The 56,622-nt window shown below is 51.2% G+C and carries 55 protein-coding genes, 2 tRNA genes, 3 rRNA genes and 12 pseudogenes (2 of these 72 only partly in view); 36 read left to right on the top strand and 36 right to left on the bottom strand.

Translation table 11 applies throughout. The features are described 5' to 3' along the window. Both ulaR and ulaG read right to left on the bottom strand, forming a co-directional pair. Positions 1-549: the 5' portion of an HTH-type transcriptional regulator UlaR gene (gene ulaR, locus ACQGXV_RS15035; RefSeq protein WP_440867439.1), read on the bottom strand. It extends 207 nt beyond the left edge of the window; 549 of the gene's 756 nt are visible here — the first part of the coding sequence; it begins with the start codon at positions 547-549; its stop codon lies beyond the left edge, outside the window. Positions 550-714: 165 nt separating this feature from the next. Beyond that, positions 715-1,779: an L-ascorbate 6-phosphate lactonase gene (gene ulaG, locus ACQGXV_RS15030; protein WP_440866789.1), complete on the bottom strand. Its 1,065-nt coding sequence runs from the start codon at positions 1,777-1,779 to the stop codon at positions 715-717. Positions 1,780-2,264: 485 nt separating this feature from the next. Between ulaG and ACQGXV_RS15025 the strand changes: the two are divergent. After that, positions 2,265-3,434: pseudogene (locus tag ACQGXV_RS15025) on the top strand (IS256 family transposase). A gap of 4 nt (positions 3,435-3,438) precedes the next feature. On the opposite strand, the gene ACQGXV_RS15020 reads toward ACQGXV_RS15025, so the two are convergent. Beyond that, a complete protein-coding gene (locus tag ACQGXV_RS15020; RefSeq protein WP_440866788.1) occupies positions 3,439-4,413 on the bottom strand; it encodes an IS30 family transposase in 975 nt (324 codons plus the stop codon). 512 nt (positions 4,414-4,925) lie between these two features. Between ACQGXV_RS15020 and ACQGXV_RS15015 the strand changes: the two genes are divergently transcribed. Continuing rightward, positions 4,926-5,630 carry an FAD-dependent oxidoreductase gene (locus ACQGXV_RS15015; protein ID WP_440866787.1) on the top strand — a complete coding sequence of 235 codons (705 nt, stop codon included), beginning with the start codon at positions 4,926-4,928 and terminating at the stop codon, positions 5,628-5,630. Between the two features lie 68 nt (positions 5,631-5,698). Continuing rightward, positions 5,699-6,864, top strand: a protein-coding gene (locus ACQGXV_RS15010) for an IS3 family transposase (RefSeq protein ID WP_440866786.1) whose coding sequence is annotated in 2 segments (ribosomal slippage) — positions 5,699-5,942 and positions 5,942-6,864 — 1,167 coding nt in all. Because the reading frame shifts where the segments join, the coding sequence is not laid out codon by codon here. Between the two features lie 145 nt (positions 6,865-7,009). Here ACQGXV_RS15010 and ACQGXV_RS15005 read toward each other — a convergent pair. Further along, the gene (locus ACQGXV_RS15005) at positions 7,010-7,567 is read right to left on the bottom strand and encodes a DcrB family lipoprotein (RefSeq protein ID WP_440866785.1); all 558 of its coding nucleotides are present in this window, start codon (positions 7,565-7,567) and stop codon (positions 7,010-7,012) included. Between the two features lie 151 nt (positions 7,568-7,718). After that, the gene (locus ACQGXV_RS15000; protein ID WP_440866784.1) at positions 7,719-8,405 is read right to left on the bottom strand and encodes a 7-cyano-7-deazaguanine/7-aminomethyl-7-deazaguanine transporter; all 687 of its coding nucleotides are present in this window, start codon (positions 8,403-8,405) and stop codon (positions 7,719-7,721) included. A 299-nt stretch (positions 8,406-8,704) separates the two neighbouring features. Here ACQGXV_RS15000 and tusA point away from each other — a divergent pair, with 299 nt between their 5' ends. Beyond that, a complete protein-coding gene (gene tusA, locus ACQGXV_RS14995; protein WP_440866783.1) occupies positions 8,705-8,947 on the top strand; it encodes a sulfurtransferase TusA in 243 nt (80 codons plus the stop codon). 11 nt (positions 8,948-8,958) lie between these two features. Here the strand turns inward: tusA and ACQGXV_RS14990 are convergent, their stop codons facing one another. Together ACQGXV_RS14990 and ACQGXV_RS14985 are read right to left on the bottom strand one after the other, a co-directional pair. Then, complete coding sequence (locus ACQGXV_RS14990; protein ID WP_440867438.1) at positions 8,959-11,316, bottom strand: zinc/cadmium/mercury/lead-transporting ATPase; 2,358 nt, start codon at positions 11,314-11,316, stop codon at positions 8,959-8,961. A gap of 90 nt (positions 11,317-11,406) precedes the next feature. Continuing rightward, a complete protein-coding gene (locus ACQGXV_RS14985) occupies positions 11,407-12,036 on the bottom strand; it encodes a lysoplasmalogenase (RefSeq protein WP_440866782.1) in 630 nt (209 codons plus the stop codon). A 181-nt stretch (positions 12,037-12,217) separates the two neighbouring features. Between ACQGXV_RS14985 and ACQGXV_RS14980 the strand changes: the two genes are divergently transcribed. Together ACQGXV_RS14980 and ACQGXV_RS14975 are read left to right on the top strand one after the other, a co-directional pair. Continuing rightward, complete coding sequence (locus tag ACQGXV_RS14980; protein ID WP_440866781.1) at positions 12,218-12,538, top strand: DUF1820 family protein; 321 nt, start codon at positions 12,218-12,220, stop codon at positions 12,536-12,538. Then, on the top strand, positions 12,538-12,891 hold the full coding sequence (locus tag ACQGXV_RS14975) for a DUF2500 family protein (RefSeq protein WP_440866780.1): 354 nt from the start codon (positions 12,538-12,540) through the stop codon (positions 12,889-12,891). Before ACQGXV_RS14980 ends, ACQGXV_RS14975 begins: the two co-directional genes overlap by 1 nt. A 2-nt stretch (positions 12,892-12,893) precedes the next feature. On the opposite strand, the gene ACQGXV_RS14970 is transcribed toward ACQGXV_RS14975, so the two are convergent. After that, positions 12,894-13,187: a DUF1145 family protein gene (locus ACQGXV_RS14970; protein WP_440866779.1), complete on the bottom strand. Its 294-nt coding sequence runs from the start codon at positions 13,185-13,187 to the stop codon at positions 12,894-12,896. Further along, positions 13,174-13,791 (bottom strand): 16S rRNA (guanine(966)-N(2))-methyltransferase, encoded by a 618-nt coding sequence (gene rsmD / locus ACQGXV_RS14965; RefSeq protein ID WP_440866778.1) that lies wholly within the window; start codon positions 13,789-13,791, stop codon positions 13,174-13,176. The genes ACQGXV_RS14970 and rsmD overlap by 14 nt, the downstream gene beginning before the upstream one ends. Positions 13,792-14,301: 510 nt before the next feature. Between rsmD and ftsY the strand changes: the two genes are divergently transcribed. From ftsY to rpoH, 4 genes are all read left to right on the top strand, one after another. Next, positions 14,302-15,666, top strand: a complete 1,365-nt coding sequence (gene ftsY / locus ACQGXV_RS14960; RefSeq protein ID WP_440867437.1) for a signal recognition particle-docking protein FtsY — start codon at positions 14,302-14,304, stop codon at positions 15,664-15,666. Positions 15,667-15,709: 43 nt separating this feature from the next. Further along, positions 15,710-16,378 (top strand): cell division ATP-binding protein FtsE, encoded by a 669-nt coding sequence (ftsE, locus tag ACQGXV_RS14955; RefSeq protein ID WP_222159087.1) that lies wholly within the window; start codon positions 15,710-15,712, stop codon positions 16,376-16,378. Further along, a complete protein-coding gene (gene ftsX / locus ACQGXV_RS14950; protein ID WP_440866777.1) occupies positions 16,368-17,336 on the top strand; it encodes a permease-like cell division protein FtsX in 969 nt (322 codons plus the stop codon). The genes ftsE and ftsX overlap by 11 nt, the downstream gene beginning before the upstream one ends. A 248-nt stretch (positions 17,337-17,584) precedes the next feature. Next, on the top strand, positions 17,585-18,442 hold the full coding sequence (rpoH, locus tag ACQGXV_RS14945) for an RNA polymerase sigma factor RpoH (protein ID WP_440866776.1): 858 nt from the start codon (positions 17,585-17,587) through the stop codon (positions 18,440-18,442). Positions 18,443-18,603: 161 nt separating this feature from the next. Here rpoH and ACQGXV_RS14940 read toward each other — a convergent pair. Further along, positions 18,604-19,392: pseudogene (locus ACQGXV_RS14940) on the bottom strand (IS256 family transposase); the annotation flags it as partial. 72 nt (positions 19,393-19,464) lie between these two features. Here ACQGXV_RS14940 and ACQGXV_RS14935 point away from each other — a divergent pair. From ACQGXV_RS14935 to ACQGXV_RS14910, 6 genes and pseudogenes are all read left to right on the top strand, one after another. After that, positions 19,465-19,901, top strand: a pseudogene (locus tag ACQGXV_RS14935) (transposase); the annotation flags it as partial. Positions 19,902-19,949: 48 nt separating this feature from the next. Then, entirely contained in the window at positions 19,950-20,315 is a 366-nt protein-coding gene (locus ACQGXV_RS14930; protein ID WP_440862584.1) for an IS630 transposase-related protein, read from the top strand. Beyond that, positions 20,239-20,772 (top strand): IS630 family transposase, encoded by a 534-nt coding sequence (locus ACQGXV_RS14925; RefSeq protein WP_440862665.1) that lies wholly within the window; start codon positions 20,239-20,241, stop codon positions 20,770-20,772. The genes ACQGXV_RS14930 and ACQGXV_RS14925 overlap by 77 nt, the downstream gene beginning before the upstream one ends. A 15-nt stretch (positions 20,773-20,787) precedes the next feature. Further along, the gene (locus ACQGXV_RS14920; protein ID WP_440866775.1) at positions 20,788-21,198 is read left to right on the top strand and encodes a transposase; all 411 of its coding nucleotides are present in this window, start codon (positions 20,788-20,790) and stop codon (positions 21,196-21,198) included. Beyond that, a complete protein-coding gene (locus ACQGXV_RS14915; RefSeq protein WP_440866774.1) occupies positions 21,195-21,320 on the top strand; it encodes a hypothetical protein in 126 nt (41 codons plus the stop codon). The genes ACQGXV_RS14920 and ACQGXV_RS14915 overlap by 4 nt, the downstream gene beginning before the upstream one ends. A 123-nt stretch (positions 21,321-21,443) precedes the next feature. Beyond that, entirely contained in the window at positions 21,444-22,424 is a 981-nt protein-coding gene (locus tag ACQGXV_RS14910; RefSeq protein ID WP_440867436.1) for an IS3 family transposase, read from the top strand. A 16-nt stretch (positions 22,425-22,440) separates the two neighbouring features. Here ACQGXV_RS14910 and ACQGXV_RS14905 read toward each other — a convergent pair whose 3' ends face one another. Continuing rightward, complete coding sequence (locus tag ACQGXV_RS14905; protein WP_440866773.1) at positions 22,441-22,659, bottom strand: hypothetical protein; 219 nt, start codon at positions 22,657-22,659, stop codon at positions 22,441-22,443. Positions 22,660-22,681: 22 nt separating this feature from the next. Here ACQGXV_RS14905 and ACQGXV_RS14900 point away from each other — a divergent pair, with 22 nt between their 5' ends. After that, positions 22,682-23,080 carry a hypothetical protein gene (locus tag ACQGXV_RS14900; RefSeq protein WP_440866772.1) on the top strand — a complete coding sequence of 133 codons (399 nt, stop codon included), beginning with the start codon at positions 22,682-22,684 and terminating at the stop codon, positions 23,078-23,080. Between the two features lie 107 nt (positions 23,081-23,187). On the opposite strand, the gene typA is transcribed toward ACQGXV_RS14900, so the two are convergent. Then, positions 23,188-25,011, bottom strand: a complete 1,824-nt coding sequence (gene typA / locus ACQGXV_RS14895) for a ribosome-dependent GTPase TypA (protein WP_440866771.1) — start codon at positions 25,009-25,011, stop codon at positions 23,188-23,190. A 371-nt stretch (positions 25,012-25,382) separates the two neighbouring features. Here typA and glnA point away from each other — a divergent pair, with 371 nt between their 5' ends. From glnA to glnG, 4 genes are read left to right on the top strand one after another with little or no spacing between them, the layout of a single operon-like run. Next, entirely contained in the window at positions 25,383-26,792 is a 1,410-nt protein-coding gene (gene glnA / locus ACQGXV_RS14890; RefSeq protein WP_440866770.1) for a glutamate--ammonia ligase, read from the top strand. A gap of 35 nt (positions 26,793-26,827) precedes the next feature. Beyond that, complete coding sequence (locus ACQGXV_RS14885) at positions 26,828-26,980, top strand: hypothetical protein (protein WP_440866769.1); 153 nt, start codon at positions 26,828-26,830, stop codon at positions 26,978-26,980. 50 nt (positions 26,981-27,030) lie between these two features. Beyond that, positions 27,031-28,080 carry a nitrogen regulation protein NR(II) gene (gene glnL, locus ACQGXV_RS14880; protein ID WP_440866768.1) on the top strand — a complete coding sequence of 350 codons (1,050 nt, stop codon included), beginning with the start codon at positions 27,031-27,033 and terminating at the stop codon, positions 28,078-28,080. Between the two features lie 8 nt (positions 28,081-28,088). Further along, positions 28,089-29,501: a nitrogen regulation protein NR(I) gene (glnG, locus tag ACQGXV_RS14875; RefSeq protein WP_440866767.1), complete on the top strand. Its 1,413-nt coding sequence runs from the start codon at positions 28,089-28,091 to the stop codon at positions 29,499-29,501. A gap of 60 nt (positions 29,502-29,561) precedes the next feature. Here glnG and ACQGXV_RS14870 read toward each other — a convergent pair whose 3' ends face one another. Together ACQGXV_RS14870 and ACQGXV_RS14865 are read right to left on the bottom strand one after the other, a co-directional pair. Beyond that, positions 29,562-30,095, bottom strand: coding sequence for an IS630 family transposase (locus tag ACQGXV_RS14870; protein WP_440867179.1), 534 nt, complete (start codon positions 30,093-30,095; stop codon positions 29,562-29,564). Further along, positions 30,019-30,384, bottom strand: coding sequence for an IS630 transposase-related protein (locus ACQGXV_RS14865; protein WP_440862584.1), 366 nt, complete (start codon positions 30,382-30,384; stop codon positions 30,019-30,021). Before ACQGXV_RS14865 ends, ACQGXV_RS14870 begins: the two co-directional genes overlap by 77 nt. Positions 30,385-30,735: 351 nt before the next feature. On the opposite strand from ACQGXV_RS14865, the gene dusB reads away from it, so the two are divergent. Both dusB and fis read left to right on the top strand, forming a co-directional pair. Next, positions 30,736-31,701 carry a tRNA dihydrouridine synthase DusB gene (dusB, locus tag ACQGXV_RS14860; protein ID WP_440867435.1) on the top strand — a complete coding sequence of 322 codons (966 nt, stop codon included), beginning with the start codon at positions 30,736-30,738 and terminating at the stop codon, positions 31,699-31,701. 23 nt (positions 31,702-31,724) lie between these two features. Then, the gene (gene fis / locus ACQGXV_RS14855) at positions 31,725-32,021 is read left to right on the top strand and encodes a DNA-binding transcriptional regulator Fis (RefSeq protein ID WP_440866766.1); all 297 of its coding nucleotides are present in this window, start codon (positions 31,725-31,727) and stop codon (positions 32,019-32,021) included. A 324-nt stretch (positions 32,022-32,345) separates the two neighbouring features. Here fis and ACQGXV_RS14850 read toward each other — a convergent pair. After that, positions 32,346-32,807, bottom strand: a pseudogene (locus ACQGXV_RS14850) (transposase); the annotation flags it as partial. A 62-nt stretch (positions 32,808-32,869) separates the two neighbouring features. Here ACQGXV_RS14850 and ACQGXV_RS14845 point away from each other — a divergent pair. Continuing rightward, positions 32,870-34,081, top strand: a complete 1,212-nt coding sequence (locus ACQGXV_RS14845; protein WP_440866765.1) for an IS256 family transposase — start codon at positions 32,870-32,872, stop codon at positions 34,079-34,081. A gap of 42 nt (positions 34,082-34,123) precedes the next feature. On the opposite strand, the gene ACQGXV_RS14840 is transcribed toward ACQGXV_RS14845, so the two are convergent. Next, entirely contained in the window at positions 34,124-34,372 is a 249-nt protein-coding gene (locus ACQGXV_RS14840) for a type II toxin-antitoxin system CcdA family antitoxin (protein WP_440866764.1), read from the bottom strand. A 72-nt stretch (positions 34,373-34,444) separates the two neighbouring features. Here ACQGXV_RS14840 and ACQGXV_RS14835 point away from each other — a divergent pair, with 72 nt between their 5' ends. From ACQGXV_RS14835 to ACQGXV_RS14815, 5 genes and pseudogenes are all read left to right on the top strand, one after another. Beyond that, entirely contained in the window at positions 34,445-34,672 is a 228-nt protein-coding gene (locus tag ACQGXV_RS14835) for a transposase (RefSeq protein WP_440866763.1), read from the top strand. Between the two features lie 114 nt (positions 34,673-34,786). Then, positions 34,787-35,152 (top strand): IS630 transposase-related protein, encoded by a 366-nt coding sequence (locus ACQGXV_RS14830; RefSeq protein WP_440862584.1) that lies wholly within the window; start codon positions 34,787-34,789, stop codon positions 35,150-35,152. Continuing rightward, on the top strand, positions 35,076-35,609 hold the full coding sequence (locus ACQGXV_RS14825; protein ID WP_440862665.1) for an IS630 family transposase: 534 nt from the start codon (positions 35,076-35,078) through the stop codon (positions 35,607-35,609). Before ACQGXV_RS14830 ends, ACQGXV_RS14825 begins: the two co-directional genes overlap by 77 nt. A gap of 15 nt (positions 35,610-35,624) precedes the next feature. Continuing rightward, a pseudogene (locus ACQGXV_RS14820) lies at positions 35,625-36,065 on the top strand (IS3 family transposase); the annotation flags it as partial. Between the two features lie 168 nt (positions 36,066-36,233). After that, a pseudogene (locus ACQGXV_RS14815) lies at positions 36,234-36,659 on the top strand (organic hydroperoxide resistance protein). An 89-nt stretch (positions 36,660-36,748) separates the two neighbouring features. Here ACQGXV_RS14815 and ACQGXV_RS14810 read toward each other — a convergent pair. Further along, a complete protein-coding gene (locus ACQGXV_RS14810) occupies positions 36,749-37,045 on the bottom strand; it encodes a hypothetical protein (RefSeq protein WP_222159381.1) in 297 nt (98 codons plus the stop codon). Between the two features lie 207 nt (positions 37,046-37,252). On the opposite strand from ACQGXV_RS14810, the pseudogene ACQGXV_RS14805 reads away from it, so the two are divergent. Beyond that, positions 37,253-38,707: pseudogene (locus ACQGXV_RS14805) on the top strand (oxidoreductase); the annotation flags it as partial. Here the strand turns inward: ACQGXV_RS14805 and ACQGXV_RS14800 are convergent. Beyond that, on the bottom strand, positions 38,704-38,847 hold the full coding sequence (locus tag ACQGXV_RS14800) for a hypothetical protein (protein WP_440866762.1): 144 nt from the start codon (positions 38,845-38,847) through the stop codon (positions 38,704-38,706). The pseudogene ACQGXV_RS14805 and the gene ACQGXV_RS14800 overlap by 4 nt on opposite strands. Between ACQGXV_RS14800 and ACQGXV_RS14795 the strand changes: the two are divergent. Next, positions 38,799-39,453, top strand: a pseudogene (locus ACQGXV_RS14795) (hypothetical protein); the annotation flags it as partial. The gene ACQGXV_RS14800 and the pseudogene ACQGXV_RS14795 sit on opposite strands and share 49 nt — an antisense overlap. A gap of 19 nt (positions 39,454-39,472) precedes the next feature. Here the strand turns inward: ACQGXV_RS14795 and rlmG are convergent. After that, a complete protein-coding gene (gene rlmG / locus ACQGXV_RS14790; protein ID WP_440866761.1) occupies positions 39,473-40,612 on the bottom strand; it encodes a 23S rRNA (guanine(1835)-N(2))-methyltransferase RlmG in 1,140 nt (379 codons plus the stop codon). Between the two features lie 202 nt (positions 40,613-40,814). Here rlmG and ACQGXV_RS14785 point away from each other — a divergent pair, with 202 nt between their 5' ends. The 4 genes and pseudogenes from ACQGXV_RS14785 (at position 40,815) to istA (ending at position 43,358) form a co-directional block, all read left to right on the top strand. After that, entirely contained in the window at positions 40,815-41,180 is a 366-nt protein-coding gene (locus tag ACQGXV_RS14785; RefSeq protein WP_440862584.1) for an IS630 transposase-related protein, read from the top strand. Next, positions 41,104-41,637 (top strand): IS630 family transposase, encoded by a 534-nt coding sequence (locus tag ACQGXV_RS14780; protein ID WP_440862665.1) that lies wholly within the window; start codon positions 41,104-41,106, stop codon positions 41,635-41,637. Before ACQGXV_RS14785 ends, ACQGXV_RS14780 begins: the two co-directional genes overlap by 77 nt. Positions 41,638-41,702: 65 nt before the next feature. Further along, a pseudogene (locus ACQGXV_RS14775) lies at positions 41,703-42,251 on the top strand (Gfo/Idh/MocA family protein); the annotation flags it as partial. 86 nt (positions 42,252-42,337) lie between these two features. Further along, positions 42,338-43,358: pseudogene (gene istA / locus ACQGXV_RS14770) on the top strand (IS21 family transposase). A 6-nt stretch (positions 43,359-43,364) separates the two neighbouring features. Here the strand turns inward: istA and ACQGXV_RS14765 are convergent. Both ACQGXV_RS14765 and ACQGXV_RS14760 read right to left on the bottom strand, forming a co-directional pair. Beyond that, positions 43,365-43,898: an IS630 family transposase gene (locus ACQGXV_RS14765; protein WP_440867434.1), complete on the bottom strand. Its 534-nt coding sequence runs from the start codon at positions 43,896-43,898 to the stop codon at positions 43,365-43,367. Beyond that, positions 43,822-44,187, bottom strand: a complete 366-nt coding sequence (locus ACQGXV_RS14760) for an IS630 transposase-related protein (protein WP_440862584.1) — start codon at positions 44,185-44,187, stop codon at positions 43,822-43,824. Before ACQGXV_RS14760 ends, ACQGXV_RS14765 begins: the two co-directional genes overlap by 77 nt. 70 nt (positions 44,188-44,257) lie before the next feature. On the opposite strand from ACQGXV_RS14760, the gene ACQGXV_RS14755 reads away from it, so the two are divergent. Then, the gene (locus ACQGXV_RS14755; RefSeq protein ID WP_440866760.1) at positions 44,258-44,677 is read left to right on the top strand and encodes a tail fiber assembly protein; all 420 of its coding nucleotides are present in this window, start codon (positions 44,258-44,260) and stop codon (positions 44,675-44,677) included. On the opposite strand, the gene ACQGXV_RS14750 is transcribed toward ACQGXV_RS14755, so the two are convergent. From ACQGXV_RS14750 to trkH, 15 genes and pseudogenes are all read right to left on the bottom strand, one after another. Further along, positions 44,661-44,957: a hypothetical protein gene (locus ACQGXV_RS14750; RefSeq protein WP_440866759.1), complete on the bottom strand. Its 297-nt coding sequence runs from the start codon at positions 44,955-44,957 to the stop codon at positions 44,661-44,663. The genes ACQGXV_RS14755 and ACQGXV_RS14750 overlap by 17 nt on opposite strands. Before the next feature lie 12 nt (positions 44,958-44,969). Then, positions 44,970-45,944: an IS30 family transposase gene (locus ACQGXV_RS14745; protein ID WP_440862690.1), complete on the bottom strand. Its 975-nt coding sequence runs from the start codon at positions 45,942-45,944 to the stop codon at positions 44,970-44,972. A 653-nt stretch (positions 45,945-46,597) separates the two neighbouring features. After that, positions 46,598-47,221, bottom strand: a complete 624-nt coding sequence (gene dsbA, locus ACQGXV_RS14740) for a thiol:disulfide interchange protein DsbA (RefSeq protein WP_440866758.1) — start codon at positions 47,219-47,221, stop codon at positions 46,598-46,600. A gap of 23 nt (positions 47,222-47,244) precedes the next feature. Continuing rightward, a complete protein-coding gene (locus ACQGXV_RS14735) occupies positions 47,245-48,231 on the bottom strand; it encodes a serine/threonine protein kinase (RefSeq protein ID WP_440867433.1) in 987 nt (328 codons plus the stop codon). 171 nt (positions 48,232-48,402) lie between these two features. Beyond that, positions 48,403-48,660 (bottom strand): annotated as a pseudogene (locus ACQGXV_RS14730) (YihD family protein); the annotation flags it as partial. Positions 48,661-48,682: 22 nt separating this feature from the next. Beyond that, positions 48,683-48,985 (bottom strand): annotated as a pseudogene (locus ACQGXV_RS14725) (integrase core domain-containing protein); the annotation flags it as partial. Between the two features lie 42 nt (positions 48,986-49,027). Next, entirely contained in the window at positions 49,028-49,561 is a 534-nt protein-coding gene (locus tag ACQGXV_RS14720; protein WP_440862665.1) for an IS630 family transposase, read from the bottom strand. Further along, on the bottom strand, positions 49,485-49,850 hold the full coding sequence (locus ACQGXV_RS14715; protein WP_440862584.1) for an IS630 transposase-related protein: 366 nt from the start codon (positions 49,848-49,850) through the stop codon (positions 49,485-49,487). The genes ACQGXV_RS14720 and ACQGXV_RS14715 overlap by 77 nt, the downstream gene beginning before the upstream one ends. A gap of 212 nt (positions 49,851-50,062) precedes the next feature. After that, a 5S ribosomal RNA gene (gene rrf / locus ACQGXV_RS14710) occupies positions 50,063-50,178 on the bottom strand. 114 nt (positions 50,179-50,292) lie between these two features. Beyond that, a 23S ribosomal RNA gene (locus ACQGXV_RS14705) occupies positions 50,293-53,200 on the bottom strand. A 172-nt stretch (positions 53,201-53,372) separates the two neighbouring features. After that, positions 53,373-53,448: transfer RNA gene (locus tag ACQGXV_RS14700), tRNA-Ala, on the bottom strand. Positions 53,449-53,551: 103 nt separating this feature from the next. Continuing rightward, positions 53,552-53,628: transfer RNA gene (locus ACQGXV_RS14695), tRNA-Ile, on the bottom strand. Positions 53,629-53,703: 75 nt separating this feature from the next. Further along, a 16S ribosomal RNA gene (locus ACQGXV_RS14690) occupies positions 53,704-55,245 on the bottom strand. The 16S, 23S and 5S rRNA genes sit together here with 2 tRNA genes alongside, the layout of an rRNA operon. Before the next feature lie 414 nt (positions 55,246-55,659). Continuing rightward, a complete protein-coding gene (gene hemG / locus ACQGXV_RS14685) occupies positions 55,660-56,199 on the bottom strand; it encodes a menaquinone-dependent protoporphyrinogen IX dehydrogenase (RefSeq protein ID WP_440866757.1) in 540 nt (179 codons plus the stop codon). A 31-nt stretch (positions 56,200-56,230) separates the two neighbouring features. Next, positions 56,231-56,622, bottom strand: partial view of a Trk system potassium transporter TrkH gene (gene trkH, locus ACQGXV_RS14680; RefSeq protein ID WP_440866756.1) — the end only. It continues 1,060 nt past the right edge of the window; the window shows 392 of its 1,452 coding nt (coding positions 1,061-1,452); its start codon lies off the right edge, out of view — the gene reads right to left on this strand; its stop codon occupies positions 56,231-56,233.

Below are 56,622 nucleotides of genomic sequence, written 5' to 3'. Positions count from 1 at the left end.
GGTTTTATACAGCCCTTCCGTCGTCAGCCCTTTAGCGCTGGTGAACATCCAGTGACCGGCATACAATCTCGCATCCCCTTCCTGAGGCGCCAGGGTGATCGACTGTCTCTTGTTGTACTGCCCCCCCATGATCACTACGCTTTCGTGCTCTTGCTCAATCAGGAAATTCGCCAATGGCAGATAGTTGGTAATCACCTGAATATCACGCCCGACAATCTCCCGCCCCAGCAAAAACGCCGTTGACCCACAGTTAATCACCACGCTTTCACCGGGGTTGCACAGCGCGGCGGCCGCCTGCGCGATGCGCATCTTCTCATCCAGATTCTGCGCCTTATAGATATTGAGCGGTGTCCAGGCCGGGCGCGGCAGGTTAACGGCCTCAGCGCCGTTGCGCACTTTGCGCAATTTGCCCAATTCATTGAGTTTGTTGATGTCGCGACGCGCAGTGGCGGGAGAAACGTCAAAATTCACGATCAGATCGGAGACGGTGAGTTGCCCCTGACGTTGCAGAAAATCAATGATGGCATGATGGCGCTGAGATTCAGTCATAGGTCGTCCGGTAACAAGAAGCGGCGCGTCATGGCGTCGACGTGAAAAGTTTACATCATAATTTATCATAAATGCGCATCAATCATCATATGCCCGCAATAATTCGCGTCGAAGTATGACAGGCATAGCGCGACGTGTTTGCCACGTCGCGCACTCGATCGCAAATTACAGGAAAGATTTGAACGGCAGATCGGGTTCCGTGGTGAAGCAGTCGTCAAAGCCGCGCGGATAGTGATATTCCAGATTATCTTTGTCCAACGGCCAGGTAAATTTGCCACCGACTTGCCAGATAAAGGGTTTGAAACCGTATTGTAGGCGGTCTTTTTTCATCTCCCACAGCACGCGAATTTCCTGCGGATCAGCTTGAAAATTCGACCAAATATCATGGTGGAAGGGAATAACTACCTTGGCATTTAACGCCTCGGCCATGCGTAGGATATCCGCGCTGGTCATCTTGTCGGTAATACCGCGCGGGTTTTCTCCGTATGAGCCCAACGCCACGTCAATGTCATACTCATTGCCGTGTTTAGCGTAGTAGTTGGAATAGTGGGAATCACCGCTGTGATACAGATTGCCCCCGGGGGTTTTGAACAGGTAGTTCACCGCGCGCAGATCCATACTATCCGGCAGCACGCCCGCTGCTTTTTGTTCCACCGGCAGGGTGATCAATGCGGTGCGGTCAAACGCATCTAACGCATGGATCTCAATATCTTTAATACGGACAACCAGGCCCGGTTTCACCACGATGCAACGCTCGCGCGGCACTCCCCAGCCCACCCAGAGATCCACGCAGCTCTGAGGACCAATAAAGGGCACTTCCGCGCTGCAATTTTTCAGCACGGCGGCGGCGACATTGACGTCAATGTGGTCGTTATGGTCGTGCGTCGCCAAAATGGCATCCACCTGGCAGATAGCGAACGGATCCAGCACAAACGGCGTGGTGCGCAAGTTAGGTTGCAATTTTTTCACCCCCGCCATGCGCTGCATCTGGTGCCCGTTTTTCATCAAAGGGTTACCGTGACTCTGCTTGCCGGTGCCGCACCAGAAATCGACACAAATATTGGCCCCACCCTCTGATTTCAACCAAATCCCGGTACAACCCAGCCACCACATGGCGAAGGTGCCAGCGGCAACCTGCTCTTGTTCGATCTCTTCATTCAACCAGGTGCCCCATTCCGGGAAGGTGCTCAGGATCCAGGATTCGCGGGTAATGGTTTCTATCTTGCTCATGGCTTGACCTCATCATTAATCGGCAATTAAAAAATTACAAGTAATCATAAAAAGATTAAACACGATAACTTAACACCAATCTATCACCGTTAAATCGCACTGACAATCACTTAAAGTGATAAAAGAATCATGAAAATTCACATCAAGATCAAATAATGCAAAACATAAAAAACACAACCAAATGAATAATATATAAAAAATAAAACATGAGTATTGAGTGATCGGCTTTGTTGAATAATTTAACCGTTTGATTTACATCTTCTTTAGTTAGAATGCATTTACAGAGAATGTATTTTGTTAGAACGACAAATCAAATAGTTAGCACAATAAAAAGCATTCCGAGAGGAAAAATTAGTCGTTGAAATTTTATAATGCTTATATAAATCAGTATCTTAAATTATTCAACAAAGCCTGAGTGATCTTAAGGAGAGTGTAAAAAGATCTGTGTAAATGGCATTTTGAGGAAAACCTTCAGAGGACAAAAAATGCCTATCAGCAACGAACTTATTGACCAACTGCTTCAGGATTGCCACTCCCCTCAGGAGCTTCTGGGTGAATCAGGCCTACTCAAGGTGCTGACTAAAAGACTGGCGGAACGGGTTCTTCAAGCTGAGATGGAGATACACCTTGGGTATGCTAAGCATGACCCGGCTGGTAATAATTCAGGCAACTCCCGCAATGGCAAGACATCCAAGAGCGTACGTAGCCAAAATGGGGCGCTCGAGCTCGATATTCCGCGCGACCGCAACAGTACCTTCTAGCCGGCACTGATCGGTAAGCACGAAAAGCAGCTTAACGGCTTCGATGACCGCATTATTTCTCTCTATTCCAGAGGGCTATCAACCCGTGATATTCAGGCTCACTTTAAAGAAGTCTACGGGGTCGATGTTTCCGCTGGCTTCATTTCTCAAGTCACCAATGCCGTGATGGATGACGTTAAGCGCTGGCAGCAAAGGCCGCTGGATGCGTTTTATCCCATTGTTTACCTTGACTGTATTGTGGTCAAAAGCCAGGACGGCGGAGCCGTGACCAACAAGTCTGTTTACTTGGCTCTAGGCATCAACGGCCAGGGCGAAAAAGAGCTGCTGGGGCTATGGATAGCCAAAACCGAGGGGGCCAAGTTCTGGTTATCTGTAATGACAGAACTGAAAAATCGTGGGCTACAGGACATCTTCATCGCCTGCTGCGATGGCCTGAAGGGCTTTCCTGATGCCATTGAAGCTGTTTACCCGCATACGCGGGTACAGCTCTGCATCGTGCATCAGGTGCGGAACTCGCTGCGCTACGTCGGCTGGAAAGAGCGTAAAGCCGTTGCTGCTGACCTCCGCACTATCTATAGTTCCGCAACGCTAGAGGGCGCTGAAGAGGCCATGGATGCCTTCGCGGCCAAATGGGATGAGCAGTTCCCGACGATCAGCCCATCGTGGAGAAATAATTGGGAACGTCTCATCGTCATTTTTGATTTTCCGCCGGAGATCCGCAAGGTTATCTACACCACCAACGCGATAGAGTCGTTAAATGCTTCATTGCGCAAGATAACGAAAACGCGACGAATATTTCCAACGGATGACTCGGTGCTAAAATTATTCTATCTAGCCTTGCATAATATCTCGGCTAAATGCCCCATTCCCACTCGAAACGCAACAAAACGGTAGAGGGTTATGCCACCAGTAAGTGCGTTAAAAATACCTCATTGGGGGAACGATAGCCCAGCGATTTTCTGCCCCTTGTATTGAGTATGTGTTCGAGTTCGGCAATCTTACGATGACTGACCTGACTGAAGTCTGTTCCCTTTGGGTAAAAACGTCGTATCAGCCCGTTGGTGTGCTCATTCAAGCCCCTCTCCCAGGAATGATAAGGATGGGCAAAGTAGACCTGCGCCCCTGTGATTTGAGTAATTTGCTCGTGCAGAGCGAATTCAGGGCCGTTATCAGCTGTTAGGGTCTTAAACTTGCAAAAGGTATTAGCTTCAATGTCCCTGAAAGCAGCAACCACAGTCTCCGCACGCTTATTAGGCAGTTTGCGAATGATGACGGTTTTCAATGCGTTATCTACGATGGTTAACAAGAATGACTTCTGGTCTTTGCCAAAAACAGTGTCAATTTCGAAGTGGCCAGGCTCCTGTTTAAGCTCGGCTTGAGCTGGGCGATACTCAATACCAACACGGTTGGGAATAGGGCCTGATTTGAGGTTTTCGGCATTGTACCTGTAACGTTTTCCCCGATGAGGAAGTTGCTGATATAGCTCCCCGCCAGCCTGTCTCTCCTGCAGGATATAGCGATATAGCGTATTCTTGCTGACAGGTATACCGAATTCCAGGTGCAAACGGCCACTGATGATTTCAGGTGAAGAGTGAGTGGAAAGCGCCTGCCTGATGAAGTTCTGAATGTGTGGCTCCAACGGGTAAAAAGCATTGTTTGGCAGAGGCTTATGACGGCGTTCCCGGGCCAGAGTGTCCGCCCTTCTACAGCAGTAGACACCATTGAAAGTAGGGTCGGTATTGCGTCTGAGTTCCCTGCTGATGGTCGAGCGAGGCAGAGCACGCTCTCTGGCGATGGTAGCTTGGTTGACACCTTCACCACGCCGCTTTTCGATGTAGAACCGTTCTTTCTGAGTCAGATGTTTTCCCTGCATGCAACAGGCTCTCCAGTATGGCCAGAACGGTGATTTTATCCGACTCTGGCAAGTGGGTCACTTTGTTGCGTTTCGAGTGGGAATGGGGCGGGTCTTGCGCACGCGCGCCCAATTCCCCAAACGACCGGCATCCCGTCAGAAACAGACAGAATGTAAGCATCATAACAGAACTGATTTTTATCATTTTTCTTCCTTGAAACTGGGTTTTAGGCGTTATCGGATAAATTGTTTTTTTCTTTATGACACCGATTCCCTACATTGGGCGACGCTTCACGTTTAATCCCTTACTTTTCATGGTGAAATAACGCATCATCGCCGACTCAAGGCGCGAGCGCCCGTCGTATTCTGCCTGCTCGCTGCACCACGCCAATTTTCGTTATCTTTTGATTGTATTGTATTTTTTCTCAGCTCGATTCGATGTTTCTGAACATGGAGATAATCTTATGAGTAAAAACACCAAGCAAGACCCAACTCCCCAGGGGCGCCGTCATTTCCTTAAATCTACCGGTATCATGATGGGCGCGTTAGGGGGCATGGCGCTGTCTCGCCCTGCTGCTGCCGTTGCACCACCCGCACCGGTGCCGCAGAACTGGGATACTACTGTGGATGTGCTGATTATTGGCACAGGTTTCGCCGGATTAGCCGCCGACATTGAAGCGCGTAACGCCAAGGCGAATGTGCTGATTATCGAGAAAATGGCGCTGTTTGGCGGAAACTCGATACTCAACGGCGGGGATCTGTCGGCGGCAGGCTCCAGCATGCAGCAGGCGCTGGGCATCAAGGATTCCCCGGAGCTGATGTATCAGGACATGATGAAAGCGGGAAATTGGCTGAACTACCCCGAACTGGCGCGCACCATCGCCGATCACTCGGTGGAGGCGCTGGAGTGGGCCAAAAGCCTCGGCGCTGAGTTTGATCGGGTCAACTATCATGGCGGCCACGCGGTGAAGCGCGCCCACCAACTGAAGGAGCGTTCCGGTTCCGGGCTGGTGGTGAAACAGTACCAGAAGGCCAAAGCACTGGGCGTGGTGATTGAACAGCGCACTAAGCTGGAGCGGTTGATTATTGACAAACAAGGACGTGTGCTCGGGGCAGAAGTGCGGCGTGGCTATAAGTTTCCCGATGATGCTTCCGGCTCCGTCGCGTTTATCCGTGCAACCAAAGGGGTGGTGCTGGCATCCGGCGGCTTCTCCCAAGGCGTTGCGTTACGGCTGTAGTGGCATACTGAATTTGGCCACCTAAGTAGAGGTGATATGCTTACCTCATAATTTTTATAGGTGCCAAAATGAGTAAAATAATTACTGCTGAATTTAAATGTGAAACCGCCAAATTAGTCCTTGACCAAAATTATACCTACCAGGAAGCCGCGAAAGCCATTAACGTCAGTCTTTCAGCGATTAGCCGGTGGGTAAGAGCCCTTCGTTTAGAACGTCAAGGGAAAACATCGCCTGGTCTGCCATTAACACCTGAACAAATTGAGTTCAGAGAAATGAAGAAAAAAATCCACCGACTGGAAATGGAGAATGCCATCTTAAAAAAGGCTACTGCGCTCTTAATGTCCGACTCACTGAAAAATTCTCGGTAGTTGAAAAGCTAAGAGCGCTTTATCCAGTGAAAGCGTTGTGTCGTATTTTTAATGTTCACCGAAGCAGTTATCGCTATTGGTGTCGACCTAAGGAGCCAGATATTGAGCGGACGATAAAACGTAGCCTGGTCAGCGAAGCGTGGAACGTTAGTGGCGGGTCTGCGGGCGCAAGGACTATCGCCACGATGGTTACCAATACACACGACGTGAAACTTGGGCGGTGGTTAGCGGGTAAGTTGATGAAAGAATTAACCCTCGTTAGTTGCCAAACAAGAAAACATCAATACAACAGCGGTGGAAATGAACGTATTGATATTCCAAATCTGCTCAATAGGCAGTTCGCTGTTACCAAGCCTGACCAGGTTTGGTGCGGCGATGTAACCTATATTTGGACAGGCGACCGATGGGCGTATCTGGCGGTGGTATTAGATTTATTTGCCCGAAAACCCGTGGGTTGGGCAATGTCGTTTTCGCCAGATTCAGAATTAACAGCCAAAGCACTACAAATGGCTTGGGAACTGCGTGGGCAGCCCAAACAAGTCATGTTTCATAGTGACCAAGGAAGCCATTACACCAGTCGTCAGTATAGGCAGGCATTGTGGCGTTATCAGATGACCCAAAGTATGAGTCGCAGAGGAAATTGTTGGGATAATAGTCCGATGGAGCGATTCTTCCGTAGTCTGAAGACTGAATGGGTGCCAACGACTGGCTACCAAAGCTTTAGTACTGCTCAATCATCCATTATTCGCTACATAACCCATTATTATAGCGATGTCAGACCTCACTGGTATAACGGTGGGTTAACACCAAATGAATCAGAACGGCTGTTCCATCAACAGTCAGGTAGGGTGGCCAAATTTAGTTGACCACTACAGGGGTGCATGGCGCGGTGCGTCTGGGCAGCGTTGCCATGACGGATTGCATCGTGTTTGGGCGCATTGCGGGGAAAAACGTGGTCAAGGCGATCTGAGCGTATCAAGAAGATAGGCCGCGTAAGCGGCCTCATCATCATTACTTCAACGTCAGCGTGCGAATGATGCTTTCGGCTTCGGTTTGCGCCGCTTGCTGATTATCAGCAGGCAGCGTGATTTGCAGCGTCAACAGTTGGTTCGCCACGTTCCCCAGCAGCACGGAAGAGTAAACCTGCTTGCCGCTGCCACTGTTGGAGATGCTATCGAGCTGTTGCAGCGCATGGCCGTTAATCTCAACGGCTTTATTGGTCACTACCTGCAAGTTGGCATCGCGGGCGCGTTGCTGATCTTCAAGGCGCTGTGTCAATACCGGCAGGGTTTCGTTGCTGCTATCGCCCAGAATGACAATCACGGCGCGCTGGCCATTATCGTTGGCGTAGACATGCATGTTGTTGGATTGCGAACCCACTTTTCCACTTTGATCATGCATATCCGCAGGCAGCGTGAACGTGATGTTGCCAGACAGCAGCGAGATGGTTTGACTGGCGGCTTGCGCGGCCGGGGCATCGTGTCCTGCATTGTCGTCTTTCTTACCGTCGCAGGCGGCCAAAAGTGCGGCAAGCAACGTAATTCCAAGATATTTCACTAGCTTCGGCATAAGCGTCCTTCTCTGTTATCAGGCATGCACGGGTAAACCGCTATATCGCACCCTATTCACTGGTGAAACTCAAGCGTTTTGTTGTCACAAAACCTATTTAGGACGGTTCCTGAGATAGCCCTTCCACACGCGGTGGAGGGGCTATCAGCCATCAGCGCCATTGTTCAGCCGACGTCGGCTCGCGCAATGCGGGATGACTGTGGGATTCGCTCAAACGCTTGAGGAGCATATTGAGCATCACGCCGTACATCGGTAAGAAGAATAATAGACTAATCAGCAGTTTGAAGGTGTAATCGACCAAAGCGATCTCCACCCAGTTTGCCGCCATAAAAGCATCGGTACTGCGATAGAAGGCGATGAAGAAGAAGGCCAGCGTATCGCTTAAATTACCAAACAGCGTGGAGACCGTGGGCGCGACCCACCACGCCTTGCGCTGGCGCAGGCGGTTAAACACATGCACATCCAGAATTTGCCCCAGCACGTAGGCCATAAAGCTGGCGCACGCGATACGCGCAACCACGATATTGACGCTGGCGAGCGCACTGAACCCTTGCCACTCTCCCTGATAAAACAGCGCGGATACCACATAGGAAATCACCAGTGCGGGCACCATCACCGTTAGAATAATTCGGCGCGCCAACGGTGCGCCAAAGATACGCACGGTCAGATCGGTGGCCAGAAAGATAAACGGAAAGGTGAATGCCCCCCAGGTGGTGTGGAACCCGAAGATGGATATCGGCAACTGCACCAGATAATTACTGGAGGTAATGATCAAAATGTGAAACAACGACAGCCAGACAAGCGCGCTGAGCCGCTGCTGAGCAGTAAAATGAAACATGGCAATGTGACCTTTTTAGTGATTGGGGTGAGGGAACCCAAGTGGTGCCGTTAACAATGACATTATGGCACGTAATTCATGCTGCTTATTCAATGCGGCTGATACAGGGGTCAATACGACCGACACAAGGAGCAGCGCGCGGCATGATACGCTGTTAGGCGGGGATTGCAATGGCGAATTTATGCGCAATCGATATCGTAGGTTGCGCAGGAAAATCTGCGGCGTAAACTAGGGCGGTTTTGACGGCTGCCACACCGGGCGGTCGTTATCTTGCCCTTACGCCACTGCCGAGAATAATGATGACCGACACCTTCACCAACCCGGATAAAACCCTCGATGCACAGGGGCTGCGCTGCCCGGAACCGGTGATGATGGTTCGTAAAACCGTGCGTCAGATGGAGACAGGGCAGACGCTACTTATTCTGGCGGATGACCCGGCAACCACGCGCGATATACCGGGCTTTTGTGTCTATATGGAGCACGAGTTTCTGGCACAGGAGACGGCATCACTGCCCTACCGCTACCTCCTGCGCAAGAAGTAGCTTTTTTGCCGTTACCTCGCGTCTTGTGGTTTTTCGCGGCGCAATAAGCGCAGTGCATTGGCGGTTACCAGCGCCGTGGCACCGGAATCAGCCAGCACGGCGAGCCACAACCCGGTGATCCCCCACAGGCTGGTCACCAGAAAGATGGCTTTCAGCCCTAGCGCCAGGGTGATGTTTTGCCTGATATTGTTGCGCGTGGCGCGAGAAAGCCGAATCATGCCCGCCAGTTCGCTTAACCGATTATGCGTGAGCGCTGCATCGGCGGTTTCCAGCGCAACGTCACTGCCCCCACCCATAGCAATGCCGATCGCCGCCGATTTCATCGCTGGCGCATCGTTAATGCCATCGCCCACCATTGCCGTCGGATGGATCTGGTTCATCTCGCGCACAGCATCGACTTTGTCGGCAGGCAGTAGCCCTGCTTTATAGTCAATGCCTAACGTGGTCGCGATAGCTGCCGCTGAACGCGGATTATCACCGGTGAGCATGGTGCAGCGAATTCCCAGTGTGCGCAGTGCCTCAATCGCTTGCGGGGTATCTGCACGCAAGGTATCACGCAGTGCCAGCAAGCCAATGATGTGCGTTTCTTCCTGTACCACCACCACGGTTTTCCCGTCGTTTTCCAAGGAATGGATGCGATCACGCCAGTCGGCGTCGAGCGCCTCGGGTGAAATTTTAGCGGGGGCTTTGACGCTGAGGGTTTTGCCTGCGATGACGCCTTCAACCCCTACGCCTGCCAGTGCTCGCTGTGCCGTTGCCACTGGCAGCATCGGGGCAACCGTACGGGCATGCTGGACAATCGCTTTCGCCAGCGGGTGGTGTGAACCTGCCTCAATCGCTGCCGCGCGTGCCAGCAGCGCTGCCGTGCTCACGCCCTGCGCGGGTATCGCATCCGTCACCTGAGGCTTGCCCTGTGTCAGGGTGCCGGTTTTATCGAAGGCGATGGTATTGATGGTGCCCAGAATCTCCAGCGCCGCGCCGCCTTTAATCAGCGCACCGCGCCGGGCAGCGGCCGCCAGGCCAGAAGTGATAGCCGCCGGGGTGGAGATCACCAACGCACAGGGGCAACCGATGAGCAACAGCGTCAGGCCGCGATAAATCCACTCTTGCCAGGGCGCACCAAACAACAGTGGCGGTATCACGATGGTCGCCGCGGCGAGCAGCATGATGGCCGGGGTGTAATAGCGGCTAAAGCGATCGAGAAAACGCTCTATCGGCGCGCGGTGGCTCTCCGCTTCTTCAATTAAATGCAAAATGCGGTCGATGGCGCTGTTGCCCGGTTCGGAGATCACGAGCAACTGTATCAGGCGATCGACGATCAGGCTGCCTGCCGAGATTTTATCGCCCTGCTCACGCTCTACCGGCAGGGATTCCCCGGTCAATGCGCTTTCATCGAAGCTGGCATGGGGAACCAGCAGTTCGCCATCGGCGGGCAATCGGCTGCCCGGTGCCACTTCGATCACATCGCCGGTGCGCAGTGCTGCAATGCTGACCTGAGTTCGCTGACCGGCACGGATCAGCGTTGCGGTTTCTGGCATTAGCGCCATTAACGCGCTGACACCGCGACGGGCGCGCTGTGCGGCGTAGGCTTCCAGACGCTCTCCCAGCATAAACAGTAAAATAACCATGGTGGCTTCGCTGGTGGCACCAATCAACAAGGCACCTAGTGCGGCGACGCTCATCAGCGTTTCGATGGCAAAGGGCGTGCCGCTGCGAATCAGTTTAATCGCCTGTCCGAGCAGCGGTATCAGCCCCAGCAGCGTGGTGGCGATAAAGGCTATTTCTGAAGCGCGTGGTGAAAACAGCGAAAGTATCCCGCTGGCGGTGGTTAACATCGCAAACAGAATGAGAAAACCGTGTTCATGCAAGAGACGGCGTAAAGGGGACTCGGCGGGTGCGTGGGCTGTTGGGACGGTTGCGCCAGGGGACGTATCTTGCCAGGTAAACCCTGCGTGCTCTACGGCGCGTTGAATCTGTGTACGAATATCGGATTGTGCATCAACAATGAGTTTTTCGGTGGCGAAGCGAACGCTTGCTTGAATGACGCCGGGAAGCGGGGTGATGGCGTTTTCGATCTTTTTGGCGCAACTGGGGCAATCCATCCCGCGGATAATCCAGCTGAAGCGCACGCCGGAAGTGGGGGAGGCGTCACTGTCGCTGCCGTCGGGGTCGCCGGAATCGCCGCTCTCTCCACCGTCAGACGCGCTGTGTTCCGCGCTGGGTGTGGTGTCGCACGCAGAGATGGTTGTGGTGCTGTGTTTAACCGCACAGCAACTGCGATCGGCATGGCTACTGTGTTGCGCATGGCGCTGGCAGCAAGCGTTGGTACCTTGATCGTGGCAAGCGTGAGTCTGGTGATGAGAATGCATCATGCTCTCCTATTTGATGATAGTGGTTCTCATCCACGACTTTATCACTGCTGCCAGTAGCTGCACAGCGCTTTTGATATTCAGCGCTGATTAAAAGTAGAGCGCCCTTACGATTAAAAAATGGCCCGCGAAATAACCGGCAGCCACCATCGCCTGATGGGCCCGAAACGGAAAACGGTAATGGTGAATCAGCCAGACACTGTGGGCGATAAAGAGCAGTACGCTACCCGCAAACCAGGAGAGGTTATTACTGCTGCCAAGCGCAAAATACTGTTCTCCGGCGACCCACACCATGACCGCGTTCATCACGACAAATGCCACGACCGGCCAGCGCAGGGTGTCGAGCCGTGACCACAGGATGGCGAGCAGTATCACGATAATGACTAGCAGCAACAGTGGCAACGGCCAGAAAAACGTGAGTGACGCTTTTGCCACCAGAAACACGATGGTGTAGAGCAGATGGCAGGCGTAATAGGCCACGATGGCGAACAGCATGCGCTGCGTGGGCAGCAACAGCAGGATATCCGCAGCTAGCGTGGCTAACAGGCCGAGCACGATAAAGTAGCCGGTGACGCTCATCAGCGGCGTTTGCCAGGCCAGCGCCAGCAGCAGCGCGATGGTAATGGGCTTGAACAGCCAGCGTTGCCAGCCAGGTCCACGGTAGCTGGCATCGACGTAGAGCCAACCTGAAAACAGAACGGCAATAAACGACCAGAGCATAGGGTATCCTTATCACCTTATTGGATTTTTCATTATTGAGTGTAGGAGATCGCACGCGGGATGAACAACACGCTGTGTGACAAGTGCGAAGTCACGCGCTTCATGCTATGTTGGCGGAAATAATGATCGTTTTTTTGTATATATATCTTCGCGATACCATTGAAGGGGGGACGGTTTTTGCATGAGCAATGAGTCAGCGCTCTACCGGATTCAATTTATGAATAACGGCAAAAATTATCAGCTTTACGTGCGGGAGTTGGTGCAAAGCAGTCTGTTTGGTTTTATCGAGATTGCAGATTTTGTTTTCCACGGCCCCTCCACCCTGCTGGTGGATCCTTCCACCGAGAAGCTGAAAACGGAGTTTTCCGGCGTAAATCGCAGCTTTATTCCGCTGCAAGCGGTGATCCGTATTGATGCCGTGACGGATAAAGGGGCAGCCCGTATTTCCGAGTTGGGCGACAATGTCACTGCTTTCCCTTTCTTTTCTGGGAAAAAGCCCTGATGTCGTGGGAAATATCCCATTGGTGGTCTTTGGTTGTCAGCCTGATCCTGTTTTTGGGGTGGCGGCAGTTTTTGCGGCAACGACGCCAGCGCGCAGAGGACGATGCCGCACCGCTGCGTACGGTAACGGCCGAGATCGCCGCGCTGCGCGCCATACCGCTGGCGCGGGGCACGCGCGCGCAGCCGATGAATCCCGATCTTCCCGTGCGCTATGCGGCGACGTTTAGGCTATTGCCCGCAGGGGAAAACCTCATCTGCCGTCTGAGCGAGGCCCAATATCAGACGCTGGCGTTAGGTATGACGGGCAGATTGCAGGTACAGGGCTCACGCTTTGTGTCCTTCGTACCCGCGTAGGGCTATTTTTTTGTCCCGTCAGTGGGTTGAACACCCTTCATCTTTTTTTGCCACGCCAGCAGTTCAAACACCCCGAACAGGAAAATACGTGCTTCCAGCGCGCGGCTCAGTGGCCCCTGCTCTTTACCATGACTGGCCCGTAACAACAGCACCTGAAAACCGTGCATCAACAGCGTAGACCCCATCGCGACCATCATGAAGATGTTCAGCGGACGAGGAAAGGGCGCAATCAGGTTGGTAATTAAAAAGCCCCACACGCCGATCATCAATATCCGTCCCAGGTTAATCCAAATCATCGTCTGCCTCTTCATGCTGTGTGGTCGTAGCCTGGCGGATATACAGCCGATAAGCCACTTGTCCTGCCACTTTTTCGCGGTGTAGCGTCCAGGTTACGGGAATCTCGAGTTCACCATTTTCGGCCTCGGTTTCCACATAAATCCACGCCTCGGGTGCCAGCCAGCCCTGCTGTTCCAGCAAACAGAGCGTCTGGTTCAATAAATCCCGGCGAAAGGGGGGATCGAGAAACACCACGTCATAAGGTTCACCGGCCTGTTCCAGCCAGTTCAACGTATTGGTATTGATGATGCGGGCGTTGCTCGCTTTCAATAGCACCGCATTCTGTTCCAGTTGCCGGGCGATGCTGCGTTCGTTTTCCAGCAGGGTGACATGTGCCGCATAGCGCGACAGCGCTTCAAACCCTAATGCGCCACTGCCTGCGAAGCCATCCAGGCAACGGGCCTGCTGAATGACCGGCGCCAGCCAGTTAAACAGCGTTTCACGAACGCGATCGGTGGTGGGCCGGAGCCCAGGGCTGTCTGGCACGGGAAGTTTTCGTCCGCGCCACTGGCCGCCGATAATGCGGATTTGGCCTGCCTGTGCAGGTGAATTTTTTTTTGCCATCGTCTGTTTACTGTAGAACACCGGGTTGCCGGGTGCTGAGATTCGCTATTGGTAATAGGTAGGCGCTATTCTAACGAGGGTTAGGAGGGGAAGGAATGTTAATATCAGGTTTCTCTGCGGTGACGCGTGGTTTTGGCCTCTCCGGTTATCGCGATGACATACTTCGTTAGGCTTTGTTGAATAATTTAACCGTTTGATTTACATCTTCTTTAGTTAGAATGCATTTACAGAGAATGTATTTTGTTAGAACGACAAATCAAATAGTTAGCACAATAAAAAGCATTCCGAGAGGAAAAATTAGTCGTTGAAATTTTATAATGCTTATATAAATCAGTATCTTAAATTATTCAACAAAGCCACTTCGTTACCGAGATTGTCGCCACCTGCCCTGCCATGGTGCGTGTTGCTGCCGGGCGGAAAGTGGTAGACTCTGGGCTCGACCCAGACCGGGCTATTGACTTCAATTATTTAAGCGCTGCTGTGAGCAGCAGCATGGGACGCGATTGCGATATGACAAAAGAGAAAAAACGCGGTTTCTTTTCCTGGCTGGGATTAGGGCGTCAGGAAGAGGAGCGAACTGAGCAACCGCAAGACGCAGAACAGCAGCAGGATGTGGCGCAGCCTCAGAACAGCGATGTGCCTGTGGTCTCTGAGGTTCACGCCGAAACGCCAAACGATGAGCCTGACGTGCAAACTGAGGTTCACCGCGCGCAGGTGCTCGAACAACCGACCGTTTCGCCGCCAGACTTGCAGCGCGTCGCTGATGTCGTTGAAACCGCTGAGACGGCAGACCATGCAGAGGTGCAGGCGAGTCCTGAAGCGCAGGATATTCTGCCATCACAAGATGTTTTGTTATCACAAGATGTTCTGCCATCACAGGACAGTGCCGATGAGCAAGTGATAACGGACGTTGCAGAGCCGGTGCCCGTCGCACAGGAGCAGGAAAGACCGACCAAAGAGGGCTTTTTCGCCCGGCTAAAACGCAGTCTGGTAAAAACCCGAGAAAACCTCGGTTCCGGATTTATCGGATTGTTTCGCGGTAAGAAAATAGACGACGATCTGTTCGAGGAACTGGAAGAGCAATTATTGATTGCTGATGTCGGCGTGGAAACCACGCGCAAGATTATTACCGACCTGACAGAGCACGCCAGCCGTAAGCAACTGAAAGATGCCTATGCGCTGTTGGTGAAACTGAAAGAAGAGATGGGCGCTATCCTTAATAAGGTGGACGAGCCGCTCAACATCGACGGAAAAACCCCTTACGTGATCCTGATGGTCGGTGTGAACGGCGTCGGGAAAACCACTACCATCGGTAAGCTGGCGCGTCAGTTCCAGGCGCAGGGGAAATCGGTGATGCTGGCTGCCGGGGATACCTTCCGTGCCGCCGCTGTGGAGCAGTTGCAGGTGTGGGGTCAGCGCAACAACGTGGCCGTGGTCGCGCAGCACACAGGCGCGGATTCCGCCTCGGTGATTTTTGATGCCATTCAGGCGGCAAAAGCGCGTGGCGCTGATGTGCTGATTGCTGATACCGCAGGACGCTTGCAGAACAAAGCGCACCTGATGGAAGAGTTGAAGAAAATTGTCCGCGTGATGAAAAAACTGGATGAGTCCGCGCCGCATGAAATCATGTTGACGCTGGACGCCAGCACCGGACAAAACGCCGTCAGCCAGGCGAAACTGTTTAACGATGCCGTCGGCTTGACCGGCATCACCCTGACCAAGCTGGACGGCACTGCGAAAGGCGGGGTGATCTTCGCCATCGCCGATCAGTTTGCGATTCCTATCCGCTATATTGGGGTAGGGGAAGGTATTGATGATTTGCGTCCCTTTAAGGCTGACGATTTTATTGAGGCGCTTTTTGCCCGCGAAGACTGATGTCTCGTGAGGATAAACAGCTTGCCCGAGAGGATGAAAACGGATGATTCGCTTTGAACAAGTCAGTAAGGCTTATCTCGGTGGACGTCAGGCGTTGCAGGGTGTGGATTTCCATCTGCTCCCTGGGGAGATGGCGTTTCTGACGGGCCATTCCGGTGCCGGGAAAAGTACCCTGCTGAAACTGATTTGTGGCATAGAGCGCCCGAGCGCGGGCCAGATTTTGTTTAGCGGGCACAATATCAGCCGCTTGAAGAAGCGTGAAGTGCCCTTCTTGCGACGCCAGATCGGCATGATCTTTCAGGATCACCATTTGCTGATGGATCGCACTGTCTACGATAACGTGGCGATGCCGCTGATTATTGCTGGGGCGAGCAGTGAAGATATCCGCCGCCGTGTGTCGGCCGCTCTCGATAAGGTGGGTTTGCTGGACAAAGCCAAGAGCTACCCGATTCAATTGTCCGGCGGTGAACAGCAGCGCGTGGGCATTGCCCGTGCGGTGGTGAACAAACCGACGGTGCTGCTTGCAGATGAACCGACCGGTAACCTGGATAACGCCTTGTCTCAGGATATTTTGCGTCTGTTCGAAGAATTTAACCGCGTTGGCGTTACGGTGTTGATGGCAACCCACGACACGACGCTGATTGCCAGCCGTCAGTATCGCGTACTGACGCTGTCGCAAGGACGTATGCTGGGAGGCGTTTATGGCGACTAATTCCCGTAACGCGAAACCCCGCGTGAGTAAGGAAAAGGCACTGCGCGGTGGCTGGCAAGAACAGTGGCGTTACGCCTGGGACAATACGCTTGCGGATATGCTGCGTCAGCCGCTGGCGACGCTGCTGACCGTGATGGTAATTGCCATCTCGCTGACCTTGCCGAGTATCTGCTATCTGGTGTGGAAAAACGTCAGTCAGGCCGCGGAGCAGTGGTATCCCACGCCGCAACTGACGGTGTATCTGGACAAAGCGTTGGACAATGATGCGGCGCAGGGCGTGATTAACACGCTTGCGGCTGAGGATGGTGTAGAGAAGGTCAACTACCTGTCCCGTGATGAAGCGATGGGCGAGTTTCGCAACTGGTCCGGTTTTGGTGGTGCGCTGGACATGCTGGAAGAGAATCCGCTGCCCGCCGTTGCCATCATCACGCCAAAGCTGAATTTCCAAAGCTCACAGACGCTGACCTCGCTGCGCGATCGCGTGGCGGCGGTGCACGGTGTGAGTGAAGTCCGTATGGACGATAGCTGGTTTGCGCGCTTGGTGGCGCTGACCTCTCTGGTGTGTCAGGTGGCCGCCACCATCGGTATCCTGATGATTGTTGCCGTGTTCTTGGTCATCGGTAATAGCGTGCGACTGAGTATTTTCAGCCGCCGTGAAACCATCAATGTCATGAAGCTGATTGGGGCAACGGACGGCTTTATTTTACGTCCCTTCCTCAACGGTGGCGCATTGTTGGGCGGCGGCGGTGCGCTGCTGTCGCTGATTCTGTCGCAGGCGTTGGTCTGGAAGCTCTCTGCCGTGGTCGATCAGGTCGCGACGGTGTTTGGTACGCGCTTTGCCGTGACCGGGCTCACCTGGGATGAATCACTGCTGCTGCTGTTGATTGCCGGGATGATTGGCTGGCTGGCGGCATGGCTGGCAACCGTGCAACATTTACGTCGCTTTACACCAGAGTGAGTTTTTTCTGGTAGGATTTTCTGGTGCCTTGGCGTGCTGAGGGGTGGATAAAATCATCGACAGGTTCGCCTTGATCTGTCGCCGTCAGGCGATAAAATAGGGTCAGTCGGTGAACAGAAGGAACTCTTGGCATAGGGCGTAGTCAAAGCTTTGTGCCGGAGCAGCAGTCAGGTGCATCGGTTTTGTTGTACATAATGTGAGGTTTAACGTTGTACTTTGTTCACTCACGCTAATTGAAGAGGGGTCGAATGACCAAAGATATGCAAGCTTTCACCTTAGTTCCCCAGGGCAGTCTGGAAGGGTATATTCGTGCCGCCAACGCCTATCCGATGCTGACGGCGGAGGAAGAGCGGGCACTGGCTGAACGGCTGCATTACGAGGGCGATCTGGAATCGGCGAAAGCGTTGATCCTGTCGCATCTGCGCTTTGTGATTCACGTGGCCCGTACCTATGCGGGTTATGGATTGCCCCAGGCAGACCTGATTCAAGAAGGCAATATCGGCCTGATGAAAGCGGTGCGCCGCTTCAACCCGGAAATGGGTGTGCGTCTGGTGTCCTTTGCTGTGCACTGGATCAAAGCTGAAATTCACGAATATGTGTTGCGTAACTGGCGTATCGTCAAGGTCGCGACCACCAAAGCGCAGCGCAAGCTGTTCTTTAACCTGCGTAAGACCAAACAGCGTCTGGGCTGGTTTAATCAGGACGAAGTAGAACTGGTGGCCCGTGAATTGGGTGTTACCAGCAAAGATGTGCGTGAGATGGAATCGCGTATGGCCGCGCAAGACATGACGTTCGATCCCACACCGGATGACGAACCGCATGATGGCCAGGCGATGGCACCCATGCTCTATCTTCAGGATAAATCGTCTGATTTCGCAGATGGCATCGAAGAAGATAACTGGGATAACCACGCAGCGGACAAGCTTGCCTATGCGTTGGAAGGGCTGGACGAACGTAGCCAGCATATTATCCGGGCGCGCTGGTTGGATGATGATAACAAATCCACCTTGCAGGAACTGGCCGATCAATACGGCGTTTCCGCAGAACGTGTGCGTCAGTTAGAGAAAAATGCCATGAAGAAACTGCGGGCAGCGATTGAAGCCTGATGCAATAGCACTTATTTCGGATAGTGAAAAGGCCAACGAATGTTGGCCTTTTTTGTCGCGCATATTGAAGGATAAGTAGGGGGCGTTTTAGTCAGAGTAAGATGTGATCTCATCCTTGATTTCCTAGTCTGTAAAGAATTTCGTGTAAATGGCTCCATCGCTTAACCGGAAATCCGATCTCCATACATCAACATGAATTGGCTCATAGCCGGTTTCCAGTCTCTGATTGGTAGGGTCCATTTAGCCGAGATATTATGCAAGGCTAGATAGAATAATTTTAGCACCGAGTCATCCGTTGGAAATATTCGTCGCGTTTTCGTTATCTTGCGCAATGAAGCATTTAACGACTCTATCGCGTTGGTGGTGTAGATAACCTTGCGAATCTCCGGCGGAAAATCAAAAATGACGATGAGACGTTCCCAATTATTTCTCCACGATGGGCTGATCGTCGGGAACTGTTCATCCCATTTGGCCGCGAAGGCATCCAGGGCCTCTTCAGCGCCCTCTAGCGTTGCGGAACTATAGATAGTGCGGAGGTCAGCAGCAACGGCTTTACGCTCTTTCCAGCCGACGTAGCGCAGCGAGTTCCGCACCTGATGCACGATGCAGAGCTGTACCCGCGTATGCGGGTAAACAGCTTCAATGGCATCAGGAAAGCCCTTCAGGCCATCGCAGCAGGCGATGAAGATGTCCTGTAGCCCACGATTTTTCAGTTCTGTCATTACAGATAACCAGAACTTGGCCCCCTCGGTTTTGGCTATCCATAGCCCCAGCAGCTCTTTTTCGCCCTGGCCGTTGATGCCTAGAACCAAGTAAACAGACTTGTTGGTCACGGCTCCGCCGTCCTGGCTTTTGACAACAATACAGTCAAGGTAAACAATGGGATAAAACGCATCCAGCGGCCGTTGCTGCCAGCGCTTAACGTCATCCATCACGGCATTGGTCACTTTGTAGTGGCATACTGAATTTGGCCACCTAAGTAGAGGTGATATGCTTACCTCATAATTTTTATAGGTGCCAAAATGAGTAAAATAATTACTGCTGAATTTAAATGTGAAACCGCCAAATTAGTCCTTGACCAAAATTATACCTACCAGGAAGCCGCGAAAGCCATTAACGTCAGTCTTTCAGCGATTAGCCGGTGGGTAAGAGCCCTTCGTTTAGAACGTCAAGGGAAAACATCGCCTGGTCTGCCATTAACACCTGAACAAATTGAGTTCAGAGAAATGAAGAAAAAAATCCACCGACTGGAAATGGAGAATGCCATCTTAAAAAAGGCTACTGCGCTCTTAATGTCCGACTCACTGAAAAATTCTCGGTAGTTGAAAAGCTAAGAGCGCTTTATCCAGTGAAAGCGTTGTGTCGTATTTTTAATGTTCACCGAAGCAGTTATCGCTATTGGTGTCGACCTAAGGAGCCAGATATTGAGCGGACGATAAAACGTAGCCTGGTCAGCGAAGCGTGGAACGTTATAGCTAAACGACTTAATTTTGATTACATTATTTAAATGAGCTATTCAATTGATTTTAGACGTAAAGTGATATCTACACGGAAAAACGAAGGGTTGAGTATCCGAGAAACAGCGAAGCAATTTCGGATTGGCCCTGCCTCTGTATCGCGTTGGATTAATCAAATAGAGTCAAAAGCATCGACCACGCGTCAGCGAAAGATCGATAAATCCGAGTTGATAAAAGATGTTGAACAATATCCAGATGCTTACCAAAAAGAACGTGCAGAGCGTTTTGGCGTTTGTCAGAAGGCCATTTGGCAAGCGCTTAAAAAGCTGGGATTGACCTATAAAAAAAACTCTACGTCATCCGAAAGCCGACGAAAACGCCCGGCAGGGATTTCAACAAAAAAAACAACAGTATGAAAAAGAAGGTAAACCTATTGTTTTTATTGATGAAAGTGGTTTTTCACACGATGCCCCACGGACTCACGGCTATTCCCCAAAAGGTCAACGGTGTTTTGGCCTGAAGAACTGGGGAGCTAGGGGAAGAACAAATGTTATCGGCGCTTTATTAGGCACAACGCTGTTTGCTATCGGATTATTTGATATCAATATTAACAGCGATGTTTTCTATGCCTGGGTCACACAAGTCCTTATCCCAGTACTCCCTAAAAACAGTGTAATCATGATGGACAATGCCACTTTTCACAAAAAACATAATATTCAACAAGTCATCATCGATGCAGGGTATATGGTGGAGTATTTGCCTACATATTCGCCAGATCTTAACCCAATTGAGCATAAATGGGCACAAGCAAAAAGCAAAAAAAGAGAGATGGGTTGCGATACAGAGAGTTTGTTCTCAGTCCATATGGTGTAATCAAAATTAAGTCGCTTGGCTATATCACGCCAGGAGGCGATCCCGATAAAAACGCTTTACCACTGGCGCTCAGAGGCGGGTATTTCCACTCTGCCTGTATCCGCAGAGAAAACACCTCCCGGTGAGTGGTCTCAGGAAGCGCGTTTTGCTGTACTGGTTGAAACGGCCCCGCTTTCTGCCCACGCTGTAGCTGAATACTGTCGCCGTAAGTGCCTGTATCCTGAGCAACTTCAGCAGTGGAAGGACGAGTTAATGCAACCCGGTCAGCGAGAAGAAAAAGCCGAAACAAAACGATTAAGAAAAGAAAACCAACAACTTAACCGTGAAATTGCCCGTAAGGATAAAGCGCTTGCCGAAGCTGCCGCTCTGTTGCTCCTGGAAAAAAAGCTGAAGGCGTTGTTCGACGAAGAAAACGAGGCCGAATGACGCGCACTGCCGGCAGGCTACAGTTGATGGCGATGGTGCAGGAAGCCGTCGCTGGCGGGGCCCGACTGAGAGAGGCCTGTCGCTGCGTTGGGCTGAGTGAGTGGACCGACTTTGTTGAATAATTTAAGATACTGATTTATATAAGCATTATAAAATTTCAACGACTAATTTTTCCTCTCGGAATGCTTTTTATTGTGCTAACTATTTGATTTGTCGTTCTAACAAAATACATTCTCTGTAAATGCATTCTAACTAAAGAAGATGTAAATCAAACGGTTAAATTATTCAACAAAGCCGAGTGGACCCTGCAACGCTGGCAGCAGATACCGGACGATCGGCGAACCTCGACGCCACGGCCGGCACCGAAAAACAAGCTCAGTGCTGAAGAGGAACAGCAGGTGCTGGCCATCTGCCATGAACCCCGGTTCGCCAGCCTGCCGCCATCGCAAATCGTTCCGGTGCTGGCTGATGAGAAGCGCTATATCGCCAGCGAATCAACGTTCTACCGGGTGCTGCGGCGGGCGGGTGAAACCACGCACCGGGGCCGGCAGAAGGCCCGGCAGAGCAAACCACTGTCGACCTGGAAGGCGATAGCCGCCAGACAGGTGTGGTCATGGGACATAACCTGGTTAAAATCGCTGACGGCCGGGCACTGGTTATACCTGTATCTGATAGAAGACGTGTTCAGCCGCAAAATCGTGGGTCACGAGGTGCACCTGGCTGAAAGCGGTGAGTATGCGGCAGAGTTTCTGAAGCGGACCGTGCTGAGCGAGCGTTGCTGGCAGGAGCCGCTGGTACTGCATGCGGATAATGGTGCGCCAATGAAGTCGCAGGTGCTGCAGGTCAAACTTGCAGAGCTGAAGATAACGCCGTCGCACAGCCGGCCGCGGGTGAGCAACGACAACGCACATGTTGAATCCCTGTTCAGGACGCTGAAATACGTGCCTGCCTGGCCGGATAAGGGCTTCGCAACGCTGGAAGATGCGCGCGACTGGGTGGAAACCTTCGTCGGCTGGTACAACGAAGAACATCGCCACAGCGGCATCCGCTACGTCACACCGGGTCAGCGGCACAGGGGTGAAGATCATGAACTGCTGGCGCAGCGTAAATCGGTATATGAAGCAGCAAAAATGCAGACCCCGCATCGCTGGTCCGGGCCAACGCGCAACTGGAGCCGACAGGATGAAGTCTGGCTAAATCCGGAGCGGGAAACGCTGGCTGCATGAGTTATAGCCAACCGACTTAAAAATGATTACATCCTATGCCCTGATATGCGGCAAAGAAGCATAGCTGGCTGTTATCAAAATAATGTCGCTTGGCTATAACTGAGGCGACAACTACCTTGACACGCGCCGCGGGCGTGGGTTTTCTCATCTCCGCGCTCGGTACCTGGCTGTTGACGCGCTTGTCGGCGGACGGAGGCTTATGGTCAATGGCACTCCCGATGCTGCCGGTTGGCATCGGCAACGGACTGCCCTGCGGCTTGATGGATGCTTTGTCGGTCAGTGTTGTTCCAAAAGCACGTGCAGGGATGGCTGCCGGTATCTTTACCACCATGCGCGTAACCGGAGAAGCCCTCGCCATTACCGCCATCGGAGCCATGTTGATGAGTTTGACGGCAGCGAATCTGCACGCGGCGGCCGAAGTTGAGTCACTTGCATTACCGAAGAACGACACCGCAATAGCAAATCAAATGGGAGCTAGTGCCGGACACGGTACTGTTTCAAATACGGATAGCATGAGGGACGGGATCATTATCGAACTGGCAAATCATGCCTACACGTCGGCTTTCCACAGCATCTTTGCGGTATTGGCGGTGCTCTCGGCACTCACCGCTGTGGTATGCCTTGTGACATTACGTCAGCCAGACGCGACGCCTTGAGCGTTAACAAGCACATCATCAGGGTCAGGCAGGAAGGAAATAACACGACGAGAAAAAAGGCAGGGCGCTTGAAAGCGCCCTGGAACGGTTTTGTAAAGAGCGGCGGATTAGCCCTCTTTCGGCCCGCGGTTGGCGCGACGGCGATCGTTTTCGGTCAGGTGACGTTTACGCAGACGGATAGACTGCGGAGTCACTTCAACCAATTCATCGTCATCGATAAATTCCAACGCTTGCTCCAGCGACATTTTCACCGCTGGCACCAGCACCGTGGCTTCATCAGTACCAGAAGCACGCATGTTGGTCAGTTTTTTACCCGTCAGGCAGTTAACCGTCAGGTCATTGGAACGAGTGTGAATACCGATAACCTGGCCTTCATACACTTCTGCACCGTGTCCCAGGAACAACTTACCGCGCTCCTGCAAGCTGAACAGCGCATAGGCTACTGCTTTACCCTGGCCGTTAGAGATCAGCACGCCGTTCTGACGCTGGCCGATATCGCCCGGACGCACATCGTCGTAATGACTAAAGGTGGAGTACAGCAAGCCAGTACCGGAGGTCATGGTCAAGAAATCCGTACGGAAGCCAATCAAACCACGGCTTGGGATAATGTAATCCAGACGCACACGGCCTTTACCGTCCGGGTTCATATCGCGCAGTTCACCTTTACGCAGACCCAGCGCTTCCATCACGGAACCCTGATGCTGATCTTCGATATCCAGCGTCACGGTTTCGAACGGTTCCTGACGACGACCGTCGATGTCACGGAAGATAACTTTCGGACGAGACACGGCCAGTTCAAAACCTTCACGACGCATGTTTTCGATCAGCACGGACAGGTGCAGTTCGCCACGGCCAGACACACGGAAGGTATCCGGGTCTTCGGTTTCTTCAACACGCAGCGCCACGTTGTGCACCAGCTCTTTCTTCAGACGATCCAGAATCTGACGAGAGGTCACGAACTTGCCTTCTTTACCGCAGAACGGCGAGGTGTTCACCCCGAAGGACATGGTTACAGTCGGCTCATCCACGGACAGCGGCGGCAGAGCTTCTACGTTAGCAGTATCACAGATGGTGTCAGAGATGTTCAGTTCACCCAGACCGGTGATAGCGATGATGTCACCCGCTTCCGCCACGTCAGCTTCGATACGTTGCAAACCCAAATGGCCCAACACCTGACCCACTTTACCGTTACGGCGTTTACCTTCCGCATCGATAATCGTCACTTGCTGGTTCGGTTTGATACGGCCACGTTTGATACGGCCGATACCGATAACACCCACATAGCTGTTGTAGTCCAGCTGGGAGATTTGCATTTGCAGCGGACCGTCCAGATCGACGCTCGGAGCTTCAACGTGTTTGACGATCGCTTCAAACAGCGGCGTCATGTCTTCCGCCATGTCTTCGTGATCCAAACCGGCGATACCCATCAACGCAGACGCGTAAACGATAGGGAAATCCAGTTGTTCGTCGGTGGCCCCCAGGTTGACGAACAGATCGAACACCTGATCGACGACCCAGTCAGGGCGCGCGCCCGGACGGTCAACTTTGTTGATGACCACAATCGGTTTCATGCCATAGGCAAAAGCTTTTTGGGTAACGAAACGAGTCTGGGGCATCGGGCCGTCCATTGCGTCTACCAGCAGCAGCACTGAATCGGCCATGGACATTACACGCTCCACTTCACCACCGAAATCGGCGTGTCCTGGGGTGTCAACGATATTGATACGGTAATCTCTCCAGTTAATGGCGGTGTTTTTCGCCAGAATGGTGATACCGCGTTCTTTTTCCAGATCGTTGGAGTCCATAACGCGCTCAGTGGCGTCATTTCGTTCACCCAATGTTCCAGATTGTTGTAGCAGCTTGTCAACCAGGGTTGTTTTCCCATGGTCAACGTGCGCAATAATAGCAATGTTACGCAAATTCTCGATCACAGCTTTGCCTCAGGCATTTAGAAATAGCGCGCTATTGTACACGGATTAAGCGAGGGACCAAACAAGATCACACTCCTAAGCGATAAACAACCCAGGGGTGCTTGCTTTGTGATCCCTTTCATGGTGCAACGGCGCAGAGAAAGTAAACAAACGCACACAAAAAGTGCACTATTTTGGTGATTATGAACCATAATAGTGCAACGAACGCTAATGGTGCAGGCACTGCCTTCAACGAAAGCCTGAAAACAACGCCTCCCAACCCCACGCGTAGAGTTGGCATGATTTTAGCTTAAACCTTATTACGGTAACAAACATCATTCCATAACGATATTCGTTCCACGACGATAAATGACAAATCGGGAGATCCAAGTATGTCCGCAGAACATGTTTTGACGATGCTGAACGAGCACGAAGTAAAATTCGTCGACTTACGCTTTACCGATACCAAGGGTAAAGAGCAGCACGTCACCATTCCAGCTCACCAGGTTAGCGCTGACTTCTTCGAAGAAGGCAAAATGTTCGACGGCTCCTCTATTGGTGGCTGGAAAGGTATCAACGAATCCGACATGGTGCTGATGCCTGACGCAAGCACCGCAGTACTGGACCCGTTCTATGAAGACACGACGCTGATCATTCGTTGTGACATTCTGGAACCAAACACCATGCAGGGTTACGATCGCGACCCGCGTTCCATCGCGAAACGCGCTGAAGAGTACCTGCGTTCCACCGGTATCGCGGACACCGTTCTGTTCGGACCAGAACCTGAATTCTTCCTGTTTGACGACATTCGTTTCGGCAGCAGCATCTCCGGCTCTCACGTTGCTATCGATGATATCGAAGGCGCATGGAACTCCGGCACCAAATACGAAGGCGGCAACAAAGGCCACCGTCCGGCAGTGAAAGGCGGTTACTTCCCGGTTCCGCCGGTTGACTCCGCACAAGACATCCGTTCTCAGATGTGCCAGGTAATGGAACAAATGGGCCTGGTTGTTGAATCTCACCACCACGAAGTGGCAACTGCGGGTCAGAACGAAGTGGCCACCCGCTTCAACACCATGACCAAAAAAGCGGACGAAATTCAGATCTACAAATACGTTGTTCACAACGTAGCGCACGCTTACGGCAAAACCGCTACCTTTATGCCGAAACCAATGTTCGGTGACAACGGTTCTGGCATGCACTGCCACATGTCCTTGTCCAAAGGCGGCACCAACAAATTCTCCGGCGACAAATACGCTGGCCTGTCTGAAGAAGCGCTGTTCTACATCGGCGGTGTCATCAAGCACGCTAAAGCGATCAACGCCCTGTCCAACCCGACCACCAACTCCTACAAGCGTCTGGTCCCTGGTTATGAAGCTCCGGTAATGCTGGCGTACTCCGCACTTAACCGTTCTGCTTCTATCCGTATCCCGTTCGTTTCCAGCCCGAAAGCAGCACGTATCGAAGTGCGCTTTCCGGACCCGGCGGCTAACCCGTACCTGTGCTTCGCCGCACTGCTGATGGCCGGTCTGGATGGTATCAAGAACAAGATCCACCCTGGCGATGCCATGGACAAAAACCTGTACGATCTGCCGCCGGAAGAAGCGAATGAAATCCCGCAGGTTGCAGGCTCTCTGGAAGAAGCACTGAACGCGCTGGACGCTGACCGTGCATTCCTGACGGCAGGCGGCGTGTTCACTGACGACGCTATCGATGCTTACATCGGTCTGCGCCGTGAAGAGAACGATCGCGTTCGCATGACGCCGCACCCGGTTGAGTTCGAACTGTACTACAGCGTTTAATCAACGACTGCGTACCTAGGATTTACCTCGGCCTGGTGGGCGTGCTGAACCCTGCCATGACCGGGCATCAACAGAATTATAAGAAGTTTGTTTTTGTTGCCATGGAAACTTTTCAGCCCATCTTCGGATGGGCTTTTTTCACCATCGGCCTTATTTCTTTATCATCAACATTGGCCGTTGCGACGTAACATCCATCATTTACACTACAATGCACCGCGAGGGTGCAGGAGTCTGCGTTATGGCAACAGGCACGCTGCCCGATGCTAGGCAGATCCTCAATTCTTTGATCAATAGTATTTTATTGCTGGATAACGACCTTGCAATCCACTATTCCAATCCGGCTGCCCAGCAGTTGCTGGCGCAAAGTTCACGCAAATTGGCGGGAACACCGTTGCCGGATCTGCTCAGCTATTTTTCGCTAAATATTGAGCTGATGCGCGAAAGCCTCAACGCGGGTCAAGGATTTACGGATAACGAAGTGACTATCGTTGTCGATGGCAGAGCACACATCATGTCGCTCACCGCACAACGCATTCAACACAGTTTTATCCTGTTGGAGATGGCGCCCATGGACAACCAGCGCCGCCTCAGCCAGGAACAATTACAGCATTCCCAGCAGCAGGCTGCACGTGATTTGGTACGCGGCCTGGCACATGAAATCAAGAATCCGCTCGGCGGATTGCGCGGCGCGGCACAGTTGCTGGCCAAAGCGCTGCCTGACCCCGCGCTGACAGAATACACCAAGGTGATCATTGAGCAGGCCGATCGCCTGCGCAATCTGGTGGACAGGCTCTTAGAGCCGCAGCAGCCGGGTTTACACGTAACGCAAAGTATTCATCAGGTCGTTGAGCGCGTCTGCAAGTTGGTCTCGTTGGAAAAACCTGACAACGTGACGCTGGTGAAAGATTACGATCCCAGCCTGCCTGAGCTGACCCACGACCCAGACCAGATTGAACAAGTGCTGCTGAACATTACCCGCAATGCGCTCCAGGCGCTGGGTAAAGAAGGCGGCACCATTACGCTGCGCACGCGTACCGCCTTTCAACTCACGCTGCACTGCGTGCGCTATCGCCTGGCGGCGCGTATTGATATCGAAGACGATGGCACTGGCGTCCCCGCTCAGCTGCAAGACACGCTGTTTTACCCGATGGTAAGCGGTCGTGAAGGGGGTACTGGGCTGGGATTATCGATCGCACGCAGCCTGATCGATCAGCATTCGGGAAAAATTGAATTTAACAGTTGGCCAGGCCATACCGAATTCTCGGTTTACCTGCCCATTCGCCAGTGAGGTTCACGATGCAACGAGGGATAGTCTGGATTGTCGATGACGATAGCTCCATCCGTTGGGTGCTGGAGCGCGCGCTCACTGGGGCGGGGCTGACCTGCGCCACCTTTGATAACGGAAATCAGGCGCTGCACGCGCTGGCAACACAAACGCCGGATGTGCTGCTGTCCGATATTCGCATGCCGGGCATGGACGGTCTGGCACTGCTGCAACAGATCAAACAGCGTCATCCGATGCTGCCGGTGATCATTATGACCGCGCACTCCGATCTGGATGCGGCGGTAAGCGCTTACCAACAGGGCGCGTTTGATTATCTGCCCAAACCGTTCGATATAGACGAAGCCGTCGATTTGGTTGAGCGCGCGATCAGTCACTATCTGGAACAGCAGCAACCGGTCCGCGCGCAACCGCTCAATGGCCCCACCACCGATATCATTGGTGAAGCACCGGCCATGCAGGATGTGTTTCGCATTATTGGCCGGCTCTCCCGTTCATCCATCAGCGTGCTGATCAACGGGGAATCGGGAACCGGTAAAGAGCTGGTGGCACATGCGCTGCATCGCCATAGTCCGCGCGCCAAAGCACCGTTTATCGCTTTGAATATGGCGGCCATCCCCAAGGATCTGATCGAGTCAGAACTGTTTGGTCATGAAAAAGGGGCGTTTACCGGCGCGAACCAGATTCGCCAGGGACGCTTTGAGCAGGCCGATGGCGGCACCCTGTTTCTCGATGAAATCGGCGATATGCCTCTGGATGTGCAAACGCGGCTGTTGCGCGTATTGGCTGACGGTCAGTTCTACCGCGTCGGTGGCTATGCTGCGGTGAAAGTGGATGTGCGTATCATCGCCGCGACCCACCAAAATCTGGAACTGCGCGTTCAGGAAGGTAAATTTCGCGAAGACCTGTTTCACCGCCTCAATGTGATTCGCGTCCATCTGCCTCCACTGCGTGAACGGCGAGAGGATATTCCACGGCTGGCCCGCTACTTCTTGCAGGCAACCGCCAAAGAGCTGGGTGTAGAACCCAAAAATCTGCATCCGGAAACGGAAACAGCGTTAACGCGCCTGCCCTGGCAGGGCAACGTGCGTCAGTTGGAGAACACCTGCCGCTGGCTGACCGTGATGGCTGCCGGACAAGAGGTGTTGATTCAGGACCTGCCGCCGGAGCTGTTTGAAACCACGGCCCCCGATGCCACGGTGCACATGCTGCCGGACAGTTGGGCAACCCTGCTGGCGCAATGGGCCGATCGGGCGCTGCGTTCCGGTCATCAAAATCTGCTCTCCGAAGCGCAACCGGAGATGGAAAGAACGCTGCTCACCACCGCGTTACGTCATACACAGGGTCATAAGCAAGAAGCGGCTCGCCTGTTGGGATGGGGACGTAACACCCTGACGCGCAAGCTCAAAGAGCTGGGAATGGAATAGCCGCAGGGTGTTAATTTTTTGAAGGGTTTGAGGTTATATAGCCAAGCGACTTAATTTTGATTACACCATATGGACTGAGAACAAACTCTCTGTATCGCAACCCATCTCTCTTTTTTTGCTTTTTGCTTGTGCCCATTTATGCTCAATTGGGTTAAGATCTGGCGAATATGTAGGCAAATACTCCACCATATACCCTGCATCGATGATGACTTGTTGAATATTATGTTTTTTGTGAAAAGTGGCATTGTCCATCATGATTACACTGTTTTTAGGGAGTACTGGGATAAGGACTTGTGTGACCCAGGCATAGAAAACATCGCTGTTAATATTGATATCAAATAATCCGATAGCAAACAGCGTTGTGCCTAATAAAGCGCCGATAACATTTGTTCTTCCCCTAGCTCCCCAGTTCTTCAGGCCAAAACACCGTTGACCTTTTGGGGAATAGCCGTGAGTCCGTGGGGTATCGTGTGAAAAACCACTTTCATCAATAAAAACAATAGGTTTACCTTCTTTTTCATACTGTTGTTTTTTTTGTTGAAATCCCTGCCGGGCGTTTTCGTCGGCTTTCGGATGACGTAGAGTTTTTTTTATAGGTCAATCCCAGCTTTTTAAGCGCTTGCCAAATGGCCTTCTGACAAACGCCAAAACGCTCTGCACGTTCTTTTTGGTAAGCATCTGGATATTGTTCAACATCTTTTATCAACTCGGATTTATCGATCTTTCGCTGACGCGTGGTCGATGCTTTTGACTCTATTTGATTAATCCAACGCGATACAGAGGCAGGGCCAATCCGAAATTGCTTCGCTGTTTCTCGGATACTCAACCCTTCGTTTTTCCGTGTAGATATCACTTTACGTCTAAAATCAATTGAATAGCTCATTTAAATAATGTAATCAAAATTAAGTCGTTTAGCTATATGACGGGTATAGCCATTGCCGTAAGCCACTGTGCGATAAACCGCCCGTTGTTGTGCACGAAAACGCCATCGGACGCGGCCTGACCAGGCATTTGCGTACTGTTGCGCAGAAATGTTTGATCGTGCAATGGTTGGACCAATAAGTGATTAGCCTTGTAACTTACTGTAATAAAAAGACAATTAAGAAATTTCAGCAAGCAAAGACACATTTCCTTGATCTGTTCCGCTCAATTGCTCAAAGTTTGGCCTTTCATCTGGCGTAAAAAATGCGTAATATACGCGCCCTTGCAGACACAGTATGGTCACTCTTTGTCTATGCACATTGGACAATTTCAGCTAGCTAATCGATTGATCGCCGCCCCCATGGCTGGCGTCAGCGATCGCCCTTTCAGGACGCTTTGTCATGACATGGGGGCTGGGATGACGGTCTCCGAAATGCTCTCCTCCAATCCGGAGGTGTGGCGTTCGGATAAGTCGCGTCTGCGCATGGTACACAGCGATGAACCTGGGATCCGCGCCGTGCAGATTGCCGGTAGCGACCCTGATGAGATGGCAGCGGCAGCCAGAATCAACACTGATTTCGGCGCGCAAATCATTGATATCAACATTGGGTGTCCTGCAAAGAAGGTAAACCGCAAGATGGCGGGCTCTGCGCTGTTACAGTATCCGGATTTGGTCAAACAAATCCTCTCCGCCGTGGTTAAGGCGGTGGACGTACCGGTCACACTGAAAATTCGTACTGGCTGGGCACCGGAGCACCGTAACTGTGTAGACATTGCCAGACTGGCCGAAGCCTGTGGTATCCAGGCGCTTACCGTACATGGCCGCACGCGTGCGTGCCTGTTCAGCGGTGAGGCAGAATACGACAGCATTCGGGCGGTTAAGCAGGCCGTTTCCATTCCCGTTATCGCGAATGGCGACATTACAAGCCCGCGTAAAGCCAGAGCGGTTCTTGATTACACCGGGGCAGATGCCCTGATGATAGGACGGGCTGCTCAGGGAAGACCCTGGATCTTTCGGGAAATCCAGCATTATCTGGACACGGGGGAGCAACTGGCACCGATGCCATTGGCAGAAGTGAAGCGTTTGCTCTTCAAGCACATACGGGAGTTGCACGACTTTTATGGTCCGGGCAAGGGATTCCGTATTGCTCGTAAGTACGTCTCTTGGTATCTCCAAGAGAACGCCCCCAATGACCAGTTTAGGCGCACATTCAACGCCATTGAGGATGCCAGCGAACAGCTGGAGGCGTTGGAGGCATATTTTGAAAATCTTGCGTAAACAGAAAAAGAGCTGACAGAACTATGTTCGAACAACGCGTGAATTCTGACGTACTGACCGTTTCTACAGTAAACTCTCAGGCTCAGGTAACCCAAAAACCCCTGCGCGACTCGGTTAAACAGGCACTGAAGAACTATTTCGCTCAACTTAACGGTCAGGATGTGAATGACCTGTATGAGCTGGTATTGGCTGAAGTTGAACAGCCACTGTTGGACATGGTGATGCAGTACACCCGTGGTAACCAGACCCGCGCGGCCCTGATGATAGGTATCAACCGCGGTACGCTGCGCAAGAAATTGAAAAAATACGGCATGAACTGATACGGGTTCACTACCGTTGGTTTTTTAGAAAAACGCTTGCCAGAAATGGCTGGCGTTTTTTATTATAAAGCGATTGGTCTAATTGGGTGATGAAACCGGTCAACTGTTCACTAAAGCTTTTGCTTTTTTCTACCATGTTTTGCTCACCGTAAACGTGGACGACGGATAAGTGCAGTGTGACAGCAAGAACATTAACGGGTTGGTCTGTGAGATAAAATTTCAATACCGAGTAAGTAGCCCCCGCCCGTTCTATCCAGACAAACATTAACCGGAATGCCCATGGCATTGAGTCTGTAAAGAATTTCGTGTAAATGGCTCCATCGCTTAACCGGAAATCCGATCTCCATACATCAACATGAATTGGCTCATAGCCGGTTTCCAGTCTCTGATTGGTAGGGTCCATTTAGCCGAGATATTATGCAAGGCTAGATAGAATAATTTTAGCACCGAGTCATCCGTTGGAAATATTCGTCGCGTTTTCGTTATCTTGCGCAATGAAGCATTTAACGACTCTATCGCGTTGGTGGTGTAGATAACCTTGCGAATCTCCGGCGGAAAATCAAAAATGACGATGAGACGTTCCCAATTATTTCTCCACGATGGGCTGATCGTCGGGAACTGCTCATCCCATTTGGCCGCGAAGGCATCCAGGGCCTCTTCAGCGCCCTCTAGCGTTGCGGAACTATAGATAGTGCGGAGGTCAGCAGCAACGGCTTTACGCTCTTTCCAGCCGACGTAGCGCAGCGAGTTCCGCACCTGATGCACGATGCAGAGCTGTACCCGCGTATGGAGAGTGTAAAAAGATCTGTGTAAATGGCATTTTGAGGAAAACCTTCAGAGGACAAAAAATGCCTATAAGCAATGAACTTATTGACCAACTGCTTCAGGATTGCCACTCCCCTCAGGAGCTTCTGGGTGAATCAGGCCTACTCAAGGAGCTGACTAAAAGACTGGCGGAACGGGTTCTTCAAGCTGAGATGGAGATACACCTTGGGTATGCTAAGCATGACCCGGCTGGTAATCATTCAGGCAACTCCCGCAATGGCAAGACATCCAAGAGCGTACGTAGCCAAAATGGGGCGCTCGAGCTCGATATTCCGCGCTACCGCAACAGTACCTTCGAGCCGACACTGATCGGTAAGCACGAAAAGCAGCTTAACGGCTTCGATGACCGCATTATTTTTCTCTATTCCAGAGGGCTATCAACCCGTGATATTCAGGCTCACTTTAAAGAAGTCTACGGGGTCGATGTTTCCGCTGGCTTCATTTCTCAAGTGACCAATGCCGTGATGGATGACGTTAAGCGCTGGCAGCAACGGCCGCTGGATGCGTTTTATCCCATTGTTTACCTTGACTGTATTGTGGTCAAAAGCAAGGACTGCGGAGCCGTGACCAACAAGTCTGTTTACTTGGCTCTAGGCATCAACGGCCAGGGCGAAAAAGAGCTGCTGGGGCTATGGATAGCCAAAACCGAGGGGGCCAAGTTCTGGTTATCTGTAATGACAGAACTGAAAAATCGTGGGCTACAGGACATCTTCATCGCCTGCTGCGATGGCCTGAAGGGCTTTCCTGATGCCATTGAAGCTGTTTACCCGCATACGCGGGTACAGCTCTGCATCGTGCATCAGGTGCGGAACTCGCTGCGCTACGTCGGCTGGAAAGAGCGTAAAGCCGTTGCTGCTGACCTCCGCACTATCTATAGTTCCGCAACGCTAGAGGGCGCTGAAGAGGCCCTGGATGCCTTCGCGGCCAAATGGGATGAACAGTTCCCGACGATCAGCCCATCGTGGAGAAATAATTGGGAACGTCTCATCGTCATTTTTGATTTTCCGCCGGAGATTCGCAAGGTTATCTACACCACCAACGCGATAGAGTCGTTAAATGCTTCATTGCGCAAGATAACGAAAACGCGACGAATATTTCCAACGGATGACTCGGTGCTAAAATTATTCTATCTAGCCTTGCATAATATCTCGGCTAAATGGACCCTACCAATCAGAGACTGGAAACCGGCTATGAGCCAATTCATGTTGATGTATGGAGATCGGATTTCCGGTTAAGCGATGGAGCCATTTACACGAAATTCTTTACAGACTCCGGCATTACAGACTCCCAAAAAACTCGTCGTCTGTAAGCAAACCTGCTTTCTCCATGAATTTATTCATGGTGAGCATATCCTGTTTCTCTTTTTCTCTTTCCTCCATTTTGGTTTCTATCGCCTGTGCAAGAAGGTTATCCAACGTTGCCGACAGGTTCATATCCATGCTACGAGCCTTATCGACCAATGAAGCCGTCAGGTAAACATTAGTGCTTCTTTTGGCGCTGTTACGGGGTGTTGTAACCACACTCATACTTTAAACTCCTATGCGCAAAGGTATGCGCATAAGTATGGCGAGAGATGACATAACAAGCAAGCACTCCGCTTGAGCGGAACGGGTTTAGCCTGCGCTACCCGAAATGACCTGCTTGAATTTTGCAATGCCGTGAAAACTATGCTCTGGGGCACTCATTTTTGGTCGCCGTCTTACTGCGTTGTTTCATGCGGCGCGGCATCGCTGGAAGCGGTGAAAGAATACATTAACAACCAGCGCACCCCACCAAAAGCGCGAGACGTAGCCCGATCACTCGCACTTACGAAAGTCAAAGAATAGTAGGTTGGTTAGCACCCACTCGACCTCCCCCTAAAGAGGGGGGATTGCGCGGGCATTTTGTTCAATTCCCTTGTTGATATAGCTAAACGACTTAATTTTGATTACATTATTTAAATGAGCTATTCAATTGATTTTAGACGTAAAGTGATATCTACACGGAAAAACGAAGGGTTGAGTATCCGAGAAACAGCGAAGCAATTTCGGATTGGCCCTGCCTCTGTATCGCGTTGGATTAATCAAATAGAGTCAAAAGCATCGACCACGCGTCAGCGAAAGATCGATAAATCCGAGTTGATAAAAGATGTTGAACAATATCCAGATGCTTACCAAAAAGAACGTGCAGAGCGTTTTGGCGTTTGTCAGAAGGCCATTTGGCAAGCGCTTAAAAAGCTGGGATTGACCTATAAAAAAAACTCTACGTCATCCGAAAGCCGACGAAAACGCCCGGCAGGGATTTCAACAAAAAAAACAACAGTATGAAAAAGAAGGTAAACCTATTGTTTTTATTGATGAAAGTGGTTTTTCACACGATGCCCCACGGACTCACGGCTATTCCCCAAAAGGTCAACGGTGTTTTGGCCTGAAGAACTGGGGAGCTAGGGGAAGAACAAATGTTATCGGCGCTTTATTAGGCACAACGCTGTTTGCTATCGGATTATTTGATATCAATATTAACAGCGATGTTTTCTATGCCTGGGTCACACAAGTCCTTATCCCAGTACTCCCTAAAAACAGTGTAATCATGATGGACAATGCCACTTTTCACAAAAAACATAATATTCAACAAGTCATCATCGATGCAGGGTATATGGTGGAGTATTTGCCTACATATTCGCCAGATCTTAACCCAATTGAGCATAAATGGGCACAAGCAAAAAGCAAAAAAAGAGAGATGGGTTGCGATACAGAGAGTTTGTTCTCAGTCCATATGGTGTAATCAAAATTAAGTCGCTTGGCTATATTTGCCCGAAAACCCGTGGGTTGGGCAATGTCGTTTTCGCCAGATTCAGAATTAACAGCCAAAGCACTACAAATGGCTTGGGAACTGCGTGGGCATCCCAAACAAGTCATGTTTCATAGTGACCAAGGAAGCCATTACACCAGTCGTCAGTATAGGCAGGCATTGTGGCGTTATCAGATGACCCAAAGTATGAGTCGCAGAGGAAATTGTTGGGATAATAGTCCGATGGAGCGATTCTTCCGTAGTCTGAAGACTGAATGGGTGCCAACGACTAGCTACCAAAGCTTTAGTACTGCTCAATCATCCATTATTCGCTACATAACCCATTATTATAGCGATGTCAGACCTCACTGGTATAACGGTGGGTTAACACCAAATGAATCAGAACGGCTGTTCCATCAACAGTCAGGTAGGGTGGCCAAATTTAGTTGACCACTACAGTTGAGCTTAAAGCTCGCCAGGAGAATGAGGTGTGAGTCAGCGAATCTCATCGAGGCCCGCAGCAGCGGCTGCAACAAGGCCGAATATAGAGCTGCAACCTACCACCAATGTCAACACCACGAATGCTTTGCAAACGGGATGCGTTCATATAGTTACACCATGTCCATTGAAAAAGTACTGTATGTCGCTCACGCAAAAGCCACCGGCGGACGCGATGGCCGCGCCTAATCCTCCGATCAGCAACTGAGCGTCAAATTGACGACGCCACGTGAACTGGGCGGTGCCGGTGGCGAAGGAACGAACCCGGAACAGCTGTTTGCGGCAGGTTACTCCGCCTGTTTCCTTGGTGCGTTGAAGTTTGTCGCCAGCAAAGAAAAAATTGCACTGCCAGCGGCAACCACCATTGCGGGGAGTGTCGGCATCGGGGCCGCACCAACCGGGTTTGCCATTGAAGTGGAATTGAAAATTGATCTGCCGGGGTTGGCGCGTGAAACCGCGCAAGCACTGGTAGAAAAGGCCCATATCGTGTGCCCGTATTCTAACGCCACACGCGGCAATATCGACGTAACCCTGACGCTACTGTAAGCCACGCAGCGTCATGCAAACGGCAGATTTCTGCCGTTTGCTCAGCGAGCACCAAACACCAGTGGAAAAAACAGGACAAATCAAATCGATCAGGGAAGTGAACGACTAAAGGCGGAGGCATCCTTCGCCAAGGCGTCAATATAGGCGCCAATCATTTTAATGCGCTGCACCAGGGGATTTCGTTCCGGCGACGCATCCATAGAGTTTAACTGAATCACTAACCTTTCGATCTGCGCGCACAGCTCCGCTTCCCGCTGTTGGGCCTGCGTGAGCTGCTGCTGCCAGCGTTCACGATCCTGACGCCAGCCTTGCTGCTGCAACCTGACACAACGTTCCAAATCGGTCAGCGCACTTTCCAGCGCCGGTTCCCACTCATCCACCCACATAGCGATTCCTTAGCACTCTGATCCCGCGAATTATAATGATTGTTGGCACGGACAACAAACCTTCTGGTATGCCGTCCCGATTAACGAGTGTCGCCGCGGGGAATGACACAAATCACAATAAATAAACATTTATTTCACATAACATTCAACACTCGCTACAGTAAACTCATCAGACCAGTTTCTTGCGCGGTTTCTGTGGAGAGCATCATGCACGCCTACCCCAAGCTTTTTTCGCCCCTCAATTTGGGCTTCACCACGTTAAAAAACCGCGTCATCATGTGTTCAATGCACACCGGTTTGGAAGAGCATCCACAAGGCACTGAACGGTTGGCGGCGTTTTATCGAGAACGCGTGCAGGGCGGTGTGGCGCTGATTGTTACCGGTGGTATTGCGCCCAACGCCAAAGGTGCAGTGGTCGCTGGCGGTGCGACGCTTGAACATGAAGAACAGCTAGCTCACCATATCCCAATAACGACCGCGGTACATGAAGCGGGAGGGAAAATTGCGCTGCAAATTCTGCATGCCGGACGCTACAGCTATCAACCCGATCCTGTTGCACCTTCCGCCCTTCAGGCACCGATCAGCCCCTTCCTTCCGCACGCCATGACCCATGAGGAAATTTTACACACCATCGCTGATTTTGCGCGCTGTGCTGCGCTGGCCCAGCAGGCAGGCTATGACGGTGTAGAAATCATGGGCTCTGAAGGGTATCTGATTAATCAATTTCTGGTCGAACGCACCAAGCAGCGGCATGACGACTGGGGTGGCAACCCACAAAACCGCCGCCGCTTCGCGTTGGAGATTGTACGTGCTGTGAGCCGCGCGGCCGGGCCACACTTTATTATCATCTATCGCCTGTCGATGCTCGATCTGGTGTAATCCGGTTCCTCATGGCAAGAGATAGAAACGCTGGCTCAAGAGATGGAAACCGCTGGCGTCACGTTGCTTAACACCGGTATTGGCTGGCACGAAGCACGCATCCCGACCATCGCAACGCTGGTGCCGCGCGCGGCCTTTGGCTGGGTGACCCAGCGCTTGATGGGCAAGGTAAACATACCGCTTATCACGACCAACCGCATCAACGATCCGGCTCAGGCAGAACAGATGCTGGCACAGGGCTGCGCCGATATGGTTTCCATGGCACGCCCCTTTCTGGCCGATTAACACTTGCTTGAGAAAGCAGAAACGGGCCGCAGCGATGAAATCAATACCTGTATCGGCTGCAATCAGGCTTGTCTCGATAGAATATTTGTCGGCAAGGTGACGTCATGTTTAGTCAACCCGCGCGCCTGCCACGAAACAACGCTCCCCATAGTCGCCACAGAGACACAGCAACGAATTGCCGTCGTCGGTGCTGGCCCGGCAGGGCTCGCTTTTGCCATCAACGCAGCACAGCGCGGCCATGCAGTAACGTTGTTCGAAGCGGACAGTAATATCGGCGGTCAGTTTAACCTGGCCCGGCAAATCCCCGGCAAACATGAATTCACGGAGACGCTGCGCTATTACCGCCGTATGTTGGTGCTCACTCATGTCTTGGTAAGCCTCAATACCAAAGCCACGGTAGACGATCTTAAAAGCTTTGATTCCGTTGTTCTGGCGTGTGGCATAACGCCGCGCATGCAGGATATTCCCGGCATTGATCACCCAAGCGTAGTGAGCTATAGCCAAGCGACATTATTTTGATAACAGCCAGCTATGCTTCTTTGCCGCATATCAGGGCATAGGATGTAATCATTTTTAAGTCGGTTGGCTATACTTACAGGTGCTGCGCGATAAGGTTCCTGTTGGCAAGCGTGTGGCAATTATCGGTGCAGGCGGTATTGGTCTTGATGTGGCCCATTACCTGAGCGCGCCACCGCAAGCCGATTTCTATGCCGAATGGGGTATTGATCGCACGCTTGATAAACCGGGCGGCCTATTACCACTCGCCGCCGGCGCACCCACTGGCACAGTGCATCAGCATGACATCGTGCTGCTGCAACGCAAGGCAGGAAAGCTGGGTGAACACCTGGGTAAAACCACCGGATGGATACACCGGGCACAGCTACTGCGCCACGGGGTGAGCTTTATGGACGGCGTGCAATATAGCCAACCGACTTAAAAATGATTACATCCTATGCCCTGATATGCGGCAAAGAAGCATAGCTGGCTGTTATCAAAATAATGTCGCTTGGCTATATCAGCGCATTGACGATGCCGGGCTGCATATTATTCATAAGGGCCAGGAGAGGTGCATCGCCGCCGACACTGTCATCGTCTGTGCAGGGCAGGATTCACGGCGCGATCTCTATGCGCCATTACAGGCCAGTGGGGCCGTCGTGCATCTGATTGGCGGTGCGGATGTCGCCGCCGAACTGGATGCCCGGCGGGCCATCGATCAAGCCACCCGGCTAGCGTTAACGCTGTAGCCGGTTACTCAAGCGCCGTTCAGCGAGACGCTGCTAGCTTCACCGCGCGCAACACCACAAACTTGTTGTTGCCTGCCAGCTGTTCGCAGTTGCCAAACAGGTGTTTCAGCTTCTGATAGTAGTTGAGATGGCGATTGCCTACGATACGCAGCTCACCGCCATGCGCTAGACAGCGGCGCGCGTCGCTGAACATATTCCAGGCCAGATGGTCGGTGATGGTCTGCTGCTGGTGGAACGGCGGGTTACACAGCACCGCTTGCAGCGAATCAGGGGCAATGTTGGCCAGCGAATTATTCACCACAAAACTGGCACGCGGCAGATCGTGCGGACAGTTGATTTCCACGTTCATGCGGCTGGAAGCCAGCGCCATATGAGATTCATCGACGAAGCTGACCAGCGCTGAAGGATTTTGCGCCAGCGCCACCAGCCCGACAATCCCATTACCGCAGCCTAAATCCATTATCTTGCCGTCAATATCATGGGGCAAGTGCTGCATAAAAAAACGCGTACCGATATCCAGGCTGCCGCGTGAAAACACGTTGGCATGGTTGTGGATACGGTAACCATACCCCTCCAGTTCCCATTCAACAGTTGGTGAATACTTACCTACATTGATTTGCGCCACGTCGCAGTGAATCAGACGCGCCTTTTTCCACGCCAGTGACATCCGCGTCGGGCCAATGATTTTTTCAAACAATTGCAACGTGGAAGTATGAATGTCACGCGCCTTCGCACCGGCAATAATTCGCGTATGCGGGGCGACGACCGAGCGCAGCATGTGGAGCTGATGCTCCAGCATCGCCAGCGTTTTTGGCACCTTGATAACCACCAGCGATGGCGCATCGGGTAATGCCGTCAGGCTGTCTTGCAACGCGACGGATTCCGGCGCAAAGCCGTTGAGCGACAGATTATGCCGCGTCGCCAGTTGGCTCAGGTAGCTGTCGCTGACGCAGAGCGGCTCATACGCCTGTAATCCACAGGCCAATGCACCGAATGTGTCGTTTAGAATCACAACGGGCCCAGGCGCAAGCTCCATGGCAGCAATTTCGTTCAGCAAAAACGCGTCTGCTGCTTCCCAGGCTTGTAAAGTGGAATTCTCAGACGTTTTCGGATAACGCACCAACGTGAGCGTTCGCGTTTCCAGTTCCAATTGGCTCACCGGCCTCTCCCGCGTCATAAAGGTTGCGCAGTGTACCCCGTAACGTTGGGGAGCAGTAAATGCTTTTCGTCAGCCAGGACGAATCCGGCCGCGCGACCTCCTGTTGTCGTGGTTTTCCCCTACGCAGAACCGCGACAGGACGATTGCCTTGCGCTCACATCATGTTATAGCTAAACGACTTAATTTTGATTACATTATTTAAATGAGCTATTCAATTGATTTTAGACGTAAAGTGATATCTACACGGAAAAACGAAGGGTTGAGTATCCGAGAAACAGCGAAGCAATTTCGGATTGGCCCTGCCTCTGTATCGCGTTGGATTAATCAAATAGAGTCAAAAGCATCGACCACGCGTCAGCGAAAGATCGATAAATCCGAGTTGATAAAAGATGTTGAACAATATCCAGATGCTTACCAAAAAGAACGTGCAGAGCGTTTTGGCGTTTGTCAGAAGGCCATTTGGCAAGCGCTTAAAAAGCTGGGATTGACCTATAAAAAAAACTCTACGTCATCCGAAAGCCGACGAAAACGCCCGGCAGGGATTTCAACAAAAAAAACAACAGTATGAAAAAGAAGGTAAACCTATTGTTTTTATTGATGAAAGTGGTTTTTCACACGATGCCCCACGGACTCACGGCTATTCCCCAAAAGGTCAACGGTGTTTTGGCCTGAAGAACTGGGGAGCTAGGGGAAGAACAAATGTTATCGGCGCTTTATTAGGCACAACGCTGTTTGCTATCGGATTATTTGATATCAATATTAACAGCGATGTTTTCTATGCCTGGGTCACACAAGTCCTTATCCCAGTACTCCCTAAAAACAGTGTAATCATGATGGACAATGCCACTTTTCACAAAAAACATAATATTCAACAAGTCATCATCGATGCAGGGTATATGGTGGAGTATTTGCCTACATATTCGCCAGATCTTAACCCAATTGAGCATAAATGGGCACAAGCAAAAAGCAAAAAAAGAGAGATGGGTTGCGATACAGAGAGTTTGTTCTCAGTCCATATGGTGTAATCAAAATTAAGTCGCTTGGCTATACTCTGTTTTTCTTACGCTCTCGCCAGGAACATCGACCCGTCATGATTCGTTTCGCTATTGTAGGAACCAGTCAGATCACGCGCCAGTTTGTTGATGCTGCACATGAAACCGGCAAGATGAAGTTGATCGCCATCTACTCCCGTTCGCAGGAAAAAGCGCAGCAATTTCAAACGGACTATCTGGTTGAACACTGCTTCACCTCTCTGGAGGCACTCGCCCAGTCCGATCTGATTGATGCGGTCTACATCGCGAGTCCGAATAGCCTGCATGCGGAACAATGCATCCTGTTTCTCGAGCATGGCAAACACGTGGTTTGCGAAAAACCGTTAGCGTCAAACCATGCTCAGGCGCAGAGAATGATCGCGTGCGCACAAGCCAATCAGGTCGTGTTATTCGAAGCCTTCAAAACCGCGAGCTTGCCTAATTACGCCGTGGTGACGCAGGGTCTGGCGCGCATTGGTCGGCTGCGCAAAGTGTTTCTGAATTACTGCCAATATTCTTCCCGTTACCAGCCCTATCTGGCGGGAGAGAATCCCAACACCTTTAATCCGGCGTTTTCCAACGGCTCCATCATGGACATTGGCTACTACTTGTCGCTACCGATGTAAAACTGGCCCACCTGCCGATGTACATCTGACCCACCTAGGGTAAAAATGGCAGTTTTAAGGCACTGCCAATGATGACATTGGAGACCAGAGTGGAGATTCACGTTTTACACCGTCAAGGCATGTCCATCCGTGCCATCGCGCGGCAGCTTTCATGCTCCCGCGAGACCGTTCGACGATATATCCGTAGTCCACTACCGGTGGCTGACATGCGTTACAAGCCCCGTATGCCTAGAACATGCAAGCTTGACCCGTTCAAGCTGTATGTTCTCGAGCGCGTTGCTGCTGCCAGACCACAGTGGATACCGGCCAGTGTGCTGCTGCGCGAGATAGGCCAACGGGATATGATGGCGGCTATAGCATGCTTACCGCATTTCTACACCCCATGAAGCACAGCCCGTTACTGAGGCGGTCACGCGCTTTGAGACCGAACCCGGCGTACAGATGCAGGTTGATTTCACCATCGTCAGGCAGGGCCATAACCCGTTGCTGGCCTTCGTCGCTACGCTGGGCTGGAGCCGGGCGACTTTCGTCAAGTTCTACAGCAACCAGGAGTCCGCAGCCTGGTGTGACGGCATTGAGTCTGCACTTAAGTTCTTTGGCGGAACTCCGCATCAGTTGCTGTTCGACAACGCCAAGGCCATCATTATTGAGCGTGATGTCTACGGGCCCGGCAAGCATCGCTGGAACCCACAGTTGATGCAACTGGCTGAGAAGTATGCCTTTACGCCTAAAGTTTGCCGTCCCTACCGCGCCAAGACTAAGGGCAAGGTCGAACGCTTCAACCATTACCTCAAGAACAGCTTTGTTGTGCCGCTTGCCGCCACGTTTCGCCAGGCTGGGCTGATACTGGACGTCCCCGCGGCTAATGCACGCATTGGTGAGTGGTTGATCACCGTTGCCAACACCCGTAAACATGGCACCACCGCTATTCCGCCTGAACAACGCATGCCGCGTGAGCGGGCTGCGTTGTTGCCATTGCCGAAGATAACACTGGCATTGCCTCCACCGGTACCGGCGAGTTGCTCGCGCCCCATACCCACAGAGAGTCTCCAGCACCCGTTGGCTACAAACTATAGCCAAGCGACTTAATTTTGATTACACCATATGGACTGAGAACAAACTCTCTGTATCGCAACCCATCTCTCTTTTTTTGCTTTTTGCTTGTGCCCATTTATGCTCAATTGGGTTAAGATCTGGCGAATATGTAGGCAAATACTCCACCATATACCCTGCATCGATGATGACTTGTTGAATATTATGTTTTTTGTGAAAAGTGGTATTGTCCATCATGATTACACTGTTTTTAGGGAGTACTGGGATAAGGACTTGTGTGACCCAGGCATAGAAAACATCGCTGTTAATATTGATATCAAATAATCCGATAGCAAACAGCGTTGTGCCTAATAAAGCGCCGATAACATTTGTTCTTCCCCTAGCTCCCCAGTTCTTCAGGCCAAAACACCGTTGACCTTTTGGGGAATAGCCGTGAGTCCGTGGGGCATCGTGTGAAAAACCACTTTCATCAATAAAAACAATAGGTTTACCTTCTTTTTCATACTGTTGTTTTTTTTGTTGAAATCCCTGCCGGGCGTTTTCGTCGGCTTTCGGATGACGTAGAGTTTTTTTTATAGGTCAATCCCAGCTTTTTAAGCGCTTGCCAAATGGCCTTCTGACAAACGCCAAAACGCTCTGCACGTTCTTTTTGGTAAGCATCTGGATATTGTTCAACATCTTTTATCAACTCGGATTTATCGATCTTTCGCTGACGCGTGGTCGATGCTTTTGACTCTATTTGATTAATCCAACGCGATACAGAGGCAGGGCCAATCCGAAATTGCTTCGCTGTTTCTCGGATACTCAACCCTTCGTTTTTCCGTGTAGATATCACTTTACGTCTAAAATCAATTGAATAGCTCATTTAAATAATGTAATCAAAATTAAGTCGTTTAGCTATATGTCGCGCGGCAGATGGCAAGTCATGGGAGCACGTGGAGGATAATCGCGGCCAGACAGTTTACAGTACCGAAGCACGGCAGGAACAGATTGTCACCCAATTCGGCGAACTGCCGGATAACCTCACGTTACTGAAACCACAAACCGAATTTGATGTGTGGAACGGGAAAAAATGGGTGACAGACACGCAAGCCCAGCAAGCGGCTGAATCACGAGCTGCGCAGCAGGAGGCACAACAGGCGTTAACCTCACGTCTTACCGTGGCGAATACGCGTATTCAGCCACTTCAGGATGCGGTAGACCTCGATATGGCCACGGAGACAGAAAGGGCGCAACTTGTTGCGTGGAAGAAATACCGCGTGCTGCTTAATCGGCTGAATATAAGCAAAGCGGCGGATATAAACTGGCCTGAGCCGCCGGACGCGGAAAAGGCGGGGATTAATGCCCGTGGTTGAACAGGGAAGCCAGTTCATCATCGGACAGGCCGGTATAGCGCTTGATGGCTGATTTTCCTACACCATCAGCAAGAAGTTGCCTTGCAATTTTGAGCGAGGCGCTATGCTCGCCTTCTTGGCGACCTTCTTGGCGACCTTCTTGGCGACCTTCTTGGCGACCTTCTTGGCGACCTTCTTGGCGACCGAGTTGTACGCCTTCATGAACACCATCCTGTCGGCCTAACTGGTAGCCTTCCTGCTTGCCCTTCTGGATGGCCCATTCCCAGTCGAAACGCAACAAAACGGTAGGGCATTATGCCGCCTGTAAGTGCGTTAAAAATACCTCATTTGGAGAACGATAACCCAGCGATTTTCGGCCTCGCGTATTGAGCAGGTGTTCGAGTGCTGCAACCTTGCGATGGGTGACATAATTGAAGTCCGTTCCCTTCGGGTAAAAACGCCGTATCAGCCCGTTGGTATGCTCATTCAACCCGCGTTCCCAGGAATGATATGGCCGGGCAAAGTAGACCGGTGCCCCCGTGACTTTTGTAATTTCCCCGTGCTGGGAAAATTCAGAACCGTTGTCAGCAGTCAGGGTTTTAAACTCGCAGAAGGTATTGGCAACGATGTCCCTGAAGGCCGCTACCACTGTCTCTGCTCGCTTGTTGGGCAGTTTGCGAATGATGACCAGCTTGACGGCTTTATCGACCACCGTCAGCAGGAATGATTTCTGATCTTTGCCAAAGATGGTGTCAATCTCGAAATGCCCGGGTTCCTGCTTGAGGTCAGCAACGGCCGGCCGCTGCTCAATGCCAACACGGTTGGGAATAGGACCGCGTTTGTTCTCATCGGTCTGATAGTTATACCGTTTACCCCGATGAGGGAGCTGCTGATACAGCTCACCGCCGGCCCGGCGCTCCTGCTGGATATAGCGATAGAGCGAGTTCTTGCTGACGGACAGGCCAAATTCCAGGACCAGGCGCCCACTGATGACCTCAGGTGAGGTGTGGGTAGACAGCGCCGTTCTGATAAAGTCCTGAATGTGCGGTTCAAGCTGGTTAATCACGCTGTCCGGCCGTGTTTTCTGCCGCCGCCCTCTGGCCAACGTTTCGGCCCTTCTGCAGGAATAGACCCCGTTGAAAGCGGCGTCGGTATTGCGTCTGAGTTCCCTGCTGATGGTAGAACGAGGAAGCTCCAGTTCCCGGGCGATGGTGGCCTGGTTAACCCCATCACCACGCCGCTTTTCGATGTAGAACCGTTCTTTGTGAGTCAGATGTTTTCCCTGCATGCAACGGGATCTCCAGTAGGGCCAGAACGGTGATTTTATCCGACTCTGGCCAGTGGGTCATTTTGTTGCATTTCGACTGGGAATGGGGCGTATACCTTGCTCAGGTTACGGTATGCCATCGAAATCCCCCTCCCTCAAGTCTGTCAAATTTGGGCGATTCTGGCGTAGTCGGCAAGTCGAAATGGACGGTAACGTATTGATAAAAATGTCGTGTATTGTCGTGCTTTGTTGTGTTTTGTCGCCTATTTTTTGAGCGACAAATTAAGTTAATATATTGATATTTATGGTTTTTATGTTCTTTTTCCCTGCTATGCATGCCATAGCTCACAGCAAGAGACGAACGTTAACGCATAAAAAACCGCAAATCTGCCACATGCAAAGCAAAAGCACTGTGGATAACTTTGTGCATAGAAAGAGAAAATGAGAATGATACTGATGTCATATCAAAAAGTGATTCACATATTATGGATTTTTTTCAGCAAGATAAAAAAATGTTTCCGGTGAATACCAGTAATACAAAAAACATATTTTTTGTGGATAGATATTAGTTAAACACTAATTAAACGTCACTGGGGCGAAACTGTCGTAGAGGATAAAGGATATATTATGGGGTATAACTGCGCCGATTATCAGGCGCAGTTATACGACAAGCGCTATTTTTTCTCGATGAGGAATTTCACAACATCGGCATATTGCTTCACATAGGCATCCATCGAGCTGGTATCCAAACCATCGCTTTTCACCATATATTTGCCATTAACAAACATGGCTGGCACACCGCGCAATTGCAAATCAGCGGCTGCTTTTTCTTGCTGAGCAACCAGCGACTTAACCACGAAGCTATTCAATGCAGCGTCATAATCTTCAGCTTTAACACCCGCCGCCACAAACACCTTACGAATATCATCTGTGGTTTTCAGCGTTTGGCTTTTTTGCACCGCATCAAACATTAACGGGGTGACTTTATCTTCTACACCCAAAGCGATAGCAACAGCCCAGGCTTGCGTCAGCTCTTTGCCCAAAGAACCGAGGAAATCGACGTGGTAACGCGTAATTTTCGTATCCGCTGGCAGCACTTTACTGGCAGCTTCAGGAATATGGTAAACCTCAGCAAACTGATAGCAATGTGGGCAATAGAAGGAGAAAAACTCCAGCACTTGAGGTAATTGAGGTACCGGTTTATTCACTTCAACGTACTGTTTGCCATCAGAAAAACCTGCCGCTGATGCACCGAAAGCCAACATGAGGCCCAATAATGCCGCAAATACACTCTTCATATAACACGTCTCTCCGTTAAACATCAGTACATGGACAATAGCTGTAAAGGAGGCTCCTGTAACAGCTTAACCTGTTCAGTAAATATTGCTGTTTGCCTGAACCAGAAATCATCATCTTTTATCCAGGGAAAGCTCGGGGGAAATGCCGGATCTTCCCAACGGCGAATAATCCACGCTAAATAATGCACCATTCGCATCGCACGTAGCGGCTCAATTAACGCCAGCTCTTTCTCCTGAAACGTCATAAACTCACTATAGGCTTCCAGCAGAATATCGAGCTGAATTCTCTGTTCCTGACGCTCGCCATGAAGCAACATCCACAAATCCTGCACTGCGGGTCCGTTGCGGGCATCATCTAAATCGACAAATAGTGGGCCGTCGCGCCAGAGAATATTTCCAGGGTGGCAATCGCCATGCAATCGGAGAAAGGAAGCATCCAATGTCCAATAGCGTTTTACCATTTCGATAAGTTGCTGGGTAGACTGCAAAAAGGAATCTCGGCACACGGCAGGAATACGTTGCGTTTGCGTCAATAACTGATACGGCTTGTCGAGATATTCCTCAACCCCGATGGTAGGACGAGCAAGAAAAAGCGCTTTTTGCCCCTTCTGATGCCAACGCCCCAGAAAACGGCCAACGCCTTCCAATTGATCGTCATTATCCATTTCATATTGCCGCCCCCCAACGCTTGGGAAAACGGCAAAATAAAAACCCTCATAACAATGCAGGGTTTGACCATTGAGTTTCAAAGGTGCAACGACCGGCACCTCATCATCTACCAATGCGAGGGCGAAATCGTGTTCTTCCTGAATCTGCGCCTGCGTCCACCGTTCAGGACGGTAGAATTTAACGACAAAACGGTGCCGGTCTTCATCCATAAATTGATAAACCCGGTTTTCATAGCTGTTGAGCGCCGTCAAACCGGAATCAACCCGAATACCTACCGCGAAAAGTGCATCGAGGATCAGCGAGGGAAACAGCATCTGAAAATTAAACACTGGACTTTGCATAGCCGTCATCATTACTCGCAATAGGAATCAAAATAAGCGCGGAAAAGCAGTGCCTGTTGATAAAGGCATCAGTCCTTGATATAGCCAACCGACTTAAAAATGATTACAGCCGATGCCCTGATATGTGGCAAAGAAGCATAGCTGGCTGTTATCAAAATAATGTCGCTTAGCTATAACACCCCGGGCACGCAGCAGTGCTGTTTTGAAATCTTCCTCATAGTCCTTTTTCAAGCCAGGAATGACCTGCTCTTTATCCGAGTCACGCATTTTCAAATGGTAGATCAGGATATCATCTGTCAGCTCACTTAGCTGCCCCTGGAACCCCGCCTCCTGTGCAAGTTTTTGTAAAAATTGGACCAGATTCAGGTCCGGATCTTTTTGCCAGGCAGGATGCAGTAATTCGACCAACTCGTTAACGGTGCGTGTCAAGGTAGTTGTCGCCCCAGTTGATTCATACGGCCTGTTTTTCCCGTTCCGGATTTAGCCACACTTCGTCCTGCCGCTCCCAGTTTCTTGTTGGCCCTGACCAACGATGCGGGTTCTGCATTTTTGCTGCCTCATACACCGATTTTCGCTTTACCAGCAACTGGCTGTCTTCGCCTCTGTGCCGCTGGCCCGGCGTGACATACCGGATACCGCTATGGCGATGTTCCTCGTTGTACCAGCCGACGAAGGTTTCCACCCAGGCTCGCGCATCTTCCAGCGTTGCAAAGCCTTTTTCAGACCATGCAGGCACGTATTTCTGCATCCTGAAGCCCCACTCCTGATGATATATAGCCAAGCGACTTAATTTTGATTACACCATATGGACTGAGAACAAACTCTCTGTATCGCAACCCATCTCTCTTTTTTTGCTTTTTGCTTGTGCCCATTTATGCTCAATTGGGTTAAGATCTGGCGAATATGTAGGCAAATACTCCACCATATACCCTGCATCGATGATGACTTGTTGAATATTATGTTTTTTGTGAAAAGTGGCATTGTCCATCATGATTACACTGTTTTTAGGGAGTACTGGGATAAGGACTTGTGTGACCCAGGCATAGAAAACATCGCTGTTAATATTGATATCAAATAATCCGATAGCAAACAGCGTTGTGCCTAATAAAGCGCCGATAACATTTGTTCTTCCCCTAGCTCCCCAGTTCTTCAGGCCAAAACACCGTTGACCTTTTGGGGAATAGCCGTGAGTCCGTGGGGCATCGTGTGAAAAACCACTTTCATCAATAAAAACAATAGGTTTACCTTCTTTTTCATACTGTTGTTTTTTTTGTTGAAATCCCTGCCGGGCGTTTTCGTCGGCTTTCGGATGACGTAGAGTTTTTTTTATAGGTCAATCCCAGCTTTTTAAGCGCTTGCCAAATGGCCTTCTGACAAACGCCAAAACGCTCTGCACGTTCTTTTTGGTAAGCATCTGGATATTGTTCAACATCTTTTATCAACTCGGATTTATCGATCTTTCGCTGACGCGTGGTCGATGCTTTTGACTCTATTTGATTAATCCAACGCGATACAGAGGCAGGGCCAATCCGAAATTGCTTCGCTGTTTCTCGGATACTCAACCCTTCGTTTTTCCGTGTAGATATCACTTTACGTCTAAAATCAATTGAATAGCTCATTTAAATAATGTAATCAAAATTAAGTCGTTTAGCTATAACAGCCAGCTATGCTTCTTTGCCGCATATCAGGGCATAGGATGTAATCATTTTTAAGTCGGTTGGCTATAAAACCCTATGGTGCCAAAAATTACGCACAGCAAAAAGGGCTGTCCTTTCGGACAGCCCCTTCACTACTTCTCATCATCAGACACCGTCTGATAATAGACATAAAAGCCTGGCAGTTCCCTACTCTCACATGGGGAAGCCCCACACTACCATCGGCGCTACGGCGTTTCACTTCTGAGTTCGGCATGGGGTCAGGTGGGACCACCGCGCTATCGCCGCCAGGCATATTCTGTTTCATCTCACCCGCCCTTTCGAGCCAGCAAGACCAATCTGTCAACAAGCTGAACTTCACGAGTTCTGATTCTCTACACCAACACCAAAACATCTTCGGCGTTGTAAGGTTAAGCCTCACAGGTCATTAGTACTGGTTAGCTCAATGCATCGCTGCACTTACACACCCAGCCTATCTACGTCGTCGTCTTCAACGGCCTTTCAGCGTCCTCTAGGGACAAGGGAGAACTCATCTCGGGGCAAGTTTCGTGCTTAGATGCTTTCAGCACTTATCTCTTCCGCACGTAGCTACCGGGCAATGCCATTGGCATGACAACCCGAACACCAGTGGTGCGTTCACTCCGGTCCTCTCGTACTAGGAGCAACCCCCCTCAATTCTCCAACGCCCACGGCAGATAGGGACCGAACTGTCTCACGACGTTCTAAACCCAGCTCGCGTACCACTTTAAATGGCGAACAGCCATACCCTTGGGACCTACTTCAGCCCCAGGATGTGATGAGCCGACATCGAGGTGCCAAACACCGCCGTCGATATGAACTCTTGGGCGGTATCAGCCTGTTATCCCCGGAGTACCTTTTATCCGTTGAGCGATGGCCCTTCCATTCAGAACCACCGGATCACTAAGACCTACTTTCGTACCTGCTCGAGCCGTCACTCTCGCAGTCAAGCTAGCTTATGCCTTTGCACTAACCTCCTGATGTCCGACCAGGATTAGCTAACCTTCGTGCTCCTCCGTTACTCTTTGGGAGGAGACCGCCCCAGTCAAACTACCCACCAGACACTGTCCCCAGCCCAGATTATGGGCCCAGGTTAGAACATCAAACATTAAAGGGTGGTATTTCAAGGTTGGCTCCATGCAGACTGGCGTCCACACTTCAAAGCCTCCCACCTATCCTACACATCAAGGCTCAAGGTTCAGTGTCAAGCTATAGTAAAGGTTCACGGGGTCTTTCCGTCTTGCCGCGGGTACACTGCATCTTCACAGCGAGTTCAATTTCACTGAGTCTCGGGTGGAGACAGCCTGGCCATCATTACGCCATTCGTGCAGGTCGGAACTTACCCGACAAGGAATTTCGCTACCTTAGGACCGTTATAGTTACGGCCGCCGTTTACTGGGGCTTCGATCAAGAGCTTCTCCTTACGGATAACCCCATCAGTTAACCTTCCAGCACCGGGCAGGCGTCACACCGTATACGTCCACTTTCGTGTTTGCACAGTGCTGTGTTTTTATTAAACAGTTGCAGCCAGCTGGTATCTGCGACTGCGCAAAGCTCGGAGAGCAAGTCTCTTCACCTCGCACAGCGTGCCTTCTCCCGAAGTTACGGCACCATTTTGCCTAGTTCCTTCACCCGAGTTCTCTCAAGCGCCTTGGTATTCTCTACCTGACCACCTGTGTCGGTTTGGGGTACGATTCAATGTTACCTGATGCTTAGAGGCTTTTCCTGGAAGCTGGGCATCTGTCACTTCAGTACCGTAGTACCTCGTCATCACGCCTCAGTGTTAATAGCGACCCGGATTTACCAAAGTCACCCACCTACACGCTTAAACCGGGACAACCGTCGCCCGGATGACATAGCCTTCTCCGTCCCCCCTTCGCAGTAACACCAAGTACAGGAATATTAACCTGTTTCCCATCGACTACGCCTTTCGGCCTCGCCTTAGGGGTCGACTCACCCTGCCCCGATTAACGTTGGACAGGAACCCTTGGTCTTCCGGCGAGCGGGCTTTTCACCCGCTTTATCGTTACTTATGTCAGCATTCGCACTTCTGATACCTCCAGCAAACCTCACAGTTCACCTTCAACGGCTTACAGAACGCTCCCCTACCCAACAACGCCTAAGCGTCGCTGCCGCAGCTTCGGTGCATGGTTTAGCCCCGTTACATCTTCCGCGCAGGCCGACTCGACCAGTGAGCTATTACGCTTTCTTTAAATGATGGCTGCTTCTAAGCCAACATCCTGGCTGTCTATGCCTTCCCACATCGTTTCCCACTTAACCATGACTTTGGGACCTTAGCTGGCGGTCTGGGTTGTTTCCCTCTTCACGACGAACGTTAGCACCCGCCGTGTGTCTCCCGTGATAACATTCTTCGGTATTTGTAGTTTGCATCGGGTTGGTAAGTCGGGATGACCCCCTAGCCGAAACAGTGCTCTACCCCCGAAGATGAATTCACGAGGCGCTACCTAAATAGCTTTCGGGGAGAACCAGCTATCTCCCGGTTTGATTGGCCTTTCACCCCCAGCCACAAGTCATCCGCTAATTTTTCAACATTAGTCGGTTCGGTCCTCCAGTTAGTGTTACCCAACCTTCAACCTGCCCATGGCTAGATCACCGGGTTTCGGGTCTATACCCTGCAACTTAACGCCCAGTTAAGACTCGGTTTCCCTACGGCTCCCCTATACGGTTAACCTTGCTACAGAATATAAGTCGCTGACCCATTATACAAAAGGTACGCAGTCACACCCATAAAGAGTGCTCCCACTGCTTGTACGTACACGGTTTCAGGTTCTATTTCACTCCCCTCGCCGGGGTTCTTTTCGCCTTTCCCTCACGGTACTGGTTCACTATCGGTCAGTCAGGAGTATTTAGCCTTGGAGGATGGGCCCCCCATATTCAGACAGGATGTCACGTGTCCCGCCCTACTCATCGAGCTCACAACCTGTGCATCTTCGTGTACGGGACTATCACCCTTTACTGTGCGACTTTCCAGACGCTTCCACTGACACACAAGCTGATTCAGACTCTGGGCTTTTCCCCGTTCGCTCGCCGCTACTGGGGGAATCTCGGTTGATTTCTTTTCCTCGGGGTACTGAGATGTTTCAGTTCCCCCGGTTCGCCTCATGCCACTATGTATTCATGACATGATAGTGCAACGAATTGCACTGGGTTTCCCCATTCGGGTATCGTCGGTTGTAACGCTTCATATCAGCTTACCGACGCTTTTCGCAGATTAGCACGCCCTTCATCGCCTCTGACTGCCTAGGCATCCACCGTGTACGCTTATTCACTTAACCTCACAACCCGAAAATGTTTCGGGTGTGAAAGCTTGAGAGAATCACAATATTGGTAGTGAGCCAATATTGCTCGTTTTAATTTTCAGCTTGTTCCAGATTGTTAAAGAGCAAAATACTTCGCAGCATACTGTCAAACAGTACACTCTGAAGTATTGGGTATCGAGACGGTAAATGGTGGAGCTATGCGGGATCGAACCGCAGACCTCCTGCGTGCAAAGCAGGCGCTCTCCCAGCTGAGCTATAGCCCCATCGAATGTTAGACCTTTGCCAAGTCGTTTTTGAGCAAGGCGTGGAATGACGACGCATACACCAGTATGCGAGTTGTTTCACAACGCAGCACAAGAACGATTTTGGTAGGCCTGAGTGGACTTGAACCACCGACCTCACCCTTATCAGGGGTGCGCTCTAACCACCTGAGCTACAAGCCTATAAGGTCTTCTAACCGCTCGATTTCTTTCATCAGACAATCTGTGTGAACACTTCACAGAATCAGTATCATTAGGTAAGGAGGTGATCCAACCGCAGGTTCCCCTACGGTTACCTTGTTACGACTTCACCCCAGTCATGAATCACAAAGTGGTAAGCGCCCTCCCGAAGGTTAAGCTACCTACTTCTTTTGCAACCCACTCCCATGGTGTGACGGGCGGTGTGTACAAGGCCCGGGAACGTATTCACCGTAGCATTCTGATCTACGATTACTAGCGATTCCGACTTCATGGAGTCGAGTTGCAGACTCCAATCCGGACTACGACGTACTTTATGAGGTTCGCTTGCTCTCGCGAGGTCGCTTCTCTTTGTATACGCCATTGTAGCACGTGTGTAGCCCTACTCGTAAGGGCCATGATGACTTGACGTCATCCCCACCTTCCTCCAGTTTATCACTGGCAGTCTCCTTTGAGTTCCCGACCGAACCGCTGGCAACAAAGGATAAGGGTTGCGCTCGTTGCGGGACTTAACCCAACATTTCACAACACGAGCTGACGACAGCCATGCAGCACCTGTCTCAGAGTTCCCGAAGGCACCAAGGCATCTCTGCCAAGTTCTCTGGATGTCAAGAGTAGGTAAGGTTCTTCGCGTTGCATCGAATTAAACCACATGCTCCACCGCTTGTGCGGGCCCCCGTCAATTCATTTGAGTTTTAACCTTGCGGCCGTACTCCCCAGGCGGTCGATTTAACGCGTTAGCTCCGGAAGCCACGCCTCAAGGGCACAACCTCCAAATCGACATCGTTTACAGCGTGGACTACCAGGGTATCTAATCCTGTTTGCTCCCCACGCTTTCGCACCTGAGCGTCAGTCTTCGTCCAGGGGGCCGCCTTCGCCACCGGTATTCCTCCAGATCTCTACGCATTTCACCGCTACACCTGGAATTCTACCCCCCTCTACGAGACTCTAGCTTGCCAGTTTTGAATGCAGTTCCCAGGTTAAGCCCGGGGATTTCACATCCAACTTAACAAACCGCCTGCGTGCGCTTTACGCCCAGTCATTCCGATTAACGCTTGCACCCTCCGTATTACCGCGGCTGCTGGCACGGAGTTAGCCGGTGCTTCTTCTGCGAGTAACGTCAATCAGCAAGGTTATTAACCTTACTGCCTTCCTCCTCGCTGAAAGTGCTTTACAACCCGAAGGCCTTCTTCACACACGCGGCATGGCTGCATCAGGCTTGCGCCCATTGTGCAATATTCCCCACTGCTGCCTCCCGTAGGAGTCTGGACCGTGTCTCAGTTCCAGTGTGGCTGGTCATCCTCTCAGACCAGCTAGGGATCGTCGCCTAGGTGAGCCATTACCCCACCTACTAGCTAATCCCATCTGGGCACATCTGATGGCGTGAGGCCCGAAGGTCCCCCACTTTGGTCTTGCGACGTTATGCGGTATTAGCTACCGTTTCCAGTAGTTATCCCCCTCCATCAGGCAGTTTCCCAGACATTACTCACCCGTCCGCCGCTCGTCACCCAAAGAGCAAGCTCTCCTGTGCTACCGCTCGACTTGCATGTGTTAGGCCTGCCGCCAGCGTTCAATCTGAGCCATGATCAAACTCTTCAATTTAAAGTTTGATTTGCTTCTGCAAGAGAAGCGATGCTCAAAGAATTATTACTGTTAGTTCGTAATGAATTAACTGTTGTTCACTCTTCAAGACTTTTATTTTTTAAGCCCGTAGGCTTTACGATAAAGTCCTGTGAGTGCCCACACAGATTGTCTGATTAATTGTTAAAGAGCGTTGCCACATCTACCGTGGCGCGGGAGGCGTAATACTACGCTGCACCGCTGAAAAGTCAACGTTAATTTTTCAATTTCGCGTTCGGCTTTCCTGTTTTACTTCTTACTGTTACCACAACTGCGTGTCGCTGTTGCCGTGTCAGTGGAGGCGCAGTATAGACACTTCTCGCGCCCTGACAAGGGCTAATTTCAATTTTATTTCTGAGTGCGTGTTTTTTCGGCGGAGCGTACTAAACATCAGCGTTAAACGCGTTTTTTTGCACCAAGCTGAGCAAATTCATACGCAAAATGCTCAACCTGTTGCCAATCGGTGTATTCAATCTCTTTAATGCTGTCCGTCTCACCACCGGTCATTCGCATAATAAGCTGAATCATCACCCGGTCGAGCCAGCCATAGCGCGGATAGCGCAGTGCACCGGCGAACACACCGCACAAGGCTGGCTGCCACGGGGAACGCAGCAAAAACTTCCTGGTATAGGGATTGGTTTGTGCCGTACGCTTTTCTGGCTTACGCGCAGTCAGATTCACAGAGAAGAACGCATTTGGCAGACGCTGCAATTCCCCCAGGTGCTGCTTAATAAAAGCATAAACCTCCGGCTGGAAATGACCGTAACGTACCGAAGCACCGATCAGAATGCGATCGTAATGCGCAGGTTCGATGCTGTCAGCGGCCGTGATGTTCACCACATCGCACTCGACCTTCCCCTTTAGCACTGTCGCGATATAAGAGGCGATAGCCTTGGTTTGACCATCCTTACTGGAAAAAAGTATCAACGCTTTCATAGGACATGGCTCTTTGGCTTTTTGTTTTAAGTTATGCGCGCCAGAACGTAGGCGTAAACAACACCAGCAAGGTAAACACCTCAAGACGCCCGAACAGCATGGTTGAAATCAGAATCCATTTCGCTGCGTCATTCATGGTGGTGAAGTTATCGGCCACAACACCCAATCCCGGCCCCAGATTGTTTAACGTCGCCGTGACAGCGGCAAATGCAGAAAAATCATCCACACCGGTGGCTATAACCGCCAGCATGCTGACAATAAATACCAATGCATAGGCGGAGAAAAAACCCCATACCGCTTCGAGGATCCGCTCCGGTAACGCACGACGTCCAAGTTTGATGGTATAGACCGCATTAGGGTGTACCAATCGTTTGAGCTCGCGGTGTCCTTGCAAGAACAACAGCAGGATGCGAATCACTTTTA

Source organism: Symbiopectobacterium purcellii (assembly GCF_052050035.1).
GTDB lineage: Bacteria > Pseudomonadota > Gammaproteobacteria > Enterobacterales > Enterobacteriaceae > Symbiopectobacterium > Symbiopectobacterium purcellii_A.
This window is presented reverse-complemented; position numbering and strand designations above follow the sequence as displayed.

Coding starts and splice junctions, on each gene's coding strand:
- ftsY (WP_440867437.1), top strand. CDS start 14,302: ATGACAAAAGAGAAAAAACGCGGTTTCTTTTCCTGGCTGGGATTAGGG.
- hemG (WP_440866757.1), bottom strand. CDS start 56,199: ATGAAAGCGTTGATACTTTTTTCCAGTAAGGATGGTCAAACCAAGGCT.
- ulaG (WP_440866789.1), bottom strand. CDS start 1,779: ATGAGCAAGATAGAAACCATTACCCGCGAATCCTGGATCCTGAGCACC.
- ACQGXV_RS14915 (WP_440866774.1), top strand. CDS start 21,195: ATGACGCGCACTGCCGGCAGGCTACAGTTGATGGCGATGGTGCAGGAA.
- ACQGXV_RS14785 (WP_440862584.1), top strand. CDS start 40,815: ATGAGCTATTCAATTGATTTTAGACGTAAAGTGATATCTACACGGAAA.
- glnA (WP_440866770.1), top strand. CDS start 25,383: ATGTCCGCAGAACATGTTTTGACGATGCTGAACGAGCACGAAGTAAAA.
- ACQGXV_RS14905 (WP_440866773.1), bottom strand. CDS start 22,659: ATGCCAACCGGCAGCATCGGGAGTGCCATTGACCATAAGCCTCCGTCC.
- ACQGXV_RS14980 (WP_440866781.1), top strand. CDS start 12,218: ATGAGCAATGAGTCAGCGCTCTACCGGATTCAATTTATGAATAACGGC.
- rpoH (WP_440866776.1), top strand. CDS start 17,585: ATGACCAAAGATATGCAAGCTTTCACCTTAGTTCCCCAGGGCAGTCTG.
- ACQGXV_RS14990 (WP_440867438.1), bottom strand. CDS start 11,316: ATGCATTCTCATCACCAGACTCACGCTTGCCACGATCAAGGTACCAAC.
- ACQGXV_RS15000 (WP_440866784.1), bottom strand. CDS start 8,405: ATGTTTCATTTTACTGCTCAGCAGCGGCTCAGCGCGCTTGTCTGGCTG.
- rsmD (WP_440866778.1), bottom strand. CDS start 13,791: ATGGCAAAAAAAAATTCACCTGCACAGGCAGGCCAAATCCGCATTATC.
- ACQGXV_RS14865 (WP_440862584.1), bottom strand. CDS start 30,384: ATGAGCTATTCAATTGATTTTAGACGTAAAGTGATATCTACACGGAAA.
- ftsE (WP_222159087.1), top strand. CDS start 15,710: ATGATTCGCTTTGAACAAGTCAGTAAGGCTTATCTCGGTGGACGTCAG.
- ACQGXV_RS14840 (WP_440866764.1), bottom strand. CDS start 34,372: ATGAGTGTGGTTACAACACCCCGTAACAGCGCCAAAAGAAGCACTAAT.
- ACQGXV_RS14760 (WP_440862584.1), bottom strand. CDS start 44,187: ATGAGCTATTCAATTGATTTTAGACGTAAAGTGATATCTACACGGAAA.
- tusA (WP_440866783.1), top strand. CDS start 8,705: ATGACCGACACCTTCACCAACCCGGATAAAACCCTCGATGCACAGGGG.
- ACQGXV_RS14845 (WP_440866765.1), top strand. CDS start 32,870: ATGCCTATAAGCAATGAACTTATTGACCAACTGCTTCAGGATTGCCAC.
- glnG (WP_440866767.1), top strand. CDS start 28,089: ATGCAACGAGGGATAGTCTGGATTGTCGATGACGATAGCTCCATCCGT.
- glnL (WP_440866768.1), top strand. CDS start 27,031: ATGGCAACAGGCACGCTGCCCGATGCTAGGCAGATCCTCAATTCTTTG.
- ACQGXV_RS15015 (WP_440866787.1), top strand. CDS start 4,926: ATGATGGGCGCGTTAGGGGGCATGGCGCTGTCTCGCCCTGCTGCTGCC.
- ACQGXV_RS14930 (WP_440862584.1), top strand. CDS start 19,950: ATGAGCTATTCAATTGATTTTAGACGTAAAGTGATATCTACACGGAAA.
- dusB (WP_440867435.1), top strand. CDS start 30,736: ATGCACATTGGACAATTTCAGCTAGCTAATCGATTGATCGCCGCCCCC.
- ACQGXV_RS14735 (WP_440867433.1), bottom strand. CDS start 48,231: ATGCAAAGTCCAGTGTTTAATTTTCAGATGCTGTTTCCCTCGCTGATC.
- ACQGXV_RS14985 (WP_440866782.1), bottom strand. CDS start 12,036: ATGCTCTGGTCGTTTATTGCCGTTCTGTTTTCAGGTTGGCTCTACGTC.
- ACQGXV_RS15020 (WP_440866788.1), bottom strand. CDS start 4,413: ATGCAGGGAAAACATCTGACTCAGAAAGAACGGTTCTACATCGAAAAG.
- ACQGXV_RS14970 (WP_440866779.1), bottom strand. CDS start 13,187: ATGATTTGGATTAACCTGGGACGGATATTGATGATCGGCGTGTGGGGC.
- ACQGXV_RS14715 (WP_440862584.1), bottom strand. CDS start 49,850: ATGAGCTATTCAATTGATTTTAGACGTAAAGTGATATCTACACGGAAA.
- ACQGXV_RS14830 (WP_440862584.1), top strand. CDS start 34,787: ATGAGCTATTCAATTGATTTTAGACGTAAAGTGATATCTACACGGAAA.
- ACQGXV_RS14745 (WP_440862690.1), bottom strand. CDS start 45,944: ATGCAGGGAAAACATCTGACTCACAAAGAACGGTTCTACATCGAAAAG.
- fis (WP_440866766.1), top strand. CDS start 31,725: ATGTTCGAACAACGCGTGAATTCTGACGTACTGACCGTTTCTACAGTA.
- ACQGXV_RS15005 (WP_440866785.1), bottom strand. CDS start 7,567: ATGCCGAAGCTAGTGAAATATCTTGGAATTACGTTGCTTGCCGCACTT.
- ACQGXV_RS14975 (WP_440866780.1), top strand. CDS start 12,538: ATGTCGTGGGAAATATCCCATTGGTGGTCTTTGGTTGTCAGCCTGATC.
- ACQGXV_RS14810 (WP_222159381.1), bottom strand. CDS start 37,045: ATGTGGGTGGATGAGTGGGAACCGGCGCTGGAAAGTGCGCTGACCGAT.
- dsbA (WP_440866758.1), bottom strand. CDS start 47,221: ATGAAGAGTGTATTTGCGGCATTATTGGGCCTCATGTTGGCTTTCGGT.
- ftsX (WP_440866777.1), top strand. CDS start 16,368: ATGGCGACTAATTCCCGTAACGCGAAACCCCGCGTGAGTAAGGAAAAG.